At 40.6% G+C, this 57,671-nt stretch carries 42 protein-coding genes (2 of these 42 only partly in view); 20 read left to right on the forward strand and 22 right to left on the reverse strand.

What is annotated here, in order from left to right:
* A protein-coding gene (locus tag IPZ59_RS07665; RefSeq protein ID WP_236139282.1) for a D-alanine--D-alanine ligase crosses the window boundary here: on the forward strand, positions 1-202 show its final stretch. The gene continues 782 nt to the left of window position 1, outside the view; 202 of the gene's 984 nt are visible here — the last part of the coding sequence; the start codon falls outside the window, past its left edge; it ends in the stop codon at positions 200-202.
* Between the two features lie 63 nt (positions 203-265).
* On the opposite strand, the gene metK is transcribed toward IPZ59_RS07665, so the two are convergent.
* Complete coding sequence (gene metK, locus IPZ59_RS07670; protein WP_236139283.1) at positions 266-1,519, reverse strand: methionine adenosyltransferase; 1,254 nt, start codon at positions 1,517-1,519, stop codon at positions 266-268.
* 158 nt (positions 1,520-1,677) lie between these two features.
* Here metK and IPZ59_RS07675 point away from each other — a divergent pair, with 158 nt between their 5' ends.
* Both IPZ59_RS07675 and IPZ59_RS07680 read left to right on the forward strand, forming a co-directional pair.
* Positions 1,678-2,844 (forward strand): AIR synthase related protein, encoded by a 1,167-nt coding sequence (locus IPZ59_RS07675; protein WP_236139284.1) that lies wholly within the window; start codon positions 1,678-1,680, stop codon positions 2,842-2,844.
* 8 nt (positions 2,845-2,852) lie between these two features.
* Positions 2,853-3,614, forward strand: a complete 762-nt coding sequence (locus IPZ59_RS07680) for an alpha/beta fold hydrolase (RefSeq protein WP_236139285.1) — start codon at positions 2,853-2,855, stop codon at positions 3,612-3,614.
* A gap of 141 nt (positions 3,615-3,755) precedes the next feature.
* Here IPZ59_RS07680 and IPZ59_RS07685 read toward each other — a convergent pair whose 3' ends face one another.
* The gene (locus IPZ59_RS07685; RefSeq protein WP_236139286.1) at positions 3,756-4,247 is read right to left on the reverse strand and encodes a hypothetical protein; all 492 of its coding nucleotides are present in this window, start codon (positions 4,245-4,247) and stop codon (positions 3,756-3,758) included.
* A 77-nt stretch (positions 4,248-4,324) separates the two neighbouring features.
* On the opposite strand from IPZ59_RS07685, the gene IPZ59_RS07690 reads away from it, so the two are divergent.
* Positions 4,325-5,038: an SAM-dependent methyltransferase gene (locus IPZ59_RS07690; protein WP_236139287.1), complete on the forward strand. Its 714-nt coding sequence runs from the start codon at positions 4,325-4,327 to the stop codon at positions 5,036-5,038.
* Positions 5,039-5,077: 39 nt separating this feature from the next.
* Here IPZ59_RS07690 and IPZ59_RS07695 read toward each other — a convergent pair whose 3' ends face one another.
* The 6 genes from IPZ59_RS07695 to IPZ59_RS07720 all read right to left on the reverse strand — a co-directional run bounded on the left by IPZ59_RS07695 (position 5,078) and on the right by IPZ59_RS07720 (position 13,698).
* A complete protein-coding gene (locus IPZ59_RS07695; protein ID WP_236139288.1) occupies positions 5,078-6,478 on the reverse strand; it encodes an MltF family protein in 1,401 nt (466 codons plus the stop codon).
* A gap of 182 nt (positions 6,479-6,660) precedes the next feature.
* Entirely contained in the window at positions 6,661-8,004 is a 1,344-nt protein-coding gene (locus tag IPZ59_RS07700; protein ID WP_236139289.1) for a TolC family protein, read from the reverse strand.
* On the reverse strand, positions 8,004-11,066 hold the full coding sequence (locus tag IPZ59_RS07705; RefSeq protein WP_236139290.1) for an efflux RND transporter permease subunit: 3,063 nt from the start codon (positions 11,064-11,066) through the stop codon (positions 8,004-8,006). Before IPZ59_RS07705 ends, IPZ59_RS07700 begins: the two co-directional genes overlap by 1 nt.
* A 2-nt stretch (positions 11,067-11,068) precedes the next feature.
* The gene (locus IPZ59_RS07710; protein ID WP_236139291.1) at positions 11,069-12,160 is read right to left on the reverse strand and encodes an efflux RND transporter periplasmic adaptor subunit; all 1,092 of its coding nucleotides are present in this window, start codon (positions 12,158-12,160) and stop codon (positions 11,069-11,071) included.
* A gap of 6 nt (positions 12,161-12,166) precedes the next feature.
* Positions 12,167-12,976, reverse strand: coding sequence for an alpha/beta fold hydrolase (locus tag IPZ59_RS07715; RefSeq protein WP_236139783.1), 810 nt, complete (start codon positions 12,974-12,976; stop codon positions 12,167-12,169).
* A 299-nt stretch (positions 12,977-13,275) separates the two neighbouring features.
* Positions 13,276-13,698 (reverse strand): VOC family protein, encoded by a 423-nt coding sequence (locus tag IPZ59_RS07720; RefSeq protein ID WP_236139292.1) that lies wholly within the window; start codon positions 13,696-13,698, stop codon positions 13,276-13,278.
* A gap of 60 nt (positions 13,699-13,758) precedes the next feature.
* Here IPZ59_RS07720 and IPZ59_RS07725 point away from each other — a divergent pair, with 60 nt between their 5' ends.
* Both IPZ59_RS07725 and IPZ59_RS07730 read left to right on the forward strand, forming a co-directional pair.
* Complete coding sequence (locus tag IPZ59_RS07725) at positions 13,759-14,652, forward strand: patatin-like phospholipase family protein (RefSeq protein ID WP_236139293.1); 894 nt, start codon at positions 13,759-13,761, stop codon at positions 14,650-14,652.
* Positions 14,642-15,271, forward strand: a complete 630-nt coding sequence (locus IPZ59_RS07730) for a class I SAM-dependent methyltransferase (protein ID WP_236139294.1) — start codon at positions 14,642-14,644, stop codon at positions 15,269-15,271. Before IPZ59_RS07725 ends, IPZ59_RS07730 begins: the two co-directional genes overlap by 11 nt.
* Here the strand turns inward: IPZ59_RS07730 and crtD are convergent.
* From crtD to IPZ59_RS07755, 5 genes are all read right to left on the reverse strand, one after another.
* Positions 15,264-16,730, reverse strand: a complete 1,467-nt coding sequence (gene crtD, locus IPZ59_RS07735) for a 1-hydroxycarotenoid 3,4-desaturase CrtD (RefSeq protein WP_262912282.1) — start codon at positions 16,728-16,730, stop codon at positions 15,264-15,266. The two genes, IPZ59_RS07730 and crtD, sit on opposite strands and share 8 nt — an antisense overlap.
* Before the next feature lie 136 nt (positions 16,731-16,866).
* Positions 16,867-18,333 carry a glycine--tRNA ligase gene (locus tag IPZ59_RS07740; protein ID WP_236139295.1) on the reverse strand — a complete coding sequence of 489 codons (1,467 nt, stop codon included), beginning with the start codon at positions 18,331-18,333 and terminating at the stop codon, positions 16,867-16,869.
* Between the two features lie 132 nt (positions 18,334-18,465).
* A complete protein-coding gene (locus tag IPZ59_RS07745) occupies positions 18,466-18,882 on the reverse strand; it encodes an outer membrane insertion C- signal (RefSeq protein ID WP_236139296.1) in 417 nt (138 codons plus the stop codon).
* A gap of 47 nt (positions 18,883-18,929) precedes the next feature.
* On the reverse strand, positions 18,930-19,961 hold the full coding sequence (locus IPZ59_RS07750) for a Gfo/Idh/MocA family oxidoreductase (RefSeq protein WP_236139297.1): 1,032 nt from the start codon (positions 19,959-19,961) through the stop codon (positions 18,930-18,932).
* A 20-nt stretch (positions 19,962-19,981) separates the two neighbouring features.
* Positions 19,982-20,494, reverse strand: coding sequence for an FKBP-type peptidyl-prolyl cis-trans isomerase (locus IPZ59_RS07755; RefSeq protein ID WP_236139298.1), 513 nt, complete (start codon positions 20,492-20,494; stop codon positions 19,982-19,984).
* A gap of 1,457 nt (positions 20,495-21,951) precedes the next feature.
* Between IPZ59_RS07755 and IPZ59_RS07760 the strand changes: the two genes are divergently transcribed.
* The 4 genes from IPZ59_RS07760 to IPZ59_RS07775 all read left to right on the forward strand — a co-directional run bounded on the left by IPZ59_RS07760 (position 21,952) and on the right by IPZ59_RS07775 (position 27,602).
* On the forward strand, positions 21,952-22,539 hold the full coding sequence (locus IPZ59_RS07760) for a VTT domain-containing protein (protein ID WP_236139299.1): 588 nt from the start codon (positions 21,952-21,954) through the stop codon (positions 22,537-22,539).
* A gap of 51 nt (positions 22,540-22,590) precedes the next feature.
* Positions 22,591-25,416: an excinuclease ABC subunit UvrA gene (gene uvrA, locus IPZ59_RS07765; RefSeq protein ID WP_236139300.1), complete on the forward strand. Its 2,826-nt coding sequence runs from the start codon at positions 22,591-22,593 to the stop codon at positions 25,414-25,416.
* Complete coding sequence (locus tag IPZ59_RS07770; protein WP_236139301.1) at positions 25,416-26,024, forward strand: trimeric intracellular cation channel family protein; 609 nt, start codon at positions 25,416-25,418, stop codon at positions 26,022-26,024. The genes uvrA and IPZ59_RS07770 overlap by 1 nt, the downstream gene beginning before the upstream one ends.
* Positions 26,025-26,636: 612 nt before the next feature.
* Complete coding sequence (locus IPZ59_RS07775; RefSeq protein ID WP_236139302.1) at positions 26,637-27,602, forward strand: 6-bladed beta-propeller; 966 nt, start codon at positions 26,637-26,639, stop codon at positions 27,600-27,602.
* An 850-nt stretch (positions 27,603-28,452) separates the two neighbouring features.
* Here the strand turns inward: IPZ59_RS07775 and IPZ59_RS07780 are convergent.
* The 6 genes from IPZ59_RS07780 to IPZ59_RS07805 form a co-directional block, all read right to left on the reverse strand.
* Positions 28,453-29,604 (reverse strand): DUF4221 family protein, encoded by a 1,152-nt coding sequence (locus tag IPZ59_RS07780; protein ID WP_236139303.1) that lies wholly within the window; start codon positions 29,602-29,604, stop codon positions 28,453-28,455.
* Between the two features lie 478 nt (positions 29,605-30,082).
* Positions 30,083-30,766 carry a tRNA (5-methylaminomethyl-2-thiouridine)(34)-methyltransferase MnmD gene (gene mnmD / locus IPZ59_RS07785; protein WP_236139304.1) on the reverse strand — a complete coding sequence of 228 codons (684 nt, stop codon included), beginning with the start codon at positions 30,764-30,766 and terminating at the stop codon, positions 30,083-30,085.
* A gap of 1 nt (position 30,767) precedes the next feature.
* Positions 30,768-31,247, reverse strand: coding sequence for a 2-C-methyl-D-erythritol 2,4-cyclodiphosphate synthase (ispF, locus tag IPZ59_RS07790; protein WP_236139305.1), 480 nt, complete (start codon positions 31,245-31,247; stop codon positions 30,768-30,770).
* 15 nt (positions 31,248-31,262) lie between these two features.
* Positions 31,263-32,501, reverse strand: a complete 1,239-nt coding sequence (locus IPZ59_RS07795; protein WP_236139306.1) for a M16 family metallopeptidase — start codon at positions 32,499-32,501, stop codon at positions 31,263-31,265.
* 130 nt (positions 32,502-32,631) lie between these two features.
* Entirely contained in the window at positions 32,632-32,832 is a 201-nt protein-coding gene (locus IPZ59_RS07800) for a heavy-metal-associated domain-containing protein (RefSeq protein WP_236139307.1), read from the reverse strand.
* A gap of 357 nt (positions 32,833-33,189) precedes the next feature.
* Positions 33,190-35,409: a heavy metal translocating P-type ATPase gene (locus IPZ59_RS07805; protein ID WP_236139308.1), complete on the reverse strand. Its 2,220-nt coding sequence runs from the start codon at positions 35,407-35,409 to the stop codon at positions 33,190-33,192.
* Positions 35,410-35,560: 151 nt separating this feature from the next.
* Here IPZ59_RS07805 and bshC point away from each other — a divergent pair, with 151 nt between their 5' ends.
* The 9 genes from bshC (at position 35,561) to lpdA (ending at position 51,403) form a co-directional block, all read left to right on the forward strand.
* Complete coding sequence (bshC, locus tag IPZ59_RS07810; protein WP_236139309.1) at positions 35,561-37,138, forward strand: bacillithiol biosynthesis cysteine-adding enzyme BshC; 1,578 nt, start codon at positions 35,561-35,563, stop codon at positions 37,136-37,138.
* The gene (locus tag IPZ59_RS07815) at positions 37,122-37,700 is read left to right on the forward strand and encodes a 5-formyltetrahydrofolate cyclo-ligase (RefSeq protein ID WP_236139310.1); all 579 of its coding nucleotides are present in this window, start codon (positions 37,122-37,124) and stop codon (positions 37,698-37,700) included. The genes bshC and IPZ59_RS07815 overlap by 17 nt, the downstream gene beginning before the upstream one ends.
* A gap of 184 nt (positions 37,701-37,884) precedes the next feature.
* The gene (locus IPZ59_RS07820) at positions 37,885-38,358 is read left to right on the forward strand and encodes a hypothetical protein (RefSeq protein WP_236139311.1); all 474 of its coding nucleotides are present in this window, start codon (positions 37,885-37,887) and stop codon (positions 38,356-38,358) included.
* Between the two features lie 790 nt (positions 38,359-39,148).
* On the forward strand, positions 39,149-42,358 hold the full coding sequence (locus tag IPZ59_RS07825; protein WP_236139312.1) for a SusC/RagA family TonB-linked outer membrane protein: 3,210 nt from the start codon (positions 39,149-39,151) through the stop codon (positions 42,356-42,358).
* A gap of 20 nt (positions 42,359-42,378) precedes the next feature.
* The gene (locus IPZ59_RS07830) at positions 42,379-44,025 is read left to right on the forward strand and encodes a SusD/RagB family nutrient-binding outer membrane lipoprotein (RefSeq protein WP_236139313.1); all 1,647 of its coding nucleotides are present in this window, start codon (positions 42,379-42,381) and stop codon (positions 44,023-44,025) included.
* Positions 44,026-44,045: 20 nt separating this feature from the next.
* Positions 44,046-45,011 carry a hypothetical protein gene (locus IPZ59_RS07835; protein ID WP_236139314.1) on the forward strand — a complete coding sequence of 322 codons (966 nt, stop codon included), beginning with the start codon at positions 44,046-44,048 and terminating at the stop codon, positions 45,009-45,011.
* A 301-nt stretch (positions 45,012-45,312) separates the two neighbouring features.
* Positions 45,313-48,117 carry a 2-oxoglutarate dehydrogenase E1 component gene (locus tag IPZ59_RS07840; RefSeq protein WP_236139315.1) on the forward strand — a complete coding sequence of 935 codons (2,805 nt, stop codon included), beginning with the start codon at positions 45,313-45,315 and terminating at the stop codon, positions 48,115-48,117.
* A gap of 105 nt (positions 48,118-48,222) precedes the next feature.
* A complete protein-coding gene (odhB, locus tag IPZ59_RS07845) occupies positions 48,223-49,761 on the forward strand; it encodes a 2-oxoglutarate dehydrogenase complex dihydrolipoyllysine-residue succinyltransferase (RefSeq protein WP_236139316.1) in 1,539 nt (512 codons plus the stop codon).
* A gap of 244 nt (positions 49,762-50,005) precedes the next feature.
* Positions 50,006-51,403: a dihydrolipoyl dehydrogenase gene (gene lpdA, locus IPZ59_RS07850; RefSeq protein ID WP_236139317.1), complete on the forward strand. Its 1,398-nt coding sequence runs from the start codon at positions 50,006-50,008 to the stop codon at positions 51,401-51,403.
* Positions 51,404-51,506: 103 nt separating this feature from the next.
* On the opposite strand, the gene IPZ59_RS07855 is transcribed toward lpdA, so the two are convergent.
* Genes IPZ59_RS07855 through IPZ59_RS07865 form a run of 3 tightly spaced genes read right to left on the reverse strand, consistent with a single transcriptional unit; the run spans position 51,507 to position 53,839 of the window.
* Positions 51,507-52,568 (reverse strand): hypothetical protein, encoded by a 1,062-nt coding sequence (locus IPZ59_RS07855; RefSeq protein ID WP_236139318.1) that lies wholly within the window; start codon positions 52,566-52,568, stop codon positions 51,507-51,509.
* A complete protein-coding gene (locus IPZ59_RS07860; RefSeq protein ID WP_236139319.1) occupies positions 52,555-53,274 on the reverse strand; it encodes a hypothetical protein in 720 nt (239 codons plus the stop codon). Before IPZ59_RS07860 ends, IPZ59_RS07855 begins: the two co-directional genes overlap by 14 nt.
* On the reverse strand, positions 53,264-53,839 hold the full coding sequence (locus IPZ59_RS07865; protein WP_236139320.1) for an RNA polymerase sigma factor: 576 nt from the start codon (positions 53,837-53,839) through the stop codon (positions 53,264-53,266). The genes IPZ59_RS07860 and IPZ59_RS07865 overlap by 11 nt, the downstream gene beginning before the upstream one ends.
* 538 nt (positions 53,840-54,377) lie before the next feature.
* Between IPZ59_RS07865 and IPZ59_RS07870 the strand changes: the two genes are divergently transcribed.
* A protein-coding gene (locus tag IPZ59_RS07870; RefSeq protein WP_236139321.1) for a hypothetical protein crosses the window boundary here: on the forward strand, positions 54,378-57,671 show its 5' portion. It continues 1,011 nt past the right edge of the window; 3,294 of the gene's 4,305 nt are visible here — the first part of the coding sequence; the start codon lies at positions 54,378-54,380; its stop codon lies beyond the right edge, outside the window.

Consider the following 57,671-nt stretch of genomic DNA (forward strand, 5'->3'; position numbering starts at 1 on the left):
CGAGCAAGTATATCAGAAGCTCAATTGCAAAGGTGCTGTCCGTGTGGATTATTTCTTGGAGTACGAAACAGGGAAGTTCTATTTTGTAGAAATCAACACGGTACCGGGACAGACTGAAACCAGTTTAATTTCCCAGCAAGTAAGAGCGATTGGCATGGAAGTTAGGGATTTTTACAACCTGCTGATTGAAGAAATGTGGTAAGATTTGAACTGATCTATTTTGAAAGGCACAAAAAAAACGACTGATCGCTCAGTCGTTTTTTTCTTAGAGTCCAAAAGACTTTTTAACTTTTTCTACGTAGTCCAGTTTTTCCCAGGTAAAGAGTTCTACATCCAGCGAAAGCTCTTTTCCATCAGGAGTTCTGAAAGTTTTGGTAACCACTTCCGGTTCTCTCCCCATGTGACCATAAGCGGCAGTTTCTTCATAGATTGGGTACCGCAATTTGAGGCGCTTTTCAATACTGTATGGTCTCATATCGAAGAGCTCGCTTACTTTCGCAGCGATTTCTCCATCACTCATGTTTACCTTAGCTGTACCATACGTGTTTACATAAATTCCCATTGGCTTAGCCACACCAATAGCATAAGATACCTGAACCAACATTTCATCTGCAACACCAGCTGCTACCATGTTTTTGGCAATGTGACGGGTAGCATAAGCAGCGGATCGATCTACTTTGGAAGGATCTTTTCCAGAAAATGCACCTCCACCGTGAGCACCTTTTCCGCCGTATGTATCAACGATGATTTTTCTACCAGTCAAACCCGTGTCACCGTGTGGTCCACCGATTACAAACTTACCGGTAGGGTTGATGTGATAGGTGATCTCATCTGTAAATAATGCTTGTATCTCAGGCTTCAATTGTGCTTTAACGCGGGGAATCAACAGGTTCACCATATCTTCCTTAATTTTTGCCAACATGGTAGGTTCATCCGCAAACTCATCATGCTGCGTCGAAATCACAATAGCATCGATTCGTTGTGGCTGATTATTGTCAGCATACTCTATGGTGACTTGTGATTTTGAATCTGGCCTTAAGTAGGTGATTTCGTTGCTTTCTCTCCGCATTGCGGCTAATTCTCTCAAAATTCTATGAGAGAGATCCAAAGCTAAAGGCATGAAGTTTTCTGTTTCCTTGGTGGCATAGCCAAACATCATTCCTTGGTCACCTGCGCCCTGTTCCTCAGGGTTTTTCCTGTCCACTCCTTGGTTGATGTCAGGAGATTGTTCATGAATGGCAGACAATACACCGCAGGAGTTCCCGTCAAACATGTATTCTCCCTTGGTATAACCAATGCGGTTGATGACCTGACGGGCTATTTGCTGCACGTCAAGATATGTCTCAGATTTTACTTCTCCTGCTAATACAACCTGACCAGTGGTCACTAAGGTTTCGCACGCAACTTTGGATCTTGGATCAAAGGCTAAAAAATTATCGATCAGCGCATCTGAAATTTGGTCTGCTACTTTGTCAGGATGTCCTTCAGAAACTGATTCAGAAGTGAATAAATAAGGCATATGGTCAATTATTGAATACTTGTTAAATAAGTTTGTAAAAATACGGCTTCCTTTCGAATTAGAAAATTAAATCGCTTCAATTGTAATCTTTCAATTGCCAGCCTGATATTCCCCTCAATATCCTTAACTTTGTTAATTAAAACCAACTTCCATCCCTCATGAATGAACGGTATATGCAGCGGGGCGTATCTGCCTCTAAAGAAGATGTGCACCAAGCAATTTCCAATCTCGATAAAGGACTTTATCCGCATGCTTTTTGCAAAATAGTGGAGGATACATTGGGCAATGATCCGGAGTTTTGTAATATCATGCATGCAGATGGAGCAGGTACAAAGTCTTCGCTCGCATACATGTATTGGAAAGAAACAGGGGATTTGAGTGTGTGGAAAGGCATTGCACAGGATGCGATCATCATGAATACGGATGATTTGTTATGTGTTGGTGCGGTGAATAATATTTTGGTTTCATCTACTATAGGAAGAAATAAAAATCTCATTCCAGGTGAAGTAGTATCGGCTATCATCAACGGTACGGAAGAAGTATTGCAAGTACTGCGAGACCATGGGGTTCATGTAGTATTGACGGGAGGTGAAACAGCCGACGTGGGAGACTTGGTACGAACTGTGATTGTGGACAGTACTGTTACCTGCCGCATGAGAAGGGATGAAGTCATATCCAATGATAACATTCGTTCTGGTGATGTTGTGGTTGGATTAGCGTCTTTTGGCCAGGCTACGTATGAATCATCATATAATGGTGGTATGGGAAGCAATGGCCTGACATCAGCGCGCCATGATGTATTCAGCAAAGTGCTAAAATCACGATATCCCGAAAGTTTTGATCCTGCAGTTCCTGAGCATTTGGTCTATTCAGGTAAATATGGCTTGACCGATCCCGCTCCTGGGCTGCCCGTGGATATGGGTAAATTGGTTCTTTCGCCCACTCGGACTTATGCACCGATTATGGTAGATGTGTTGAAGTACTTGCGTCCGCATATACATGGCTTGGTACATTGCAGTGGAGGTGCTCAAACAAAAGTGTTGCATTTTGTAAAGGATGTACACGTAATAAAAGACAATCTTTTTGAAACGCCTCCTTTGTTTAAAATTATACAAGAAGAAAGTGGTACGGATTGGAAGGAAATGTATAAGGTTTTTAACATGGGACATCGTTTGGAGGTATACTTGGAAGAGCGCTATGCAGAAGAAATCATTGACATCGCTGAATCCATGGGAGTGGAAGCTAAAATAATTGGAAGAGTCCTGCCTTACGAAGGCAAAAAAGTGACCATCCAAAGTGAGCACGGAACCTTTGAATACGAATAAGAAAAACAATGAAGCTAAATTATAAAAAATCCGGTCAAGGAGATCCATTGATTATCCTACATGGTTTGTTTGGATCTGCAGATAACTGGTTTAGTATTGCACGAGAGTTAGAAAAGCATTTCACACTTTACCTTGTAGACCAGCGCAATCATGGAGACTCCCCTCACAGCAGTGAGTGGAATTATGAGGTCATGGCGGCAGATATCAAAGAGTTGATGGATGATGAGGGAATCTCAAAAGCGTATCTGATGGGCCACTCTATGGGAGGAAAGACGGTGATGAAGTTTGCTACCTTGTTTCCAGATATGATTGATCGATTGATTGTAGCTGATATTGCTCCACGCTATTATCCGGTACATCATGGGAAGATTTTGGAAGGGTTGAATGCGATTCCTTTAGATACTATTCAATCCAGAAAGGAAGCTGACGATGTTTTAGCAACATACATCAAGATACCGGGTATCCGACAGTTCTTATTGAAAAGTCTTGGTAGGGATGATGCTGGGAAGTTTATCTGGAAGATCAACCTGCCGGTGATTACTGAGCAGATTGAAATTGTTGGTGAAGCCATTACTTCAGAAAAACCTATAGAAATCCGAACCCTTTTTATGGGAGGTGCCAATTCCGATTATATCTTAGATTCTGATAAGGAAGAAATTGCAGAGCTATTCCCTAATTCATCCATCATCTTCATCAAAGATGCCGGTCACTGGCTTCATGCCGAGCAGCCCAAGGCGGTGATCGAGACAGTGAAGGCGTTCCTCGGATAGTTTGATCTCGCAGATAAAGGAGATTTGGCGGATTTGGCGCAGATTTTTTTATCAAATAAATATTTCAAAAATACAACTCAAAAATCTGTGTTCAATCTATTTACCTCCTGTATCTGTGAGAACCCTTTCTGCGAGCAACTCTTAAAACCGCAGAGCAACTCCACTTTTTAGGGGAGAAAGCTGTAGCTCTAGAGAAGCAGTACCCTTAACCGATCGGAATATTTGTTGATTATAGGCGTTGACAGCTCGCTGCTGATTGACGAAATAACTTGAAATAAATCCTGAGCCAAGCACTAATGCACCAAAAGAAGGCCAAAAGACTGGGGATATGTTATCGTTTCCCGGTGTGAGAAATGCAGCAGTGCTGATTCCTATCAATCCTGCAAAAGCCAGCGGGATTCCTAGCCTCTTCCTTTTTTTTGCGATTTCCATATACTCTTTACTATCAGGAAACTTTGCCATCACAGGTTCTAACTCCTTAAAATTAAATTCTTGTCCTTTGACTGAGTATGTATTCCAGCCCGAAAACCAGTCTCGGTTTACGTCTATCAACTGAATGTCCTCAGCCACTTGTGCAGCGCTTGAGAAGGTAATAGCTATCAGTAGAGAAATTATTAGCGAAAGTAATTTCATAGAGTCATTGAATTTGATATTCGGAATCTACGAAATTTTTGGCCTATATTTAAACTTGGATTCTGAAAATAGTTCGTATGAGTAAAGGTAAACTCTTTTTAATTCCCTCAGTTTTGGCACCTGATACGGCTGCCGATATTATCAGCCCACAGGTCAAATCAGTCATTCAGCATACCAAACATTTTTTGGTAGAGGATCTGCGCACAGCCCGGAGATATATCAGTAGCTTGAGGTTGGGAGTGGTCATTGATGAGTTGCACTTGGAGATTTTAGACAAGAAAACAAGAACTCCAGCTATGCCAACCTTGATGGCTCCAATATTTGAAGGAAAGGATATGGGGGTGATTTCAGAAGCGGGTTGTCCAGGAATCGCAGACCCAGGATCAGTTGCTGTAGCTTATGCTCACGAAAAAGGAATTCAGGTAGTTCCGCTCAGTGGTCCAAGTTCGATGTTTTTAGCCTTGATGGGTTCTGGCTTCAATGGACAGTCATTTGCCTTTCATGGATATTTACCAATCGAAAAAAAGGCTAGAATAGCTGGAATCAAAGAGTTAGAATCAGATTCGATTAAAAATAGGCGAACACAGATTTTCATGGAGACACCATTTCGCAATAATCATCTGTTCCAGGATCTGATCAGTAACCTCCATCCCCACACTAAATTATGTGTTGCTAAAAATTTAACAGGAACTGATGAGCTGATTCAAACCAAAAGTGTTGCGGATTGGAGAAAAGCTAAGTTGGATCTGCACAAAATCCCCACGGTATTTGTTCTTTATGCAGGTGAATAAAAAAAGCCTTCGAATACTCGAAGGCTCTTTAAGGGGTATTTAGGGACTTATTAGGGTTCTATAAGATTCATAAATCAATAAAATTTCCTCTACATAATTGACTGCCATGTGTCCTTTGGCGTAACCACTTTTGACAACAGGATCCTTGTAGTACATAGGATTTGATTTAAGTTCAAGAAATATACTAACATTTTCCCAAAGTTGTGTGTTTTTTCCATATTTAATTGCGAGGCGCCAAGCATCCTCCACATGACCATGCCCAACATTGTAAGATGCTAATATAAATTGAATGCGTTCATTGGTTTCAGGAACACGCTCTTTCCAAAATTTGTCTAAATATTTTAGGTAATTAACACCACCCATCAAGCTTTCTAATGGATCTTGCGGGTTTTGAACCCCAAACCGTTGCAAGGTCACTGGCATTAGCTGTAATAATCCCTGAGCTCCTGCATATGACTCCGCTTGAGAATTGAAATTTGATTCTTTGTAGACAAGTGATGCCAGTAATCTCCAGTCCCAGCCTAGTTGCTCGGCTCCTTTTTGGATGATTTCATCGTAAGGGGAGATACGGTTACCTGCTACCGAAGAAAATGTTGAGGTAGAACGGTAGTGGGAGTTGTTAGAATTTTTAAAATACTTAGCATACAACGTTTGCACATATCCTGAACCTGTTTTAGAATCAATCCATTGATTTAATTCTTCTTGCAGTCTTGGAGCATTTTTTCTAACAGCCCATGCTACATCAGCTTTAGGGGCTATTTCCCAATCAATATTCAAGTTGGAATGATAGGTTGCATTAACTAAGGCTTCTACCTTATCGGCTATTGTAAACGCTATTTTGCCAGCCTGTACTTGCTTAATAAGTGCATCACTATCCAAGTTGGATTCAATGATAGTAAGATTGATTTCATACTGTTCCTGAATAGCGCACAACTGAGATTTATAGATTGCATCTTTACGGATATGAATAGTCTTGCCATCCAGTTCTTCCCACGATTGGATTTTGGAAGCACCTTCACGTTGTACGAGTACAGTACCCATTTGTCCGAGTGGTTCTGAAAAAGAAGCTAGATGAAAACGACTTTCATGAACTTCAAAGTTCATGGCAATAATGTCTGCTTTTCCTTGATTTAATAATTTGAAAGCTTCCTGAATATCAGATTTGACAATTAAGTGAAGGCGAACCCCCAAATGGGCGGCAAGATTTTTCAGCATTTCAAACTCATATCCCATTCTTCGCCCTTTGTAAATGTAATAACTCGTGGTGGAGTTATCTACAATAGCCCGAATGAAACCTCTTTTTTGAATTTCTTCTAAGTCTAAAGAAGTTGGGTTTTCCCAAAAGTTTTCTTCTACGATCACTTGTTCTTTTGGTGTGCATTGAACTCCAAAAAGAAATAAGACACTAAATAAACTTACTATGTATACGAATTTTCGCATTTCAATGGGGTCCTATATCAGGACATGGTGAAACTAAGTGCCGTATTAACAAATTGTATGCCAAACTGATAGCTGATAGATAAGCTTGTAGTTTAAAAAGTTTTTGGAGAAAACATAAAAAAAAGTTCATGCAATTTTTTGCATGAACTCAACCGATTGCATGTGCTTGAATCGAATCTTATTTAAGGGAGGCCTAACCTGAATCCAGCGCTATCTCCCTGAAAATAAATTCTGCCAGATAAGCGCATCAATTCTATTTCCATCTCTTTGATATTGAAAAGCGCTGTCAAAAGTCTGTTTTCTGCTGTCAGCAAATTGACTTGAGCATCTCTAAACTGTAGGTAATCTGCAATCCCTAGTCTGAATCTTTCCAAAGCAATATCAGCACTTTCCACTGCTGTTTTGTAATTGGAAAACTCAATATCCAACAGTTGAATATTTGTATTGTAAGTATTGTATGCTCGCTGAATATCAGAAACCATTTGGATTTCCATATCCTGCAGAGCCAAACTTGCACTGTTGCGTTCTACCTTGGCATTTTGGATTCTACGATTAATCGTGAGACCTGAAAAGATGGGCAGACTAAGGTTTACACCATAATTGTACCCTTGACGCTGATTAAGCAATAGGAAACCAGCTTCGGAAGTGAATGTATTTTTATTATAAGCGGCATTAAGATTGATTTGTGGCAACCGGGCAGCTTGCGCCTCTTTAATAGAAAGAAATGCAGCATTCTCTTGTCGCTGTGCTACTAGAAATTGCTTGTTGTGAATATAAGCATTCTCTACCAAGTCTTCCAGCAAGAGATTCTTATCGACAACAATTGTATCATTTACTTGGTATTGATAGCTTGGGATTTGGGCCAGTAATTCATTCAGGTTAATTCTTGAATTTTTGATGATCAAGTCCTGATTGACGAGTAATGAAAGGTCAGCATTGTAATCCACTTGTGCTGTTAAAAAGTCTCTTTTTCCTGCACCCCCCAGTTCGTAGCGTGCTTTGGCAATATCTAAACGAGCCTGAGAAAGTTCTAAGGTGGTTTGTAAGACATTGTATCGCTGCTGTTCCAAGACTAATCGATAGTAGGCACTGGAAATAGCAGCTACGGTATTTTCAACCAAGACTTTGGCTTGCAATTCAGAAATCTTTTCTAATTCCCCTAATACTTTGACTGTGAAGATAGCGTCAGGGCGAAAGCCATAAAAACCGACTAAGGAGTAGTTTTCATTTTCTGTGCCGGCCGCAGGTATTTGGTTTTGCTCATTAGAATTAGCAAATTGTTGGGTAACGTCCTCTCTATTGAAGGAATTGAGGAAAGTACCTGTCAGGGTAGGCATAAAGAAGGTGCCCACGCCTATTTTTACATTCCTTTCGGCCACATTGACATCATTTTGGGCAATCTTGAGTCCATAGTTTCTATCCAAGCCCATCAATACGGCCTTCTCTAAATCCATGATCTCATCTTGAGCATGCAGGGATAAATGAGAGAATAGAATTACAATGACAATTAAAAATAGCTTTTTCATCAAACTCTGGCTAAACGTCCTTTTTTAGATGTGAGATAAGTATAGATCGCAGGAATTACAAATAAGGTCAGAAGGGTAGAAAACATCAATCCTCCAATAACTGCCACGCCCATGGGTACTCTACTTTCTGCACCGGCACCAAGTGCTAAGGCTATGGGAAGTATTCCTAGAATGGTCGATAAACTCGTCATCAAGATGGGTCTAAATCTAGCTGCCGCCGCACCAATTATCGCTTCATCAACCGATAGGCCTTGTGCTTTTCGCTGATTGGCAAACTCCACGATCAAGATACCATTTTTGGTTACTAGCCCTATCAGCATAATGATTCCAATTTGACTGAAGATATTCAAGGTGAAATCAAAATACCATAGAGAAAATAAAGCTCCAAAGAGTGCCAACGGTACGGTAAACATAATGGTTAGAGGGTCCTTGAAACTTTCAAACTGCGCAGATAGCACAAGATAGATCAAGACTAAAGCAAATAGGAAAGCAAATATTAAGCTGTTAGAACTATCTCTAAATTCTTTGGATAATCCAGCTAAGTCGGTACTGAATGATTCGTCCAGTACTTCATCTGCAATTCGATCCATTTCATCCAAGCCTACACCAATTGTATACCCTTCGGCCAATTGAGCGGAGATGGTCGCACTGACAAAACGGTTAAATCTGTAGAGTTGTGGAGGTGTACTCTTTTCTTTGATCGATACCAAGTTGTCTAACTGAACAAGTTCTCCATTATCCGCGCGCACGTAGAGCATTCTTAAATTGATCGGTTCATTTCTATCTTGAATCTGCATTTCTCCAATTACCTCGTACTGCTTGCCATTCATAATGAAATATCCAAAACGTTGGCCTGAGTAGGATAGCTGTAAGGTTCGTGCAATCTCTTGTACTGATACACCAATATTTCTTGCTTTTTGGCGATCAATTTCTACTTCAATTTCAGGCTTCGTAAATTTCAAGTTTACATCAGCAAAACTAAAAATCGGGCTTTGATTGGCCTGATTTAAGAATTCAGGGATCACTTCTTTGAGCTTATCAAGCGTTGGTGCTTGGATGACATATTGTACTGGAAGGCCAGCTCTTCTATCGCCTATGGACGGAGGCTGAGTTCCGAAGGCTCTTACAGCAGTATAATCCCTCAGTTTTCCCTGAACTTGATTGAAGATCTCTTGCTGAGACCTGGATCGCTCGCTCGCATCGGTTAGAATCAAGCGAAGAAAACCCGAATTAGTACTCGCTGTTCCAAAGCCAGGAGAAGTCACTGTAATGATTCCAGCTCTTTCTTCCTCCGGAATAAGCTGTATGAAATCTGTTGTCATTTCATTCAGTACATCATCCATATATCCGAAAGTAGCACCTTCTGGTCCAGATAAGTTGACTCGCATTTCCCCCCGATCCTCTATGGGAGATAGCTCAGTCGGGATAATCTGGAAAAATTGATAAATCCCTAAACTCATCAACAATATGATCACAAATGCACTCCATCTGATTTTCATGAAAGCATGTAAGGCAATGCTGTACTTTTCATTCAACCATTCGAATATAGGCTCGGTAAGGTTATAGAAGGCATTTTGCTTTTCTCGCTTTTTCAAAAGCTTTGAGCTCAGCATAGGCGTCATCGTCAAGGCTACAAATGAGGAGATAATGACTGCACCAGCTACAACTATTCCAAATTCCCTAAATAATCGGCCCGTCGTACCAGTCAAGAAAATTACCGGTAAGAATACAGCCGCAAGCGCAACAGTAGTTGCAATTACAGCAAAGAAGATTTCCTCAGCACCTTTTTCCGCGGCCTTATCAGGGTTTTCTCCTTTTTCAATACGAGAATAAATATTTTCCAACACTACAATGGCATCATCTACGACAAGACCAATGGATAATACAATACCCAAAAGTGTTAAAACGTTGATGGAAAAGCCCATCAAATACATGATAAAGAATACTCCGATAAGCGATATAGGGATGGTCAATACCGGGATAAAGGTAGTCCTCCAGTCTCGGAGGAATAAGAAAATGATCGATACCACCAATAAGAAGGCAATGAAAATAGTTTCTTGCACCTCTTTAATTGAGTTTCGGATAAATTTGGTGGAGTCAAAACCTATTCCCAGTTTGATATCTTCGGGTATATCTTTTTCAATGATTGCCAGTCTTTTGTAAAACTCATCTACGATCTCAATATTATTGGAACCGGGCAAAGGTACTAGCACGACCCCTACCATAGGGATCCCATCTCTTTTCAAAACAGTCCGTTCATTCAAGGCGGCTAACTCGGCTTTTCCTATATCTTGGAATCGAACAATGCTGTTCTGATCTTCTTTGATAATAAGATCATTGAATTCTTGCGGGGAGTTTAGACGGCTTTTGGTACGGACGGAAAGTTCAATTGAAGAACCCTCAATTCTTCCTGATGGAAGTTCTACGTTTTCTGTTTGTACTTTACTCAAGACATCAGACGGTGTGATTCCGTAAGAGGCCATCTTTAGAGGGTCTATGCGTAAGCGGATAGCGTAGCGCTTTTCCCCCCAAATCTGTACGGTGCTGACTCCAGGGATGGTTTGCAGCCTTTCTTTGAATACATTATTGGCTAAGTCCGAGAGCTCCATCAGATTCCTCTGATCACTTTGGACATTCAAGAATACAATTGGCTGGGAATCAGAATCGGCCTTAGACACTACGGGCGGTTCCGCATCAGGGGGTAACCTTCTGACGGCACCGGATACTTTATCTCGCACGTCATTCGCAGCAGCTTCTAGATCAGCCCCCACATCAAATTCTACCGTGATATTACTGGTTCCATCATTACTTGTGGACGTCAGAGATTTGATCCCCGCGATACCATTGATTGCCTCTTCCAGAGGTTCAGTGATCTGAGCTTCAATAACATCAGCATTTGCACCTACATAGGTGGTTCGTACATTGATGATCGGTGGATCCACACTTGGAAACTCACGGATTCCGAGAAAAGAGATACCGATAATTCCGAATAAAAGAATTGTCAATGACATCACAATTGCCAAGACAGGTCTTCTAATACTAATCGTTGATAAACTAGCCATGATTAGTTAATTTTTTTGTAATTGACAGGCATTCCACCTCGTACTTGCAAAACTCCCGTGGTCAAAACCAGGTCACCATTTTTTACACCATCCATTATCTGGACATAACTGTCCGTTCTTGTTCCGATCGTTACCTGCCGTTCTTCCACTTTGCTTTCGGCATTTACAATAAATACTTTGTATCCACTGAGTTCAGGGATAATGGCCTCCGAAGGCACCATTAATGCATCTTCATCTATTCCTAATACATACCGGATTCTAACAAACATTCCTGGAAGGAAGCGACGATTTTTGTTTGGACTCGTAGCACGAATCCTCAACGTACGTGTTCCTGTTTCAATGCTTGGCTCATAGGCATATACAGTGCCCTCTACATCTCCACCATCCGAATCGTTGGTAAAAAATATTTTCGATCCAAGTTGAACCCTGTTGGCGTAGCGCTCGGGGATCGAAAACTCAATTTTTACTGGATCAATGTTAACAATATTGGCGATAACATCTGCTGTTCCTATAACACTACCCTCAGAGATTTGTCTCAAACCGACTACTCCGTCAAATGGAGCTCTGATGATTGTCTTATTCAGCTGGGCTTCTACCAGTCGTAAATCTGCCAAGTTGGTATTGAACTGATTCAAAACGATGTCATACTCTTCTTGTGAAATCGCTTCTTTTTCAAGCAATTGCTTTTGTCTATTCTCCTGACTTTCAAAAAGTTTTTTGGTGTAAGACAGACGCTCGTACTGCGCTTTGAGTTCATCGTCGTTTAAGTAAAGCAAAGGCGTGCCTTTTTTAACAAACTCGCCTTCTTTAAAAGAAACCTTGGTTACCAAGCCTGGGATTTCAGGGCGAAGATTTACTGTTTCATTGGGGATAATGGTTCCCGTAATATTTAAATTATTTTCCAATCGCTCCGGTCGTAGTTCCACTACATTGACTGGTAACGGAGCTCCTTGGCCAGGTGCAGCGGCCGCAGGTCCGGCATTGCTAGTTTCCTTATCTTTACCAAAAAAGGTGTCTTTTCTTGGGTAAATAAAAATGACCGCAACCACAGCAGCGATCGCAATAGTTAAAATAATTTTGGTTTGTTTTTTCATTCTTAGCTAGTTCAAAGAACGTTGATGATAGGGTTGATTTAAGTTTTTTAAGAATTGAAGAGATAATTCGTTGAATTTTTCTGGTTGTTCTACATTGACCACATGCCCACAGTTATGGATGATTTTTAAAAATGCCGTACGGTGTTCTTTTACAATTTTTTTAACGGGTTCTAAAAACATGATATCCTCATCCCCCATAATGTATAAAGTAGGGATTTGAATATCTTTTTCCTTAAAATAGCGTAGCAAAGGATTGATATCCTTGGTGAGCTTAAACCATCGGATAAATTCTTTTTGGCACAAGCGCTTCGCCTCTCGTACAAATAGATTTCTGGACTCTGAGTGATTTTTACGGGGCATGATTACAAAAGCAAACAATTGATACAGCCACATGTATGGAAGAATGCTTTTGAAGGTATTTCCTAGAAAAACCAAGAGGCGAGAGGTAGGGTTTAACTGGGTTACAGCTCCAGCCATGACCATGGATTTCACCTTTTCAGGTGCTAATTCAGCTAGTTGCCGCGCAAGTATGGTGCCTAATGAAACCCCTATGACATGGGCAGGGGGGAGCTTTAAATGATCTAAAACTTCAATGATATCTTTTGTAACAGCAGGGAAGGTATACTTTTCCTTAAATAAATTTTTAAAAGAATTGGCAGATTTTCCGTGGCCTCTCAAGTCAATTAAGAGAAGATTGAATTCTTTTCTGAATTCTCGGATTTGTTTGTGCCAAACAGAAGATGAACCACCTGCCCCATGGATAAATACTACCCACTCCACGCTAGAAGCATGCTTGTATGTTTTATAATACAACATTCCTTTATTCATTGCTTTGCGGGTATAACTAGGACCTGATACAGAAAGTTATTAAATGGTAATTTACAGCCTTTTCCTATCCCTTGAAACATGCATGTTTATAGGTGGCAGGAATAAGATTTTAGTGGTTTCAATTTTTTGTTGAACCTGTTTTTTATGAGTAATAATCAAAATTGGACAGTTTGAGTTCATTTTTGGCAGATTTCAAATTGGCTATTTTTGAAATAATATTCTATTTATAGCTATTTTTTGGCAAACCATTAGAATAAATTATCAATAATAATCAAAATAGCGATTGACTATTTTGTGAAAATCTGTGATGGGTCTTGAAATGACTTAAACTCCAACGCATTGCCTGCCGGATCCAAGAAAAACATAGTAGCTTGCTCTCCAACTTCCCCTTGAAATCGAATATAGGGTTCGATGATAAATTGAATACCATGAGATTTAAGTTTATCAGCAAGCTCATGCCATTCCTCCCAAGGTAGGATTGCACCAAAATGCCTGACGGGAACGTATTTTCCATCCACCTCATTGGCTTGTGCTTGTGCAAGCTCTTCAGGTTTTACATGTGCGGAAAGTTGATGCCCGAAAAAGTTGAAGTCTATCCATTTGTCGGTACTTCTCCCGATGTCACATCCTAAAAGATTCCCATAAAAGGCTCTTGTTTCTTCGATATCCCGAATGGGAAATGCTAAATGAAATGGCTTGAATTGATTCATAATTCCTTATTTTTGACAAAAATCCGTTAAATTTTCCACTTATAAAAAGCACTTTTACAAATGAGTAAGAAAACTGTTTCATTGGTATTATCAAGTGGTGGGGCTCGGGGGATGGCTCATATTGGAGCTATCGAGGCGTTGGAAGAAGCAGGCTATGAGATTGTTTCCATCGCAGGCTGCTCTGCAGGAGCTTTGATCGGTGGTATCTATGCAACTGGGAATCTTCCAACATTTAAAGATTGGATTTGTAACTTGGATAGAGTAGATGTTTTTTCATTAATGGACTTCACCTTTTCCAGCCGTGGATTTATTAAGGGAGAGAAGGTTTTTGGGGAGTTAAAAAAACTTATTGAAGATTGTGATATAGAGTCCTTGCAGATACCTTTTTATTGCACAGCTGTAGAGATCCCAAGTGGGGAAGAAAGGGTTTTTCATTCAGGTAGTTTGTATGATGCCATTCGTGCGTCTGTATCTATTCCATCGGTTTTGACGCCAGCTAAAATTGGGAATCAAGAATATATTGATGGTGGTATTTTAAATCCTTTGCCATTTGATATAATTCCTGACAAGGAGTTGGGGGATCTTATGGTAGCTGTTGACCTCAATGGCCCCAAAGATACTTTTATGAAAATTGAAAAAATCAAATCAAAGGAATCGATTCAACTACCACGGTGGATGAAAGATTATAAAAAGAAATTCAGTAATTATTTCAAAGATGAAGCTAAAGAAGAAATACATAAAGGTATGGGCTTCGTCGATTTATTAAACTATTCTTTCGATCTGCTACAGGATAAATTGTCTGAGCTAGTTTTGGAAAAGCATAAAGTGGATATCCTCATAGAAATTTCCCGGGACCAAGCAGGTACCTTGGAATTTGAGAAGGCTGCTGAGCTTATTCAGATTGGGAAGGAAAAAATGAAAAACGCGATAGAAACATTTGAATATGGGAATTGAAGAGCTCAACCACTTGTTGGGAAATATTGATATTTATTTATTGGATCAAATCCTCAAAGGACGCTTTAAAAAAGAGATGAATATCTTGGATGTGGGCTGTGGAGAAGGAAGAAATTGCATTTATTTCTTGCGGGAAGGTTACAAGGTTTTCGGGATTGATCCGAATCCTACAGCTATTCAAATGGCAAGGGTCTACGCTCGAAGTATTCAGCCTGAGTACGATTTATTGCGTTTTCAGGAAGGGGATGCGCGTGAGATTCCTTTTCATCCCGCTGCATTTGATGCGGTTATTAGTTCGGCAGTACTTCATTTTGCAGATTCTGAAGAAGCGTTTATGCAGATGTTTGCGGAGCATTTGCGGGTGTTAAAGCCAGGAGGCTTATTTTTTCTTCGGATGTGTACAGACGCGGGGGGAATACTAGCCAAGGCTCCTCATTTAGGAGATGGAGTGTATGTATTGCCCGATGGATCAGAGCGATTCGTTCTCAAGGAAAATCTTTTGAACACGTTGTTGGAAACATTTCCGCTTTCATATGTGGAAGCTCCTAAATCAGTGTTGGTTCATGGGCAGCGTGCCATGGGAGTATTGGTGTTTGAGAAAGGGTATAGTTTTATTTAACCATCTCTCCCATAATTTTTGCTGATAACAAACACAAGGGAATCCCTCCTCCTGGATGTACACTCCCCCCTACAAAGTAGAGATTGTGGATATCAGAAGAAAAATTGGCATGTCGCATAAACGCTGCGTAACGATTATTGGAGCTGTTCCCATACAATGCGCCATTGGCAGAGGATGTTTTGGATTCAATGGTTCGTGGTTCTAAGACCTGCTCTACTTCAATTAATGGTTCTATGTCAGTTTGGAGAACCCGATTGATTTTTTGCATGATGGTTTTGCGCGCTTCGGCTATCATGTGATCCCAATCCTGTCCTTGGTTATTGGGGACATTGATCATGGTAAACCAATTCATACAGCCCACCGGTGCATCATCTTTTTTATACACAGAAGTGATATTGATGTACACGGTAGGGTCATGATAGATGCTTCCTTTGTTAAAAATGTGGTTAAACTCCTCCTGATAATCTTCACTGAATAAAATATTATGAAGATCCAGCTCTTGAAATTCCTTTTTGATACCCCAATAGAAAATCAAAGCAGAAGAGGATTTGGGTTGGTTGAGTAATTTTTCTGGTTGCTTTTGCTTGCGAAGGATAGTCTTGTAGGCATTGACCATGTCCATATTGTTGATGACAATATGTGCAGGATAGCTATTATCTGCTGTTTTCACCCCCTTGACCTGTTTTTTTTCTACTAAAATTTCTTCCACTTTGGTGTTAAAAACAAACTGCACACCTAAGTCTTGTGCGAGTTTGTATAGGCTATTGGTGATGTCAAACATGCCCTTGCGGGGAAAGTAGGCTCCAATGTTGAATTCCAAGTGGGGAATAATATTCAATGTCGCAGGTGTTTCGTAAGGGTTGGAACCATTATAGGTAGCGTAGCGATTGAAGAGTTGTACAGTTTTAGCTTGCTTGAATTGGGCTTGGTTGGCCTTGTGCATGGTGTTGAAAATACCTAGTTTCCCCAACTTCAGGTAGCATTTCAACGCCTGCGCATTGAGCCATGTTTCCCAGCGATGCAGGGAACGATGCATAAATAATGGTGCCAAATGCTCATAGATAAAAGAAGATGTATCTAAGGCTGTACGGATATTTTCTTTTGGTTCGCCAAGCTGTGTTTCCACTTCTGCTGCAAATTTTTCTAGGTCTGCATAGGCCTGCACCCGCTTGCCGTCTTCCCAAAAGTAGTGACAGGCCACGGGCAATTTGGTGTATTGAAAATAATCAGAAGGATTTTTACCTGCTAATCGGAATAATTCTTCTACTTGCTCCGGCAAGGTAAACAGTGAAGGGCCTGCATCAAACCGATAGCCTTCCAGTTGAAATTCTGATAATTTACCTCCTGGGTAGCTATTCGATTCTAACACTGTCACTTCAAAACCTTTACATGCCATTCTGATAGATGAGGCAATTCCTGCAATTCCAGCTCCGATTACGATTACTTTTTTCACTTCAATGCTTTTACTTGTCAAACACCATTACCCCATTGAAATGTTTATTGCTTTCCAGGCGAATCCACATCCCAGCGCTCAAAAATAAAAACCCTTTCCAATAAAAACTGGAAAGGGTTCATTTTTAAAAGCCTGACTTTAATCAGCACTTCTCAAATATTCTGCGGAAGCTACAAGCCTCACTCAAGCGTTGATGCAGGTCTGTAATGGCTACACGCTCTTGTTCGGTAGTGTCTCTGTGACGGATCGTAACCGTGTTGTCTTCCAGGGTCTGATGATCTACTGCGATACAGAAAGGAGTACCAATCAAGTCCTGACGGGTATAGCGTTTTCCTATGGAAGCAGCATCTTCATATACAATGTTGAAATCGTACTTCAACAAGTTGATGATTTCTTGGCCCTTTTCAGGCAGACCATCTTTTTTGGTCAATGGAAGAATGGCAGCTTTTACAGGTGCAATCGCAGGATGGAATTTTAAGTAAGTGCGCTCCTTTCCATCAACATTTTCATGCACATACGCATTGCACATGGTCATCAAAAACAGGCGGTCTGCACCGATGGAAGTTTCGATGACGTAAGGAATGTAGTTTTGATTGATTTCCGGGTCAAAATACTGCTGTTTCTTTTTGGAGTATTCCTGATGGCTCTTCAAGTCAAAGTCAGTTCTGGAATGTATACCCTCCACTTCTTTGAAACCAAATGGGAATTCAAACTCAATATCCATGGCCGCATTGGCATAGTGCGCCAGCTTCTCATGGTCATGTCTTCTTAATTTTTCTTCTGGTATACCCAAAGCCTTGTGCCACTGCATGCGGGTTGCAGCCCACTGCTTGTACCAATCTAGCTCGGAGCCCGGGCGAACAAAGAATTGCATCTCCATTTGTTCAAATTCACGCATACGGAAAATGAATTGTCTAGCTACAATCTCGTTTCTAAAGGCCTTACCGATTTGTGCGATACCGAAGGGAACTTTCATTCGAGCGGTTTTCTGCACATTCAAGAAATTGACAAAAATACCTTGTGCTGTCTCAGGTCTCAAGTAGATGGTGGAAGCGTCCTCCGCTACAGAACCCACTTGGGTAGAAAACATCAAATTAAACTGACGAACTTCTGTCCAGTTGGTAGTACCGGACAAAGGGCATGTGATTCCCTCATTGATGATGAGTTCGCGAACACCAGTCAAATCCTCTGCTTCGAGTAAGCGAGCCATCGCATTTAATAAATTCTGCGCTCGCTCTTGATCTCCGCTTTTCTCATATTGAGCGGCCTTATCTTCGATCAACACATCGGCTCTGTAGCGTTTTTTGGAATCTTTGTTGTCGATCATGGGATCGTTGAAACTATCCACGTGACCAGAGGCTTTCCAAGTAGTTGGGTGCATAAAAATGGCCGAGTCTAACCCTACGATGTTATCGTTGAGTCGAGTCATCGTCTCCCACCAAAGACGCTTGAGGTTATTTTTTAATTCTACTCCGTACGGTCCAAAGTCATAGACCGCCTGAAGTCCATCGTAAATCTCAGAGGATGGATACACAAAGCCGTATTCTTTGGCATGTGCAATGATATCTTTCAATTGTGCGTTTTCCGCAGTTTGTTCGTTCTTTGCCATAGGGCGCAAAAATAAGTAAAATGACTGAATAGCAAGATAAAGGTCTTGCCTAATCCTCAAAAAATGGCATAAAAAAATCCTTTCATGTAGGAATGATGAAAGGATTTTATGAATTATTGACTGCGTTATTAATTAACGGAATGTATATTTAAGGCCAAGGCCTGCCCGTAAATAATTTCTCCGCTCATTGGGGAAAATTGGACTTGCTTCCATAGAGATGCCAATGTTTTTGGAATTGAATGGCTTTACCAATAGTCCGAGTGGAACCCCTAAGTAAAATCCATCTCTATCTCCCTCAGAACCGATATGGAATCCGGAGTAAAAGTTTACTTCATCCCTTTTGATAAAATTGTAGCCGAAGGTCCCTTCAATCCCTACATTTCTACCTGTAGACAGCCTGGCTTCTCCGAAGATCTGATTGTCAGGATCTGTTCCAATACTTGCAAAGGTAGCAGAACTCAAGCGCTGAATTCCGGCTGCAATCTGTGCCTGCGCCTGAATGGTCAGTCCACTTACGAAAAGGAATGTGAACACAAATAATTTTTTCATAAATTAAATAGTTGGTTTTTTGCTATAGTTGCAAATTCTAGACCAAACTATTCTATACCTATTCGCTGCCCGGTTCGGTTGCTTTCAAAAACAGCTTCAATAATTTTCAAAACCAAGATGGCTTCTTCCATTTTTACAAGTAATGATGCTTTTCCGTGAATAGCATCTGCAACATTTTGATAGAAAATACGGTAGTCGCCTCTTTCAGTAGGGTAAGACATTTGTGCGTGAGCTAAGTGTAATTGTCCCCACGCTTCTGCTGATTCTAATCCCCAGTTCGGACCTTCTGGTAAGCGCTCTTCTTTCAGGGCTTTTTCTTGCACATCCAAACCGTATTTGATGTAGCTGCCTTTTTCACCAAGGACAAGAAATTTCATCATCGGCACATTACTCATACAGGAAGCTGTCAGTCGGCAATGAATACCTGGGTAGTGTAGGGTGATGTCAAAAAAATCATCCGCAACGGCATTTTGGCGTTGCTTCAAAATTGTGGCCTGTACAGCGGTTGGTCTCCCAAACAATAGTACAGCCTGATCAATCAAATGCGTTCCCAGATCGTATGTGATCCCATTACCGGGCACTTCTTTTTCTCTCCAGTTATCGGCCAAATCAGGCCTGAATCGGTCAAAGTGGGATTCAAAATGAACAATCCTGCCCAAAGTGCCTTCTTGCAACAACTTCTGAACCGTGCGGATATCTCCATCCAATCGTCGGTTTTGGAATATGGAAAGTATGAGCCCCTTTTCTCGAGCTAAGCCATGTAATGTTTCTGCTTCGTGGGAATGGACGGTGACTGGTTTGTCTACAACCACATGCTTTCCTGCCTCCAATGCCATTTTCGCTTGGGAGTAATGAAATTCATTGGGGGTGACTATGACTAGTAAGTCAGCAGCATCCGCTTCTAAGAGTTTTTCTAAGCTCTTAAATACCTCAACTTCTGGATATTTTTCCTGAGAACGGGTGCTGTTTCGCTCTACCACCGCGGTTAACTGAAGCATGGGGCAAACACTGATCAACGGTGCATGAAATTTTTCACCCACTGAGCCAAAACCCACTAAACCAACTCTTATAACTGACATATATTGTTTATTGTAGGAAGTTAATGATGATGGCCACCCGGACCGTGTACGTGTCCATGATCAATTTCTTCCGGTTCAGCATCGCGGATAGAAACGATTTCACCTTTGAAATGTAAGTCAAAGCCAGCCAAGGGAGAATTGAAGTCCATATGCACCCCTTTATAGTCAATTTTGATGATTTCTCCCCGCAGCTGATTGCCCTGATCGTCTTGCATGGGGATAACTTTCCCTACCTTCAACAGGTCTTTTTGTTTTTGACCGTTTTCTTTGAAATTAGCTTTAGGGATGATGACTTTTTTATTTTCGTCGTAGTCTCCATATCCGTTTTCAAAATCGATGAATACATCGAATGAGTCGCCAACTTCTTTGCCTTCCAACGCATGCTCCAAAGCAGGCAGCACATGGCCTGTTCCGAATAAAAAGTAGAAGGGTTGGTCTTTGTCAACTTTTTCAAAGGACACCATACCAGTTTCCCCATCGTCTACATGCAGCTCGTAACTTACGGCTACAACTTTATTTTTTTCTATTTTCATGATGATGTGTTGAGAGTACAAGATTACTAAAATCTCGGTAGATAAGGAAATGGGGGATATTGGTTGATATCTTGATAATAAGAAATATCCCCTTGATTGAGATAATATAGAAATAAGAGTTGAAATAATCAGAGGAAGAGATATTATTGATATGGATGGATATTTTTTGATATTCTGCTATTGCTCTTTGAAAAGAAATAAGGTAGAAATGCAGATCAGACCCGGCAGGTTTTTAAAACCTGCCGGGTCTGATCACTGATAAATAGCTGTTTAATGTGTTTCATATTATTTGGAAACTATTGCGGAGATGACTGATTTAACCTAATCTTTGGAGATAATTTCCAACAAAGCCCATCAATAGGGTTGTGGTGTCAATCCTTCCCATTGAGAATTATCTCGAAATTATTTTGTTTGTCCCTAATAGGGGCGTTAGCACTACGGTCTTCGTAGAAAAATAGGGGTAGAATGGAATCAGAGGGGCGTCAGCCCTGATATCTAGGGGCTACTGCGTAAAATTTTAGATGTTGTGATTATTTCGTTTTGCATTGATCTTCATTGGAATAGTGACCAATGGACAAGACATCAGCGCTACGCGCTTCTTGTGCCACCATCAAAAATCCATGCTATGAAGATAACAGGGCTACGCCCCTTGCCCCCTTTTTTTTAATTGCAATATCATATAATCAAATTATTATCAATTATTTGGGTAAAAAAATAGGATTCCGAAAAGAATTGAGCTCTGCTTTAAGGTACAATTTCTACCAGGGGCGTTAGCCCTGCGGTCTTCGTAGAAAAATAGGGGTAGAATGGAATCAGAGGGGCGTCAGCCCTGATATCTAGGGGCTACTGCGTAAAATTTTAGATGTTGTGATTATTTCGTTTTGCATTGATTTTCATTGGAATAGTGACCAATGGACAAGACATCAGCGCTACGCGCCTCTCGTACCACCATCAAAAATCCATGCTATGAAGATAACAGGGCTACGCCCCTTGCCCCCTTTTTTTTAATTGCAATATCATATAATCAAATTATTATCAATTATTTGGGTAAAAAAATAGGATTCCGAAAAGAATTGAGCTCTGCTTTAAGGTACAATTTCTACCAGGGGCGTTAGCCCTGCGGTCTTCGTAGAAAAATAGGGGTAGAATGGAATCAGAGGGGCGTCAGCCCTGATATCTTGGAGCTACTGCGTAAAATTTTAGATGTTGTGATTATTTCGTTTTGCATTGATCTTCATTGGAATAGTGATCAATGGACAAGACATCAGCGCTACGCGCTTCTCGTACCACCATCAAAAATCCATGCTATGAAGACAACAGGGCTATGCCCGTTGCTTGAAACCCTCATGGAATGATGAAAATTGATTTGCGCCTCATCACCTCTGCCAAAAACCTACTTGTCTACACTGCGAATTTAATTCTCTTTTTTCCCTATCAAAAACACACTATATTCATCCATGAAAATTTGGCAACCAACTGCGTCTCAAAAGACCAAATTTATGCTTTATCAAGTTGGGAAGGGGTTTTTCTTTCTTGGGATCTTGGTAGGGATATTTTTTATACTTCGACATCTGATTGGTCCAGAGACGAGAGAAGAATGGTTTGGTGCGATTTACAATAATCCGACTTTGGTGATGCTGGTTTTTGTTACTTCCGAACATCTTTTTGGTATAGTTCCACCCGAGATCTTCATGCTTTGGGCATTGGAGACCAAAAGTTTGGGACCCTATTATTTAGCCATTCTCGTGTTATCCGTCATCTCCTACGGGGCTGGGTGGATCAATTTTAACTTAGGAAGAGCAATTTCCAAGCGCTATGATTTAGAGCATGCAAATAACCGATTTATCCGAAAAAATCTTGCACTCATCAAAGAATATGGAGCTTACATGGTAATTGTGGCCTCGATCAGCCCATTGCCATTTTCAGCAATTGCACTTTTAGCTGGTTCCAGCGGCATTTCTCAAAAAAAATACTTGCTCAACAGTCTTTTCAGGATCCTGCGTTTTTTCGTCTATGCCTATGTGCTTTATAAAATCCAACAGTAATTTCACCAACAAATTACCAATTCATGTGTTGAATGGGTAACTTTGCCCGTTATGAATGCTACCATTGCTACTCCTGTAGATCAGATCGATCAGTTAGATCCCAAAGAATATATCATTATCAAAAATGCCCGCGTCAATAACTTGAAGGGGGTAAGTTTGGCAATTCCCCGAAATAAATTGGTGGTAGTGACTGGACTATCTGGTTCAGGTAAATCATCCCTTGCCTTTGACACCTTATTTGCCGAAGGACAGCGGATGTACGTAGAGTCTTTGAGTTCTTATGCTCGACAATTTTTGGGCAGAATGGAAAAGCCTGACGTGGAGTACATCAAAGGAGTCTCTCCCGCCATCGCTATCCAACAAAAGGTCACGACTAAAAATCCTCGCTCTACTGTCGGTACTACCACAGAAATCTACGATTACCTCAAATTACTTTTCAGTAGAATAGGCAAAACCATCTCCCCAATCAGCGGTGATGAAGTCAAACACCATACTGTGACTGATGTAGTGGACTTTGTCTTAAGTTTTGAAGAAGGTCAAAAGGTGATGATTTCCTGTCCTTTGCAGATCCCTTTTGGGCGTACCTTGGCGCAAGAATTGGAATTGCTCCTTCAGAAAGGTTATACTCGAATTTTGATCGATGGAGAGGCGTATTTTGTAGAGGACTTACTTGAAAATAAGGATATTCCTAAAGGAACTATTGATATCTTGATCGACCGAGCCTCGGTCAAAAAGGAGGATGAAGACAACCAATTCAGAATTGCTGATTCGGTGCAGACAGCTTTTTTTGAGGGGCATGGAGAATGTACGATCACGGTGCCAGGGGAAGTCACCCGCACCTTTTCTGATAAATTTGAATTGGATGGAATGGGATTCGAGTTGCCTTCGGTTAACTTTTTTTCCTTCAATAATCCTTATGGAGCTTGTAAAACCTGCGAAGGCTTTGGCTCAGTATTGGGTATTGATCCCGATTTGGTGATCCCTGATAAAAGCATGTCCGTGTTTGAAGGCGCCATTGCACCGTGGAGAGGAGAAAGCACAGGCAAATGGTTGGAGCCTTTAGTGAAAAAAGGCATCTACTTTGATTTTCCTATCCATCGTGCATATGAAGATCTCAGTCCAGCAGAAAAGGAATTACTTTGGACCGGAAATTCACACTTTAAAGGGCTGAATGCATTCTTCGAAGATTTGGAGTCCAAAACTCATAAAATCCAGTATCGCGTGATGCTTTCCCGGTTTAGAGGAAGAACTACCTGTCCGGATTGTAGAGGAACACGCTTACGAAAGGATGCTTCCTATGTGAAAATCGGAGGTAAATCAATTACCGATTTGGTCCTGTTGCCGATAGAAAAGGTTTATGCTTTCTTCCAGCAATTGGAAATGACTCCTCAGGAAGAAAAAGTAGCCAAAAGATTACTAAAAGAAATTTCCAACAGACTGGAATATATTGACAAAGTTGGTTTAGGCTATCTTACCTTAAACCGCCTCACCTCTTCTTTATCCGGTGGGGAGTATCAACGAATTAAACTAGCCACTTCCTTGGGTTCTGCACTAGTAGGTTCCATGTATATTTTGGATGAACCAAGCATTGGGCTACATCCGAGAGATACCGATCGACTGATCGAAGTACTGAAGACACTGAGAGATTTAGGCAACACGGTTATAGTCGTGGAGCATGAGGAAAAAATCATGCGTGCCGCAGATCAAATCATTGATATCGGTCCTGATGCTGGGGTGTTGGGAGGTGAACTTGTTTTTCAAGGAAATCTGCAGGAGTTGCTTTCCAGTGCTCAAACCCATACCGCTAGGTATTTGAAAGGAGAGGAGAAAATTCTCGACAAACTAAATCCGCGAAAGTGGAAAGATTTTATTTTGGTCAAAGGTGCCCGAGAAAACAACCTGAAAAATTTACAAGTGAAATTCCCTCTGAATACCCTAACCGTGGTGACAGGTGTTTCTGGTTCGGGAAAATCCACGCTTATAAAAAAAGTACTATATCCTGCTTTGGGTAAAACCTTGGGGACCGTATTGGAAGAAACGGGTAAGTTTGATAAGCTGGAGGGCGATCACAAGAAAATCACCCAAGTGGAATTTGTTGACCAAAATCCTATAGGTAAATCCAGTCGTTCCAATCCAGTAACCTATGTCAAGGCTTATGACGCTGTGCGGGCGCTATTTGCAGATCAGCCTTTGGCCAAGCAGCGAGGGTATAAGCCTGCCTTTTTCTCTTTCAATGTGGATGGAGGGAGATGCGAGGCTTGTCAGGGAGAGGGCACTGTGACGGTTGAAATGCAGTTTATGGCCGATATTCACCTGACTTGTGAGAGCTGCAAAGGCAAACGATTTAAGAATGAAATCTTGGATATCAAGTATCAGGATAAAGATATTTCGGATGTATTGGCGATGACCATCGATGAAGCAATGGATTTTTTCAAAGGAAAAACACAAATCATCAACCGCTTACAACCTTTACAGGAAGTAGGATTGGGTTATGTGGGGATGGGGCAGTCTTCCAATACGCTCTCGGGCGGGGAAGCCCAACGGGTAAAATTAGCCTCGTTTCTTGGAAAAGGTGGAACGAAGGCGGGAGACCATATCCTCTTTGTTTTTGATGAGCCTACTACGGGGCTTCATTTTCATGATATCCGCAAACTTTTGCATTCCATCCAAGCCTTAATCGATCAAGGGCACTCGGTAATCATTATCGAGCACAATACGGAAGTCATTCAAGCGGCTGATTGGGTCATTGATTTAGGTCCTGAAGGAGGAGAGCGTGGTGGTAATCTTTGCTTCGAAGGAACACCCGAGGCTATGCTAACCGCCCAAGACAATTACACAGCGCACTACTTGCGAGAGACCATCAATTTTGATCGCTGATGGAATTTAACCTTCAATATGCCTTTGAGCTTTTAGGAACCTTTGTGTTTGCCATCTCTGGAGCATTGGCTGTTCGGGATAAAGAGCATGATGTATTTGGGGCTGGATTTACGGGCTTTATAACGGCCATTGGTGGAGGTAGCTTGAGGGATATGTTATTGGGTGCTTATCCATTGGTGTGGGTAGGGGACATTTGGGTATTATATGCGATTTTGGCGGGAGTCCTGACAGCATTTATCTTCCCAAGTATCATGTTGAAGCTTCGAAAAACCATGTTTTTGTTTGATACCTTGGGAATCGCACTTTTCACAGTACTCGGCGTTGAAAAAGCGCTTTCGTTGGGGGTTAGGCCAGAGATTGCAGCTATTATGGGGATGTTTTCTGCTGTGATGGGAGGGGTTATACGGGATACTTTAGTCAATGAAATCCCCATTTTATTCCGAAAAGAAGTGTATGCCTCCGCATGTTTGGCAGGGGCGATTTTGTATCTGATTTTGAATTATGTGGGAATTGAGCGGGATTGGAATTTGATTATTTCAGGGTCGTTGATTTTTACCATCCGGATCTTAGCAGTGAAGTTTAAGTTAAGCTTGCCGAGACTGGATTAGGGGCTCGCGGAAGGCGCGGAATCCACGGAAAGACGGGAAAATTGAACCTTTGAGGTCTTCTAGACCTCGAAGGTTTTATGTCCACGGATTACACGAATAACACTAATGTTTTTTTGGCTCGCGGAAGAAGCGGAATCCGCAGAAAGAAAGGGAAATTGAACCTTTGAGGTCTTCTAGACCTCGAAGGTTTGCCACGGATGCACGAATGTTCACCAATAGTTCTTGCGGAATTGGCAGTGTACACTGAAAAAGTTTAGAAATCAAACATCTAGGGGCGTAGCCTTATGATCTTCGTAGAAATTGATATAGAAGGAGAACTAGAGGGGCGTAGCGCTGATGTCTTGTCCGGCTAGATGATTTTTAGACACGGATTTAAATGTTGATTTGCAAGGATTTACACAGATGGTTTGCTGTCGCAAATTTGGGCTCGCAGAATGCGCGGAATCCGCAGAAAGAAAGGGAAATTGAACCTTTGAGGTCTTTCGCTCTTCGTAGATTTTGTGCTCAAAGAGACTTTTTTAAGCCTAATGACTTAAATAGTCTACAAAAAAAGATAAAAGATTTTTTGGTGCGATGATATCGAATCTATATTTTTTTAATACTTTACTTAAAATGAAGGGTATAAGGATACAGCTTTTGATTGTTTTTGTGATGCTTTTGGCTTCTTGTAAAAAGGCTGAGGTATCAGGGTTATTGACTATTGACGTTACTAAAAATACTGAAAAAGAGCTTGCATTGAGTGATATTTCAGCATCAGTCATTAAAATATCGCTTGAAAATCATGAAGATGCGTTGATCACAACTATTAAGGAAGTGGTAACGATTGATTCCTATTTTGTTGTCATTACATATGATTCCAGAATATTAATTTTCGACCAAGATGGGCTTTTTGTAAATGCTGTAGGGAAAAAAGGGGAAGGTCCTGGTGAACATAGATTTATTTCGGCTTTTGCCAAGGATGAGGATTCAAGAAAATTTTATGTGGTATCTTCTAAAAAAGTATTGGTGTACAGTTTCGATTTTCAACTGATAGATGAATTTACTTTGGATTACTATATCAGCAATTTATCTATTCAAAATAACAACATTTATGTTGTTTCGAATGCCTATGAAATACCAGTGGAGGAGGGGTATGCGACTGAGACATCCCTCTACGTTTTGGACAAAAATTTTGCTAGTTTGGATACAATTCCACTAAGGAGGGTGGTGAGAAAAGACAGGCAAGCAAGTATTTTGGGCTATAACAAATTTATTAGTACAGATGGATTAAATACGTTTATCTATGCTCCAGTAGCTACAAATGAGGGTTTTTTACGGGATACAATTTTTCAACTTGCAGCTAATACGGTAGTTCCTTACGCTAAATTACGTTTTGCTGAGCCACATGTAGATGAGAAGGGTATCAAAAAATATTGGATTGCCAATATTTTTTCAACAGCCAACTATTTGGGTGCTCACTATTATAAGGAGGCTAACGATATTCATTTTTTTTTTATGACAGAAATACCTCAAAGGGATTTAATTTCAAAGGTGGGCCGTTGGATGATGAAGGGGATGTGGTTGTCCTTAATTTGCTAGATGCCAGTACTGATACATTTTACTATGTGAAGACAGATACTTATGCTGATGTGGCAAATGAAGAACAAAACCCAATTATCGGAATCGTGAAATTGAAGTAATTTATTGACTATTGGGATATTTTTGGCTCGCGGAAGGCGCAGAATCCACGGAAAGGAAGGGGAATTGAACCTTTGAGGTCTTGGAGACCTTGAAGGTTTGCCACTGATGCAGGAAAGTTCACCAATAGTTCTCGCAGAATTTGGACTCGACACTGAAAATAGTTTAATAATCAATCATCTTGGGAAGTAGCCTCATAATTTTAATAGAAATGGATATTGATGGTTGACTAGGGGAGGGGATTGCTGCTATCTTGTCAAGCTAGATGATTGTTTGACACAGATTTAAATGTTGATATTCACAGATTAACACAGATGGGTTTGCTGTCGCAAACTTGGGCTCGCGGAAGGCGCAGAATCCACGGAAAGGAAGGGGAATTGAACCTTTGAGGTCTAGGAGGCCTCGAAGGTTTGCCACTGATGTAGGAATGTTAACCAATAGTTCTCGCAGAATTTGCGCTTGACACTGGAAAAAGTTTAAAATTCAAGCATCTTGGGAAGTAGCCAAATGATTTTAACTGAAATCGATATTGAACTAAGGGAAAGGATTGCTGCTATCTTGTCTAGCTAGATGATTTTTTGACACAGATTTAAATGTTGATATTCACAGATTAACACAGATGGGTTTGCTGTCGCAAACTTGGGCTTGCGGGAGGCGCAGAATCCACAGAAAGGGGATTGAATCTTCGAGGTCTGCAAGACCTCGAAGATTCAGGGACAGCCTGAGGATATATCAATTTTTAAGTGGACGCTTATAAATTCAGTTTGATTCTTCGAAATGCTAATTCATCATCCACATTCAAATAGGACCAAATCATTCCGTCTTTTACAAATGCACTGTGAGGGGTGAAGTCGAGTTTTTCCAAATAGGACTCTCCTATGAGCTCGAGGTTTTCGTTTAAGACAGTCAGGTAAACGCGGTTTTTGAATTTGGGAGAATCCTCAACATCTGGTGAATAAGAGGGGTTTTTATCGGAGGTGTATGAAAAGCGATAGAATACCTTTTTTTCCTCATCCCAAATGGGTGCTAGAAAATTGATTTCTTCATAAATCGTTTCTCGTAGTTCTTCCATTGCCTTTTCGGTTTCCACTTCATCGGGATACCCTCCTTTTTTTCGGGATTTGGTGAGGGTGGGGGTGTAGCTTACTTGCCGTATACTATCGGAGTCCATATCCAATACATACAAGTCAGCATAGGAGGAATTACTGAAAATGGCTCGAGAACCTACTCTTCGGAGGTTTTTATCCGAACCTGTAATAGATACCATCATATCTCCTCGCAGGATAATTTTGTAATCCGGGAGTTCTTCGATGCCTGGAAATGTGAGTTTCTTAATGGTTTTCTTATTAAAATCAGTTTTCACCAAGTCGAAGGTGCCGGCCATCCAATTATTCATTAAGCCCACCATCATAGAACCATTTTCTAAGATAATTGGCTTGGAGTCATAATCTCTTCCTACGTCCAAGCTATCCCCAGTAAATTCTTCAGATTTGATGCGCAAATCTTGGAGTTTCTTTCCATCCTTGGAAAATAATCCACGACTACCAAAACCACCAATCACGAAATTATTATCGACAAGAGCCAACACATTGATAAAAGTATTGCCAACGCCGTCAGGGCCTTCTTTTTCAAATGGGTACTGATTCCGTAATTCCAGGGCATTTAAATCTATTTCATTGACTTTATTTTGGTCAGGATCCCATAGATACAAGAATTGTTTGTCGGGAGTCATATCTGAGACAAAGAGTCCGTATTTTAAATTCAAGATCTCCTCTCCTGGATCAACCATGACCGTATCGACGGAAAAGCTTATAGAAGAATAATCAATTTTTTGTTCTGATTCTTTGCTTCCGCAAGAAAAAAGAACCCAACTGGCTAAAAAGCAAATGAATAGTAATCTCATAGTCCTAAATTTAGTTCGAAAACTAGAGATTTATCAATAATTTTCCAACAATTGGTCTTGTTAAAAAAACTAATTCGGCTGAGGGTTCACGCAACGGTCGCACCGAACAACGTCACGAGTGCAAGAAGATGCAAAATTAGCTTGGGTGAAAGACCATCCTAATGATAGGTTCAAAAATAGAAATAAAAATAAGTAGCTATTTATCAACGAGAAAGACCCGGCAGGTTTTTAAAACCTGCCAGGTCTTTTCCACGCATGAATTAATATCTCTCTCCCATTTATTTCTACCATATTTCAACTTTATTTCCACCTTATTTCAATCCTCTGGGGATAACCAGTATCAAAAAATATCGATCAATATCAACAAATATCTACCAATATCCCACTCTCCCAATTATTTCTACTTTATTTCCACCTTATTTCATTTTGTAAACGAAATATCTCAATTAATATCAACTAATATCCACTAATATCCCTATTACACTTTCCACCCCCTCGTCATCTCTTTCTTACCCGGAGGTCCTGGCAGGGTTTCTACTTGGAGTCCAAGTTCTTTTAGATCACGTTTCAGTTGGCCTTTGGCACAATAGGTTACGAGTATACCTCCTGGATTGAGGGTATCAACGGCTTTGGAAAGCATCTCTTTTGTCCAAAGCTCAGGTTGTTTGTTGGGGGCGAAAGCATCGTAAAAAATCACATCGCTAGGATATAAAACAGCCTCTTCCAAGGTTACTTCATCCTTTTTCATATTGAAATATTCGCTCACAATATCTCCATGATTCCATTTAGTTTCGTGCAATACTTGAAAAAATGGTGCATAATGATAAATGCTATCATCAACCTCTGTATAATTCAGTTGTTTGAAGATTTCCTCCTGCAAAGGAAAAGGCTCTATTGTATGATAGAGTACCGGAACTTTGTATTGTTCTGCCCAAACCAAACTCAACCAAGCATTCAAACCAGTACCAAAACCCACTTCGAAAATTCGAATAGGGAATTTGTTGGGGTTGCGCATGTACCACGCTTCTAGGCCATAGAGCATAAAGACATGTACAGATTCCCTGTAGGCTCCATGAAAGGAGTGGTAGGTTTCATTGATCTCTGGTACAAACAAGGAATGTGAACCGTCTTCTGTGGTGATGATTTTTACCTTCCTGCTCATGTCACTTTTTGTAAATCAGTGCTACACAATAGGCTGACACGCCTTCCTCCCTGCCTACAAAGCCTAATTGCTCCGTAGTAGTGGCTTTGATGGAGATGGCCCCTTCTTCTAGACCCATGACCTCTGCTAGACATGATTTCATAGTTGGGATATGGGGATTTAATTTGGGTACTTGTAAGCAAACGGTTGTATCAATATTTCCGATTTCATAACCTGCATCACGAAGGAGCTTCATCACTTCTCGCAACAGGATTTTACTATCTATTCCTTTGTATTTGGGATCTTTGTCTGAAAAATGAAAGCCAATATCCCGCATGTTGGCTGCGCCTAAAAGTGCGTCACAGATGACATGAATCAATACGTCTGCATCTGAATGGCCTACAGCTCCCTTTTCGTGTTCCAATTTGATACCACCCAACCAAAAGTCATATTCTTCTCTCAGTTGATGTACATCATAGCCAAATCCTATTCTAAAATTCATATGATATTTAATGCTTTATGAAATTGCTTTGTAATAAACTGTGGAGGCGTTATCCTCTCCTAATAGTGTATGTCCCCAGTTCAAAATGTCTTGGGAAGGGATAGCTCTTTTCTTTTCGTATTCTGTTTGGTAAAGATTCACATCTCCCAAGTGTGCATAGTAGGCCAAACTCATAGCCCTATTCAATAACTGAACAGATTCATACGTCTTCATAGCTTCCGCCTGATTTTTTACTTTTTGAAGGATGGTTTCTTCAATGGGTTTTTGCAAAAACTGTTTGACAACTTCATCCAAAGCTTTTTCTCCTTCTTCAGCAGTTTTTCCTTTTTCCAGTTTCCCAGAAAAAACCAACAAGCCAGGATCCACTGTGCCCAAAATATAAGCTCCTATTGAAGCGAATATATCTGAATTTTTGACCAAGGTTTGCTCTAGCAAAGAAGATCGTCCGAAGCCAATGATATCTGTAATCAAATCTGCCTCTAAGTAGCCTTCTTGAAGTTTAGCAGGCATATGATATGCTTTATATAAAGCATCTGTGGGCACATCTGCTTCAATAACTCTTGTTTTTTTACCTCTTTGCGGAAGTTCTCTCGGAATACCAAGACGCTGAATGCTGCCTTTCGGAATGCCACTAAACCATTTTTCAGACAGTTTTTGTACTTGGTCCGTCGTTACATCGCCTGCTACTACCAACACGGCATTATCAGGGCGATAATGGGTCCAGTAAAATTCTTCTACGTCTTCCTTTTGGTAATTGACAATATCTTCGATGGTTCTACCAATGGTTGGCCATTGATACGGATGGGTCTCATAAGCCAAGGCCCGCATGTGATGAAAGGCATCCCCATAGGGCTGATTCAAGTAGCGCTGCTTAAATTCTTCAATTACTACTTTTCGCTGGGTTTCGATGGTTTTTTCCTGTGGATTGAGGTACATCATCCGATCGGATTCGAGCCAAAAAGCGGTCTCCAAATTCACTGCAGGCAGTGTCATGTAATAGTTGGTGATGTCCGTGTTGGTAAAGGCATTGCAGCTGCCACCTACTTTTTCCAAGGCTGTATCAAAGCTTGGGACATGTTGTGAGCCCCCAAACATCAAGTGTTCGAAGTAGTGGGCTAAACCTGTTTTTCCGGATACTTCATTTCTTGAACCGACTTTGTATAGCATGTTGAAGACGGCAATTTTTGTACTCGGATCCCGATGTACCAGTACCTGAAGTCCATTGTCTAAGAAAAACTGTTCGTATGTGATCATTACTTGTTGCCAAAATTGAAGAGATACGATAGGAGCGCTATCGTAAAAATGCCAAGACGGCCCACGATAAGCTACGCTCACCATGGGCCTGCCAAAGCTAAGAAATAAATAGAATTTTTATGGGATTTGTTTAGGAAATGGGTTCTCCCTGATAGCCTGCCTTCTTCAAGGCTTCCACTACTTCCAAAGCAGAAGCATCACCTTCCACCGTAAGGATTCGATCGGGGTTCTTAAGGTCTACAGACCATTCGATGTTGCTTAGTTTTTCCATTTCCGGTGTGATGGCAGCTACACAAGCCCCACATTTCACATTTGTTTTTAATTGAATCATAGTTTTTGTTTTTTAGGTCCACTAATTTCACGAATGACATGAAGTTTTATTTTATATTGATTATTTTTAATAACCTGATTTACTTCTTTTTGCATTTTCCAGAATCATTTATTTGCATGGCTCATGGATGTTCACGATATTTTTTAAGTCCACAGATTTCTCAGATTAGCACAGAACTTATCTCGTCCTGGAATTACTTGAGACTTTCTTAAGAATAATTTTCTTATTTACATGCCACCAATATATCGCCGAACCTGTCTATTACAGGTAGAGGCATATTTCAATTTTATCTCGTGTTAGCATATTTCACTAGTATCTCGCTTCTCGCTTCTCGCTTCATCCTTCATCTTTTCACCTTCACCCAATACCTCTAATCCTAAGGCTATTTGTCACCACTGATACCGAACTCAAGGCCATGGCTGCCCCTGCAAGCATGGGATTGAGGAGAAAGCCAAAGAATGGATATAACAAGCCTGCGGCAACAGGAATTCCAATGATATTGTAGATAAATGCCCAAAAGAGATTTTGACGGATGATGCGAACCGTCTTTTTGGTCAACTGCAAGGCTGTCGGGATGCTGCTTAAATCTCCATGTATCAAAGTGATAGCGGCAACTTCTTTGGCTAAATCAGAGCCTTTTCCCATGGCTATAGAAACATCCGCCAAACTCAAGGCTTCTGAGTCGTTGATCCCATCCCCAACCATGGCCACTTTTTTGCCTTTGCTTTTCAATTGTTTGATGTATTCGCCTTTTTCATGAGGAAGTACTCCCGATTGAATGTAAAGGATACCTACTTCTTCCCCGACTGCTTGGGCTGTATTGGCTTGGTCTCCTGTGAGCATGTGGACTTCCAATCCGGAGGCTTGCATGGCTTCAATAGCAACTTTACTGGTTGATTTGATACGATCCTGAATTGCAAAACAAGCGATTACTTGCTCATCTTTGCTGGCATAAATCAAGCTTGCGGTAGGGTAAGTTTGTTCTAAATTCTGAATTGCGCCTGTGATACTTTTAGATTCACCACCCCCCCACGCTTGATTACCTATTTTATATGTATGATCGTTTGTTTTTCCAATCAAGCCTTTACCCGTGATACTATCAAACGAATTAAGTGGAATGCTCTCCATTTCTTGCAAATGCTCTACCAATGCTATGGCAAGCGGATGTTCGCTGTAGGTTTCTAGTGTATAAATGGCTTGTTTGTCCTGTTTGCTTGCTTCTTTAGCCCACCAGCTTCCAGCCACATGAGGTTTCCCTTCGGTAATCGTACCGGTTTTATCCAAAACCAGTGTGTCAATCTGAGTTCCTTTTTCCAAGGTCTCAGCATCTTTGATTAAAATCCCTAGTTGGGCAGCTTTACCCATGGCGGCTGTAATAGCAGTAGGGGTTGCCAAACCCAAAGCACAAGGACATGCAATGACCAAGACGGTGATAAATGCCAACATGCCTCTCAGCCATGAATCGTCTACCCCGGAAAATCCCCAGATCAAAAAGCTGAGGAGGGCAATCCCCATTACCGTAGGAACAAAAATACTAGCTACTTTGTCTACCAATTTTTGCACAGGAGCCTTGGATGCTTGGGCATTTTTTACGCTTTCAATGATGGTAGCCAATAAGGTTGATTTTCCTACAGCCGTGGATTCAAAAATAAAGCTTCCTTGTTGATTGATAGTCCCTGCAAAAACCTGGTCGTTGATATTCCGGAGGACTGGGACAGGTTCACCTGTTAACATGCTTTGGTCCACATACGAGCTTCCGTTGGTTACCACTCCGTCTACAGGGATGGTTTGCCCAGGCTTGATGCGGATGAAATCTCCTTTTTGGACTTCTTCAATGGAGCATTCCATCTCTTTTCCATCTTTTACTAAGGTGACCATCTTAGGTTGTAAATCCATCAATTGACGGATAGCTTGCCCAGTTCCTGCTTTGGCTGATGCTTCCATGGTTTTACCCAACAGAATAAAGAAGATGATGACTGCTGCTGCTTCAAAATATACATGTGCATCTAAACCACGGCTATTTAAAAATGTGGGGTAGAAAGTATTAAAGGTGCTATACACATAGGCTATTCCCGTACTCAGTGCTACCAAGGTGTCCATATTCACTTGGCGCACGCGGGCTAACTTATATGCATGGGTGAAAAACTGTCTGCCAAAGACCAATAAAATAGGGGTAGTCAGTAACCACATTATCCAATTTGCGAAAGGCCAGTGCATACCAAACATGCCAATGACAAATACAGGAAAGGCCAATACTCCAGCCATTATGGTATTTTTTTTTAGCTGTTCAAAAGCATTCTGATGCATTTTTTCCAGATCTTCCCGAAGTATGTCATCAATTAATAACTCGTAGCCCGCCTCATCCACCGAATCACGTAAGCTTTCTAAGCTAACCTTGTCCTCTTCCCATTCCACCCAAGCAGCATGATTGGCATAATTCACTTGAACACTTTTTACTCCTGCCTGCTTCTGCAGTGTTTTTTCTACACTGAGGGCGCAGGCGGCACAACTCATACCCATAACCGGTATTTCTTGTTTCTTCATCAATCGATCATTCATCTTACAAAAATAAGACATGTAAAGCTCAAGAGATTTATATAATTTTGGATATTATTAAACACTAGGCATGCCACTCTTGTAAAATCTCGGATTGCCCGAACTTTGTGAGGGAGTAAAAAGTTTTATCCATTAGTATTTAAAAACCAGACATCATCCAATCACTAATTCCATGAAGAAAGCCACGGTTGAGCCTTCCTGTACAGGTCAGTTCTCACAACTTTTTTTGGATTACCTTGCTCAAAAACCTGAATTAAAGCCATTTTACAGTTTTTTTCCTAGCCTAGAAAACTTTTCATCGCTTATCCAGCAAAAAAACTTTTCCCAAGACAAGCGAGATGTCTTGGCAGATGTGCTTCATCGGCAGTATCAAGGAATAGCTACGAGTGAACTTACCCTCAGTCAAATAGAATCCTTGCGTTCCAAGAAAACTTTTACCGTAATCACTGGGCATCAATTGAATTTATTTACCGGGCCCCTTTACTTCATTTACAAAATTGTCACGACAATCAATCTAGCAGAGCAGCTCAAAAAAGCCTATCCAGAGTATCATTTTGTGCCTGTTTATTGGCTGGCATCGGAGGATCATGACTTTGATGAAATCAATTACTTTAAGTTGGATGGCAAAAAATACCAGTGGAATTCTGATCAAACTGGTTCTGTGGGAGATTTTCAATTGGATGAGACTTTTAAAAATTTCTTTAAAACCGTTTCTCACTTCGCTCCAGAATTTTTTAAAGATGCTTATTTAGGTTCCCAAACCCTTGCAGAGGCTGGAAGAAAATATGTCCATCATTTATTTGGGGAAAAAGGGCTTTTGATTGTAGATGGGAAAGAGGCTTCATTGCGCAGTTTTTTTCATAAGGTTATAGTGGATGATTTGACCAACCATACCGCCTACCAAAAATCGACTGAGCAAACCGCAAAACTGGAAACGTTAGGGTATAAATCGCAGATTTTCCCACGAGAGATCAATTTCTTCTACACTGACAAGGGACTCCGGGAAAGAATTGAGCAGGTAGAAGATTTCTACCATGTATTGAATACCGATCTTAAGTTTACGCAAGAAGAAATCCTTCGAGTAGTAGCAGAGTCCCCTGAAAAGTTTAGCCCCAATGTAGTCTTACGCCCGCTGTATCAAGAAATGATATTACCCAATCTAGCTTACATCGGAGGGCCCGCTGAAATGGTGTATTGGTTGCAGTTGAAGACAGTTTTTGATCATTTTGAAGAAGCTTTCCCTGCAGTGATGCCGAGAAATTTTGCAGCTGTGTTGGATGCGAAAATTATAAAGAAAAAAGAAAAATTGGGTTTATCTGAAGCTGATCTATTTCAGTCAGTGATTGATTGGAAAAAGCAATACATCCTAAATCATGCGCAGACAGATATTTTTTTAGAGAAAGAGCGAGCTGAGTTAAAAACAATTTTTGAGCAGGCGCGTGATACTGCGGTTACCTTGGATCAGACCTTGCATGCTTCTTTTGAAGCTGCGCGTGTGCGTGCTTTGAAAATCATGGATCAGATGTCTACCAAGCTGCGGAAGGCTGAAGAGCGGAAGCATGCACAGGAAATCCGAATGCGAGAAGACATAGCCGCTCATATGTATCCCGGAGGAACACCTCAAGAGCGGTTGGAGAATTTCCTGAAATTTTACTTAGGAGATGATACATTTATAGAACAATTGTTTGATACATTCGACCCTTTGGACTTTAAATTCATAGTGTTAAGCCAAGATGGAGACGAAGGCTGATATTAGAAATCATTTTAGGAAGAAACGCAGCGTTTTGACACCTGAAGAACTTGCGGATAGTTCTCAGAAAGTGTTTGCTTTATTTAAGCAGTTCCTAGAAAATCATCAAGAGCGAGTGCATGTGCATGTTTTTATTCCAATGAAAAGAAATCAGGAAATAGACAGTTATCTATTGATCGAATATCTCTGGTCGTTGGATTATAAGGTGTACACTTCTCAAATGAATTATGAGAAAGATCAAATGGACACAGTTCGTTTTTTGCCTGGATCTGAAGTTTTGTTGGACAAGAAAGGAATTCCCTTTCCGGCAGATCAGCAACCTATTCTCGCCCACAATCTTCAACTCGTGTTGGTGCCTTTATTGGCAATTGACAAGGCAGGCAACCGTTTGGGGTACGGGAAGGGGTACTACGATCAATTTTTTTCGCAAGTATCTTCCTCTGATGTATATAAATTGGGGATTTCCTTATTTCCCCCCATTGAGTCTATTCCTGTAGAGGAGCATGATATTCCGTTAGATGCCTGCATTTACCCTCAAGGCGTTAGTTATTTTACCAGTTAATCCATTTTGGCACGTTATTTATACGTATTTTTGTAGTTAAATCAGTTATTGTTAATAATCGTCGAGTTGGTATGTAGGGATGGCTCCTGTATAGTAAGCCTATCTTACTAAATCCCGATAGATATTTCTGGAATTTCCACTGCATTGCTACATCGTATTTATCTCAAATAATCAACATTAATCTATGAAAAAACTATTGATTTTATTCACGTTCGTCCTGTTTGTTGGATTGTCTCAAGAGACCTATGCACAGTATACTACAGGAATTGGATTAAGGGCTGGTGTATCCAACGGCTTAACGGTAAAGCATTTTATTTCGGAAGATGCGGCCTTGGAAGGTATTCTTCACACCCGATGGGGAGGTTTTGTAATCACAGGTTTATATGAGGTCCACAAAGATATATCAGATGTCAAAGGATTGATGTGGTTTTTTGGTGGGGGAGCTCACATTGGTACTTGGAATGCGGGAAGTAATAGGCCATGGGGCGATAATCGTGAAAGTGCTACAGTTGTAGGACTTTCTGGAATCATTGGTTTGGACTATAATTTCAGCGATGTGCCTATTGGATTATCTTTGGACTGGAAGCCTACGATCAATTTTAGTGGTCAGCGAAGCTGGGGTGATGAGGTGGCTCTCTCAATTAGATACGTGTTTTAATTCAAAGCATCTTTAGACACCTCTTTGGCAAGTTTGATCATTTAACTTGTACAGAGTAGGTATACAGATGTATATACATTTTCAGAAAGAGCTGTTTTTCAGCTCTTTTTGTTTTGCAATAGAATGTTCTGTTTTTAAAATTCCCCTATCAAGATCTGGATATTTTTTTAAATATGATAGATTGGGGCTTAATTTCATCATTTTGATGGTTTGATATACCTGAATTTTGTTTATTGGATTACTTTTTGGCATTTCTACTAATAAAATTTTGCTTTTTCGAAAAAATAGGTTTCGATTATAGATTTTTAGCAAACCACTCGATATAAAAAATGATAATTGTAAAAAATAATTCAAAATTTTTAAAAAAATGTAATTTTAGAATTGATTTGGTTGAAAAAACGCAATTTTTAAAACTTTGATTGTCGTTTAAGTAATTAAGTCCTTTGCACGACAAAAATTTTTAATTTTTTTTAAATCTCTTTAAACAGAATTTTATTTGTTTTTAATCAATAATCTAAAATGAAAAGAGCTATATCAACGGATCATCGTGGGCTTTCCAAATTTTCATTCACTAAAACCGTTTAAACAAAATTTTCACCAAATTTCACTTAAAAAGTGTTAAAATAAAACTATTTATAGATTCAATTTACTTTTATTAACACCTACGTTCTTTAAATTTAATTATAGGTTTTATAGCTTGGTTTAATCCTTTTAATGCTACAAAATTTGGCTGTTTTGATATTTGCTAGAAATAAATTTTATTTGAAGAATCAACTAAACTAAATACCTTATGAGAAAAGCTTTACTCTTTGTTGTTGCGCTTTTCACCATGACACTCAGTTTCGAGGTGTCTGCGCAACAGCGGGTAATTACCGGAAAGGTAATTTCCGATGAAGATGGAGAGGGCCTTCCGGGCGCTACCGTCCTCGTGAAAGGTACTACAGTAGGAACTACCACCGATTTGGATGGTAATTATTCTATCAACGTACCTGCCGGATCAAATGTTCTGATATTTTCTTTCGTAGGCCTTAAGGCTGTGGAAGAAGCAATTGGCAACAGATCTGTAGTAAATATCACCCTTACTTCTGATGCATCCCAACTATCCGAAGTGGTAGTAACAGCGATTGGTATCGAGAAGGAAAAACGTGCTTTGGGTTATGCAGTATCTTCTGTTGGAGAAGAGTTAATCCAAAACCGACCTGAGGCGGACGTTTCCCGTGTATTGCAAGGAAAAGTTGCAGGGGTAAACATCACGGCTACGAATGGTAACTCAGGAGCTGGTACCAACATTGTAATCAGAGGTTATTCTTCTGCTACAGGTTCTAATCAGCCTTTGTTCGTTGTAGATGGTGTTCCTTTTAACACCAATACGAATGCGCAAACAGGCTTTACTTCAGGTGGTGCCACTACGTCATCCCGTTTCTTGGATATTGATCCTAACAACATTGAAAATGTTTCAGTATTAAAAGGTCTATCTGCAACGGTATTGTATGGTGATCAGGGTAGAAATGGTGTAATTTTGATTACTACGAAGTCTGGTGCTAGTAAAAGAAAGGCAGCAGAAGTAACGGTTAATCAATCCTTGTTTTCCAATACTGCCGCATCACTTCCAGATTATGGTCAGATTTATGGTAATGGTTTTCAACAGCAACCAGGTTTATTCTTCTCTAACTTCGGTCCTAGAATGGATTTGGGCTTGCAGATCAATCACCCGATTGGAGGTTCCAACTTAGCATTTATTAGAAATGGATTCCCTGAATTTTTCAATGCAGATGGTACGCCAATTCGATATGATTATAGAGCTTACGAAGATCCAAGCACTGCTTTCTTTAGAACAGGTTTAGTTTCTAATACGTCGGTTCAGATTCAAGGAGCCTCTGAAAAAACAGGTTATTCTGCTTCTTTTGGTTATACAAATGACGAGGGTTTTCTTCCTGGTAACAAGTTGGAAAAATATAACTTTGGTTTAGGTATCAAATCTTCTGTAACTGATAAGTTAACAATTAACTCTTCTTTTACATTTGCTCGTACAGGGGTTGATTCTCCTCCAGTGAATGCAGCTTTTGGTTCTGGACCATCAGGTGGAGTACCTTCTGCGTATGCGCACGTATTGTATACACCACGTTCCATAGATTTGGCTGGGCTTCCATTTGAGCATCCAGTAGATAGATCATCTGTTTACTTCAGAGCTGATAATGGTATCCCTAATCCTAAGTGGGTTACTCAAAATTATGTTAATTCTTCAGTTGTAGATCGTTTCTTTAACTCTACTTCATTGAATTATGATTTTAACGATAATTTCTCTGTAACCTATCGTGTTGGTTTGGATACCTACACAGAACTTCAAGAGGCACGTTATAATAAAGGTGGAGGACCTGGTACTACTTTGATTGCAAGACAAGGGTACTACAGAACCATTAACATCACCAACACGCTTTGGAACCAAGATTTAGTATTAAATTGGAGAAAAACAATATCTGACAAAGTCAGCATGAGTGCTCTATTGGGAGCCAACTCTCGTTATGACAGGTATCAGCAGTATGGTATTTCTTCTACTGGTCAGTTAGCGTTTGGTTTGTTTAGACATACTAACTTCTTGGAAAGTGCTAACATTGATCCATTAGGTGCTGGTGCCATGGATTTCTTGGTTGAAGAAAGAAGAATGGGGGTATATGCGAACGTAACGTTTGATTATGACAACTATTTATTCTTAAACGTATCGGCAAGAAATGATTGGACTTCCACAGTAGAACCTGAAAATAGAAGAATTTTATATCCTGGTGCTTCTCTTTCCTTTATTCCTACAGATGCATTCAATTGGAACTCTTCTACGTTGAACAATTTGAAATTACGATTGGGTTACGGAACCTCAGCGGGTTTCCCAAGACCATATAGAACAAGAAATATCTTGAATCAAGGGTCTCGTTCATTTGAAAGAGATGGAACTATCTTCCAAACACAATCAGTAAACTCTTTCTTAGGTAATCCAAATTTGAAACCTGAATTGCACCAAGAATGGGAATTTGGTATTGAGGCTTCTATGTTTAATAACAAAGTGACTTTTGATATCTCTTTGTATGAGAAAAACACAAGAAACTTGATCACCGAATCACCAATTGATCCAGCTACTGGTTTTACAAGAACCGCGATCAACATTGGTAGAATTAGAAACAGAGGTATTGAATTCCAAGGTACTGCAACGCCAGTAAGCACTGCTTCCGGATTTAGCTGGGAGACCATTGTCAACTGGACGCTTTACAGAACAGTTACCATGGAATTAGGTGATGGATTGGATGAGGTTGTAGTTGCTGGGTTTACAGATTTAGGAAACTTTGCAATTCCAGGTCAGCCATTTAACATCATCAAAGGAACTGTATTTGCAAGAGATGAGCAGACTAATCAGCCAATTGTTGATGATGTCGGTACTTATTTGACTGCTCCTGAAATTGGAATCTTGGGTGATCCTAATCCAGCTTGGACAGGTTCTTGGATCAACACCTTCCGCTACAAAGGTTTCTTTGTCAACGCAATGTTGGAATACAGAAGAGGTGGTATCATCTTCTCTAATACAGTTACTGCAACATTGGCTCGTGGTGTAACCAAGGATCCGGTCGTAGATAGAGAGTTCTCTTTAATCCTTCCGGGTGTGAAGAGAGACGGTACGCCTAATGATATTCAGATCACTGCTTCCAACTACTTCTTTGATGGCTATCACGTTGGTGCGGATGAAGCAAACGTGTTTGACGGTTCTTCTGTACGTTTGAGAGAATTGTCTTTCGGATATGATCTTCCACGTTCGGTAGTTGCTAAGACTCCTTTCAAGAGGGCATCTTTGGCTATCAGTGGTACAAACCTATGGTTTAGAGCACTTAACTTCCCTCCAAACATGAATTATGATGTGGATGTATTGGGACTAGGTGTTGGTAATGGTCTTGGTTTCGATTTCGTAACTGGTCCTAGCTCCAGAAGATTCGGTGGTACATTAACGCTTGCATTCTAAACCACTAAAGACTTACGACAATGAAAAGAAAATTATATAGTTTGATAGTAGCATTCAGTTTAATTTTTGCTACGTCATGTGATTTGGATTTATTGGACAGCCCCAACGTAGTTACTGCGAGCACGGCTAATCCTACATTTATCCTGAATAATGTTCAGTTGAGTTATGCGGGTATGTTCAATACGCTCAGTACCTTTGGTATGCGTGTTACACGAATTACTTCTCAACCGAATGTCAATTATGCGAATGCATACTTTGCGCAAACATTCAACGGAACTTGGAATACGGCTTATGCATCTATCTTAAATGATATCAAGTTTATTGAGGAACTGAACGAATCCAATCCAACACCAAGACACGTTGCGATCGCGAAAGTAATCAAAGCAATGGTTTTGATGAACTTGGTCGATAATCTAGGTGATGTTCCACTATCTGAGGCTTTGGATGCTGCCAATTTCAATCCAAAAGTTGACGATGCAGCGTCCGTTTATCAAGCTGCTTTAGCAGAATTGCAGGCTGCTAGAACTCTATTTGCTGTTCCAACGGCTAACCTTCCTACTGACTTCTTCTACAATAATAATGTTGCAAGATGGCAGAAAGCTATTAATAGCTTGGAGTTACGCTATCATTTGAATAGGAAATTGGTGGATGCTGCTGGTGCAAGAACTGCTATTAATGCATTAATTGCTGAAGGTAATTTATTGGCACCTGGAGATGATTTTGTTTTCAGATATGGCACAAACTTGACTAACCCAGACTCACGATCTCCGAGGTACTCTCAGTATGGTCAAGGTGGTGGTGATTATCAGGGTACTTGGTACATGTTCCACTTGACTGAAGCAAAAGGTTTTGATGATCCTCGCGTGCGTTATTATTTGTATCGTCAAGTTATAGTGAATCCCACAGATCCAGATGCCTTAAGATGTTTGGGAGAAATTGCTCCTGGCCATTATTTGGCAGGTGGCTTCCCATTCTGTTTGCCAAATATGGTAGATGGTAGAGGCTATTGGGGAAGAGATCACCTAAATAATGAGGGTATTCCGCCAGATGGTTTTGCTAAAACAATGTTTGGATTATTCCCTGCAGGTGGTAGATTTGATAACGACTCTGCACTCCCTGTGAATTCTCCAACGATGGGCGCTGGTGGTGCTGGTGTTCAGCCAATTATGTTGGCTTCTTATGTAGACTTTATGTTGGCAGAGGCGGCAGAAACATTAGGTACTGAGGGTGATCCCAAAGCACTCATGTTAAGTGGTGTGAGAAAGCACATGAATTATGTAAGAGCATATGCTTTATCTACAGCTGAGGCTGGAGTTGTATCTGGTTGGTATCCGAATGCTCAATGGAATACATTAGTTGACAATTATGTAGCCTATGTATCCAACGAGTGGGATGATGCACCAGCTGGTAGAAGAATGAATTTGATTGCTAGGGAGTATTGGTTGTCTCTATTTGGTAACGGTGTGGAGTCCTATAACTTATACAGAAGAACAGGTCAGCCAGATGGTATGCAGCCTGCGCTTGCAGTTGATCCAGGATTATTCCCTCGTTCTTTCTTGTATCCAAATGACTTTGTGGTTACCAATAGATTTGCACAACAGAAGCCTGATTTAGGTCAGCGTGTGTTCTGGGATACAAATCCTGCAGGTAATGGATGGGTTAACTAATCACTCTTAAAGTTGATATTATGAAATTTATAAAAAATAGTTTTGGGTTATTAGTTGTCTTGCTGACAATGTTTACAGCATGTACTGACTTCGTAGAACCTAGGATTCCATATTCGGAATTTGATACAGGCCTTTATTTAAGGACCACCGCTCGGACAAGTACAAGTTTTAACTTCTTCGATTTAGCAAATTCTCGGTTTACCATCACGATAGAAGCTGTAGATGCTGAATTAGGGGCAACACTTGAAAATGTTGAAGTGACGGTTCGTAAGAGAAGACTGATTCCTGGCGTAGGTTTGGAATTTGTTCCAGCAGCAGGGGCTGGTGGTGCCGTTGTTGACGTACTAGTGACTACTTTAAGTCGTTCCGATTTTGCTGCGGTACCGGATAGTAGATTTCCTAGAGCTACGATCAATATTACGGCAAATGAAGCCATGTCGCGCTTAGGAATTACTGCGGCTCAAGTCGATGGAGGAGATATTTTCGAATTCAGATTGAGTGTTCGTGACAACAAAGGCAGAACCTTTAATGATGTAAACGCTTCTGCTGACGTGAAGGGTGGATTGTTCTATGCTTCTCCTTTCTTGTACAATGTGGGCGTAGTTTGTCCTTCTGATTTGGGGGGTACATATAGAGCCCGTTCAGTTGGTGCTACTGGTCCGCTTGGTTCATGCTCTGGTCCTGTAGAATTAGACATTACATTGACTCCTGTAGCCAATACCACTTCCTACACGGTATCTGATGGTACTTTTGGATATTGGTCTTGTATCGGGGATACGTGGGGTAATGGTAATGTGAGAATCACAGATGCTTGTGGACTGCTTTCCATGTCTGGATCCGATAAGTATGGTGATGGTTACTCTATGGAATTCGTTAGTTCAACAGCTACTGAATTGACCTTTATCTGGAGAAATACCTATGGTGAGTCTGGTACGGTTACATTGTTTGCCAATGAAGGTAGACCTTGGCCTGCAGGCTTGAGATAAGAGTAAACTAGTAAACTTTCTTCATAAGAAAAGCAGCGTCCTTTGGGCGCTGTTTTTTTGTTTTTGCTAAAAAAATATAGTTTAGACAGGAAATGATGGCTTTCGTAAAATATGCCTAGTTGAGTCAGCCTTTTTTTCTTTGGTTTTTCATTTATTGACGAATTTCACGGAAGCATTAGCTTTTATTTTAAAATTAAAATTGGCTTTGACTTGGTTTTAAAAGTATATTTGGGTAAACGAATGAGCAGTTTTTTATAATCTTTTTATTCTTATACCTTTGTAAGGCAAGTAAATACATATCATGGACAAATTCTCCTACATTTCCAATGCGCATGTGGCTTACATAGATGAGTTATATGCAGATTACAAGAATAATCCTGAAGCGATAGACCCAAGCTGGAAAACATTTTTTGATGGTTTTGATTTTGCCATCAGCAAGTTTGGAGAAGACGAAGAGGGAGGAGCAATCAAAATTTCTTCTAGTACCACATCCGCAGCACCTGCTGCCAATGGCGCCTTAGCAACTAAAGGCACCATCATGGATATGGAGCAATTACCTAAAGAAATTAAGGTTAGAGCATTGATACATGCCTACAGATCCAGAGCTCACTTACGTTCAAAAACTAACCCAGTTCGGGAAAGAAGAGACCGCAAGGCGCTTTTGGATTTAGAAGATTTTGGCTTGGGAAGTCAGGATTTGAATACGGAATTTCAAGCTGGAAAAGAAATTGGTATCGGTACAGCTAAGCTTTCAAAAATAGTAGAAGCGCTGAAAACCATCTATGAAGGCTCTGTTGGTTTTGAATACCTATATATCCGTGATCCCGAAATGTTGGATTGGCTGAAAACAAAAATTGAAAAAGAAGCCCTTTCCTTTAATCCTTCCGTAGATGAGAAGAAACGGATTCTATTTAAACTCAACCAGGCTGTAGTATTTGAAAACTTTTTACATACCAAATATCTGGGTCAAAAGCGTTTTTCATTGGAAGGTGGTGAAAGCACGATTCCATTCTTAGATGCAGTTATCAATACTGCTGCTGACCATGGGGTAGAAGAGGTAATGATTGGAATGGCTCACAGAGGCCGTCTGAACGTACTCGCTAATATCATGGGCAAGACCTATGAACAAATTTTCTCCGAGTTTGAAGGGACAGCCAAGCCGGATTTGACAATGGGAGATGGAGATGTGAAATATCACATGGGATATTCTTCTGATATTGTCACGTATGCCAATAAAAATGTTCACTTAAAATTGGCTCCAAACCCTTCTCACCTAGAAGCGGTCAATCCCGTAGTTGAAGGTTTTATCCGTGCTAAAATTGATTCACAGCACAAGGGAGATGCTCGTAAAGCATTGCCAATTTTGATTCACGGGGATGCTGCTGTTGCGGGTCAGGGTATCGTGTATGAAGTAACTCAAATGGCCGGCTTGAAAGGCTACAATACAGGAGGTACGATTCACTTTGTTATCAACAATCAGGTTGGTTTCACTACAGACTTTGACGATGCTCGTACATCTATTTATTGTACCGATGTAGCGAAAATGATTGATGCTCCAGTTATCCACGTTAATGGTGACAATGCGGAAGCGGTCGTTTTTGCAGCTCGTTTAGCTGGTGAATTCCGTCAGAAATTTGGTCGGGATATTTTTATAGATATGGTATGTTACAGACGTCATGGCCACAATGAATCGGATGAACCCAAGTTTACACAGCCTGAATTGTATAACATCATTTCCAAGCACCCCAATCCTCGAGAAATCTATATCAAGCGATTGACTGAGCGTGGTGACATCGATGCGAAAATTGCCTCAGATATGGATGCTGAATTCAGACAGTTGTTGCAAGATCGCCTAAATATGGTCAAAGAGAAGCCACTTCCTTATCAGCAGACCAAATTTGAATTGGAGTGGAAAACATTGAGAAGATCTAAACCTGAGGATTTTGAAAAATCTCCTGAGACAGCGATTTCCGAAGAGGCAATTGTACAGGTAGCAGAAGCGCTTACCTCCATACCCAAAGGATTTAAGCCTATCAAACAAATCGATGCACAATTAAAGCAGCGGAAGGATATGTTCTTCAATGCCAAGTCTTTGAACTGGGCAGCGGCTGAGTTGTTGGCATATGGATCTCTTTTATTGGAAGGTAAAACAGTGCGAATCACTGGTCAGGATGTTCAGAGAGGTACTTTCTCCCACCGACATGCGGTAGTCCATGACTCCAATACCAATAAGCCATACAACTTCTTAAAAGAATTGAAGGACAGCAAAGGGCAGTTTTACATCTATAACTCTTTGCTTTCTGAGTATGCAGTTCTTGGTTTTGAGTATGGCTATGCCATGGCAAACCCAAATTCACTGTCTATCTGGGAAGCACAATTCGGTGATTTTGCAAATGGCGCACAGACCATGATCGATCAATTCATTTCTTCTGGCGAATCCAAATGGCAAAAAATGAATGGTATCGTGATGTTATTGCCTCATGGATACGAAGGACAGGGTCCTGAACACTCCAATGCAAGACCGGAACGCTTCCTTCAATTGGCAGCGGAATACAACATGGTAGTAGCAAATATTACAGAACCTTCCAACTTCTTCCATATGTTAAGAAGACAGTTGACTTGGGAATTTAGAAAACCATGTGTGGTGATGTCACCAAAGTCTTTGTTGAGACATCCAAAGGTGATGTCTCCAATTGAGGAGTTTACTTCCGGAGGATTCAGAGAATTGCTTCCAGATTCCAAAGTGTCTGCAAAAGATGTAAAACGCGTTGTTCTTTGTTCTGGTAAAATTTACTATGATTTGGAAGAAGCGCGTGAAAAAGAGAAAATAAAAGATGTTGCCATTCTCCGATTGGAGCAGTTGCATCCACTACCAAAAACACAATTGATGGAGGCCTTGAAGGCTTACAAAGGCGCTGAATTGGTGTGGGTTCAAGAGGAGCCAGAAAATATGGGTTATTGGAATTATATCTTGCGTATGATGTACAAAGAACTGCCAATGGATGTGATTGCCAGAAAACCTTCTGCTTCTCCAGCTACTGGTTATAATAAAGTTCACGTACAAGAGCAGACAGCGATTATCAATAAAGCATTAAAAATTTCATAATCTTCCCCGCATCCCGTCCTTGGCTGGATGCAGGTTTAATTTAAGTTATATTTGTTAAATTAACCTTGGGCTTGACAAAAGCTTAGGGGTCAAAAAGAAAAAATAATGAGCCTAGAAATGAAAGTCCCTGCGGTTGGGGAATCCATTACAGAAGTAACCATTGGACAATGGTTTAAGCAAGATGGCGACCAAGTTGCCATGGATGAGGTCATCTGCGAACTGGAATCTGATAAAGCAACGTTTGAACTGACAGCAGAATCGGCTGGTGTTTTGAGGATCAAAGCACAAGAAGGGGATACCTTGGAAATCGGAGCCACTATCTGTGTGATTGAAGCAAGTGCTGCTGCATCCACAGCTGTTCCTGCTCCAGCTGCAAGTGCTCCTAGCCAATCCACGGGTGGAGGTGCTACTGGAGAAGTTAAAGAAATGATTGTACCTACGGTTGGTGAATCTATCACGGAAGTGACGCTAGCCTCTTGGTTGAAAGCGGATGGAGACTATGTGACATTAGATGAAATCATCGCAGAGGTAGATTCTGATAAAGCAACATTTGAATTGCCTGCCGAAGCTACAGGTATTTTGCGCCACGTAGCACAAGAAGGTGATACCTTAGAAATTGGTGGCTTAATCTGCAAGATTGAAGTAGTAGAAGGTGGTGCTCCTGCGGTGGATGCGCCTGTTTCATCTGCTGCTCCTGCAGCATCTGCTCCAGCTGGTCAAGAAACCTATGCGACAGGTCACGCTTCTCCTGCGGCAGCTAAAATCATTGCTGAGAAAGGATTGAATCCAGCTGATATCACTGGTACAGGTAAAGATGGTCGAATTACCAAAGAGGATGCGATGGCTGCCGAAGTGAAACCGAAAGCTGCACCTGCATCTGCTCCAAGTCCTGCACCTGCCAAAGCAGCAGCTTCAGCTCCGCCTGCTCCAGCTGCAAGTGGGGATAGAAACTCTCGTAGGGAGAAAATGACGTCCTTGAGAAAAACTGTTTCCAGAAGATTGGTTGCTGTGAAAAACGAAACAGCCATGTTGACAACTTTCAACGAAGTCAATATGGCCCCAATCATGGAAATTCGTAAGAAATACAAAGATCAGTTTAAGGAGAAGCATGGTGTAAACCTTGGTTTTATGTCCTTCTTTACTAAAGCAGTTTGTGTGGCGCTACAAGAGTGGCCGGCAGTAAACGCTATGATCGATGGAAATGAGATTATTTACAATGACTTTTGTGATGTTTCTATAGCAGTATCTGCGCCCAAGGGCTTGGTGGTACCTGTGATTAGAAATGCTGAGCAAATGAGCTTTGAGCAAATCGAGAAAGAAGTGGTACGTCTAGCTACCAAAGCAAGAGATAATAAGTTGTCCATTGAAGAGATGACAGGAGGTACCTTTACCATCACCAATGGGGGTGTTTTCGGTTCCATGATGTCTACTCCGATTATCAACGCTCCTCAATCTGCAATTCTTGGAATGCATAATATCGTGGAAAGACCCGTGGTAGAAAATGGACAGATCGTCATTAGACCGATGATGTATGTGGCCCTTTCCTACGATCACCGCATCATCGACGGTAGAGAATCCGTAAGTTTCTTGGTACGCGTTAAGCAACTCCTTGAAGATCCGACGAGATTGTTGTTTGGAGTCTGATTAGAGACGAGAGACGAGAAGCGAGAAGCGAGAGACGAGAAGCGAGAGTTTAGAAACAAGAATCAAGAAACAAGACTAGTTTCTGGTTTGAGAAAATATTCCTCGTTTTGAAAGTAATTAGGTGGATGAGAGGAGAGACGTTTATTTTTCAGTATCTCTTCTCATCTTATCATTAGAACAGATCACTTATAATTAACCACACACGAGTCTAGGCTCTTGTGTCTTACGTCTAACATCTAAAAAAATGTACGATTTAATAGTCATTGGCTCGGGGCCAGGAGGATATGTGGCTGCCATCAGAGGTGCGCAGTTGGGTATGAAAACGGCCATTATTGAAAAATATAATACCTTAGGTGGCACATGCTTGAATGTAGGCTGTATCCCGTCTAAAGCTTTGTTGGATTCATCCGAGCACTACCACAATGCTGCTCATACTTTCAAAACACACGGCATCAACTTGAGCAATCTGGAAGTTGACTTAGGTCAAATGATTGCCCGCAAAGATGATGTGGTGAAGCAAAATGTGGATGGAATCCAGTTTTTGATGAAGAAAAACAAAATCGATGTGCACCATGGCTTGGGTTCTTTTGTGGACAAAAACACTGTTAAAGTGACCAAAGAGGATGGAAGTGCTACAGAGATTCAAGGAAAAAATATCATCATCGCTACCGGTTCTAAACCTTCTTCCCTACCATTTATCAACCTAGATAAAAAGCGAATCATCACTTCAACTGAAGCCTTGAAAATGAAGGAAATCCCTAAGCACCTGATTGTCATTGGTGGTGGGGTGATTGGGATGGAGTTGGGTTCTGTGTATGGTAGAATGGGGGCAAAGGTTTCTGTTGTGGAGTACATGGATGCGCTAATTCCTTCTATGGATAGAACCATGGGTAAGGAATTACAGAAGTCTTTGAAGAAAATTGGTTTTGATTTCTATTTGAAGCACAAAGTTACTGGTGTAGAAAATACGGGGGAAGAGGTAGTGGTGAAGGCTGAGAATTCCAAAGGTGAGATTGTTGAAATCAAAGGAGATTATGTATTGGTATCCATTGGTAGAAGACCTTATACGGATGGGTTGAACGCTGAAGCAGCGGGTGTGAAGTTGACTGATAGAGGACAGGTGGAAGTGGATGATCACTTGAGAACAAATGTTCCTACTATTTACGCTATTGGTGATGTGGTGAAAGGCGCTATGCTCGCACATAAAGCCGAGGAAGAAGGTGTTTTTGTTGCAGAGCAGATTGCGGGACAGAAGCCACATATCAACTATTTATTGATTCCTGGTGTGGTGTACACCTGGCCTGAGGTTGCTTCTGTTGGTTATACAGAGGAGCAATTGAAAGAGAAAGGCATCAAGTACAAAGCTGGTAAATTCCCGTTCATGGCTTCCGGAAGAGCAAGAGCTTCTATGGATACAGATGGCTTGGTGAAGGTTTTGGCAGATGCGACTACGGACGAAATCTTAGGCGTGCACATGATTGGTCCACGTACGGCAGATATGATTGCCGAGGCAGTTGTTGCTATGGAGTTTAGGGCATCAGCTGAGGATATTGCCAGAATGTCCCATGCGCATCCGACCTATACAGAGGCGTTTAAGGAAGCATGTCTGGCTGCGACGGATAATCGGGCCTTGCATATATAATGTTTTTACATAGTTGCACTAAACTAAAACCTGCCAATTGTTACTTTGGCAGGTTTTTTTGTTTCGAGTAAAAATTTTGTTCTTTTCATTTAAGTTGATTGAATTAGAAAGCGTAGTTTATCCCGACTGATGGAATCCATGGTTCCCTGAAATTTTTAAAGAAAAAGTCTATTGTAAAAATAAAGCTTGAATTGAGATGATAATCAAATGAAAGTCGGTTGTTGTATGATGCCAAAATAGAGTCTTCTCTTGAATTATTGATTTTACGTCCATATTTAATGGTTGTTCTCCAATCATAGTTAAAATTCATTGAATATCCCGCATTGATAAACGATTCTCTTAGATAATCAAAGCCGCCTTCAGAGTCAGGTTGAAAAAAGTTATAAGTTTTAAAAGATAATTCCCATGTTGACTTAAAACCTGTCCATTTTCGCCGTTTTCCATTTTCAAATACTAACATCCAATCAGATGTTATTGGGAGTTGATTACCTAGAATACTTGCTCCAACACTGAAGTCTAGATTTATAAAACGTGATTTGCTATCCAAGTTGCTATAAGTGATAAGCTCTTTTCTTCCATCAGAAAGTAAATGTAATTCCTTGTTTAACCTTCTTTGGTTGTATTGACTCATCCAATCCTTATCTTCCCAGATTTCTTTAACCATATCAGAAATCCCAGCCTCCTTCAAAACAAGTAGCTCATCTATTTCGCCGAGATAGATAACTACATCCATCATACCCTCCGCATATGAAAATCGAACTTTTTGGGTTTTTGTGGGGAAAATTTCTTCTCCCATTTTTCTAAATCTAATCTCTTCCAATGGGCTGAAGCTAATTTGGTTGGAATTCGGACTGTACCGAATACTGTAAGACTCTGTAGCAGTAGGTAATTTTAAACTAGCTAACAATTGAAGAAATTTTTCTATGTCATTTTCAAAGCTTGGAAATCCTCTTTTAGAGCTGATGTCTGCCCAGAAAAAACTGATTTTCTTTTCCTCTTGAATGTAAACATGTAAAGTGTCATTAACCTTCCGTAAAATAAAGTTTTCCTTGTCATAGGATGTATTGAACAACTTGTATTCATCTTTTTCTACCAGGTTTTGGCTTTGGGCTTCTGAGGAGAAAATGAATAAGGCGAGAATAATAAATAGGCTAATTTTTCTCATGGGTTTTTGTGGTTAATGTTGTGAAAAAAGATTCATTTCTAGTACGTTGATTTGTGGTTACGTAGGGTTTGGTAGTCCAGATGTCCTGTATTCGAAATGGTTCACTGATTTCAATTTCTTTGACTGGCAGGTCTTTTTGCTGTGCTTGAAGATTGGCTTGTAAGCGTCTTGCTGCGGGGCTTAATGATTCTAATGCTACCTCTTCGATTGATAGATTGCTTGTTTTGGCGCTTGCTGTTTCTGCGACCAACTGATGCTCTTGTAATTCTTGACTCACAGTATCTTTTTTTGCAGCTGTAGTTAGGGATGGATTTTCAATAGACTTTTGTTTTTCTTCTGGCGAATCATCCTTAGTCAACACTTTTGGGGCTGTATTTTGAATGATGATTGGTGATTTCACTATTTCGGTAAGCTGATTTTCTTGCTTAGGTTCCTCGAAGCTTAGTTTTTCCGATTGCGTAGAATTTATTATCGCCTCAGGTAGGTTTTTTGCTGCTATGACAGTATCCAGTGAACTCGGGGAATTATCTTGTGTCAACCACCAACCTACGAGTAATACTGTTACACTCGCAGCAGCTACCCAAATCCAGGCCTTTGGCTTTTTCTTTTGAGGAAGTTGAACTGAGTTCCAAATGGCTTCCCCATTGAAAACAACACCCTTAGGCAGCTGAGCTTCATGATCAATTTTTTTTCTATTAGGATGCATTGTACCAGCCGTTTTTGATGATTAAATTTTTTAAATAGGCTTTTGCCTTACTCAATTGTGATTTGGAAGTCCCAACACTAATGTTAAGTTTTTCCGAAATTTCAGAATGGTTGTACCCTTCGATTTCGTAAAGGTTAAATACTGTTCTATACCCTTCAGGCAATTGTAAGATTAATTGGTATAGTTCCTGATTGGTCAGTTGGTTAATGGCGTTATCTTCTAGGGCCGTAATAGTTGAATCAGGCTCGACCATCATGGGTGCTTTCTGCTTTTTGCGTAGAAACATCAGGCATTCATTGACCACAACCTGACGCATCCAAGCCTCTAAACTTCCTTCACCTTGGTACTTGAAACTTGCTAGCTTTTCAAATATTTTGCTAAATGCAGCACTTAGGACGTCCTCAGCGTCTGCCTGATGAGGAATATACCTTAGGCAGAGCATAAATAAAGCTTTGCTTTGAGCATGAAAGATGTCTTTCATGGCTCGCTGATCTCCTTTTTGGGCCTTAGCTATGGTTTGTTGGTGAATCAATTTTTGGTGGCTTATATAATCGGTAAAATGCATACAGCATCCCAATGGTTGCTTTCAAGTGTAAAAAATGTCAAAATTTTTTCTGCCTGCGTTAAGAAATCCATAATGACATATCGGAAATCTGATATTTGATTTTGTGAACGGACTTTATTTGGGGTAAAAAATAAAAATAATGTAAAAAAAATGAAAAAAACTTGCAAAAATTTTAATGAATGAATCGTTTTATTAATTTTGTCACAGTCCGAGAGAGAAAGACGTTTTCCTCATCAACAGGCGTAAATTATTGTAGGGTGATGAAACTGGCAGACATGCCCTCCTGTCTCGGGGGTGGAGCTACCAACAGAAGTTGGGAATGGATAAAGCGCACAGAGCTCAGTGTGGCCTAACTACTCCGTGGAGGTTCGAGTCCTTCTCCTACAGCGATTAGATTAGATTTGGGTTTTTCAATTAAAAAGGCGGTTGACTTTTCAGGAAGGAACCGCCTTTTTGCTTTAAAAAATTTTAACTCCATCCCATCACGGTATTCACTGCTTTTATAGTACTTTTACTTGCAATTCAAAGCCCATGCAAGGTGTCTCTATCATTGAAAGAGTTTTATGCACGTAATTCCCGCATCCTCCGTCCATTAGCTTGGGTGGTAGGAATTGTGTTGTTTTTGCATGGAGCGTTGTTTCTTAGTGCAGACTTCCTGCTTCGTAGTTACTTGAAAGAAAAAGTATTTGAAGCTTCAGAGGGAAAGTATGCCATCGAGTTTGAAAAATTCAGGATTTCACTTTTGCAGCGGGGCTTTTCTTTCCGGCAGCTAACCTTGATGCCATTGACAGATTCCTTAGAGTTTTTGTCTGAGATCCCTTTCTATCAAGCTGAATTGCCCTACTTCAGTATCAAAGGAATCAATTACCACTTTAGAAGTAAAGAGCTGATTCTTGGAAATATTCAGTTGAAAGAGCCAGATTTGAGGGTTCGCTTTTTGACCCAGGAAGGAGAAAAAAATGAGGCTTCTCCACTGATACTATTGCAAGAGGAAATTCAGAAATCTTTCTTATCATCCACATTAAAAGATATCCGGATCAAAAATCTTGAGGTGCTTGAGGCTGATTTTTTAATCAATAATTTTATTTCTCAGCGGGCGATTCGTGGAGAAAACTCGAGAATTTACCTTAAGGATGTGCAGCTTCTTCAAAATAGAGTTCCTGAAACCCCCTTCAATGCGGAGGGCTTTGAGTTTTCTATGGAACAATTTGAAATTTTGCTAGCGGATAGTGTTCACCGAATATCATCCAGCTTGATTGACATATCCTCTCTCCAAGCGTTTATCAAAGCAAGCAAAATTCAAATCGAGCCTAATTTTTCCAAACCGTTGGATAGTTATTTTCAGTTGGAGTTGGATCAACTATCTCTAGCTGGTGCGGATATCAATAAATTATTTTATACGGGCGTGGTGGATATTAATTTTTTAAACGTGCAAAGGCCTTATTTTCAGCTTTATTCCACACCGAAACGGCAAGAAATAGACTTGGGGGAATTCGATCTTTATCAATTGATCGAAGGAATTTTAGAAGAAATCAACATTCAGGATTTGCAAATTGAGGAGGGAAAGTTTACCAAACGCAATACCTACAATAGGCACCTGTACTCGCTCCATAGTGAACGGGTAAATTTCAAAATGAACCAGGTATATGTCGGTCCTGATAACAGCCGTAAGCAGGATCAGTTTTTTTATGCAACAGACGCTTCCTTGGATCTTTTTGATGTGGATGTGTATTTGGGGGATTCCCTGCATCGGGTTACGGGGGATGTAGTGCGCTTAAGTTCTTATGAAGATGAGGTTCAAATCAACGGTTTTCAACTGGGGCCCTTGGAGGGCAAGCTAACCAGTGGAGGAAATACCTTGTTGGAAATTGCTATTCCCGAATTCAGAATAGCAAAAGCAAATCTGAAGAAAATTTATCAAGAGGGAATCATTCAGGTGGAGGAATTGATGATTGATCAACCTACCATTGTTTTGAGGGATGTGCAAAACAAGGAAGATGGGGCTGCATTTGACATTGCTTCCTTGTATGAGGATTTTTTGGAAGGGATTTATATTCAACATTTGGAGTTGCGTGAGGGATCTTTGGTTGTGGATAACAATCTCCGCTCTAGGCAGGATAGCTTGTCTTTTGGCACTATCAATCTTTCATTGGATAATTTTGCATTGGATGCAGCTACGGTTACATCCGAGTCTAGAGGGATTTTTTGGGCAGATGATATGCGATTGGAGTTTAAGGATTATGCTTTGAAGCTGTCTGATGATTTACACATGTTTTCAGCTGATCGGGTGTTGATTGACACCAAGTTGGATCGTGTATCTATCCGCGGCTTTCGAATCCAACCCTTTGATCAGGAACGTATATCCACTATTCTGGACCGGTATGACAAAAGTACTACTTTGGATATTTTTGTCCCTGAATTTACCGCAATTGGTCTAGATATCTTCCAAGCCTATGATCAGGGGATTCTCAAGGTGAGAAGGATTGACGTGCCTTCTCCAACGATTAAAATCCATCGTCATCGCTCCCAGCAAGATTCAGAAGAAGAAAAAGTTCAACGGGATGTACTCGAATTGCTCACTTCTTATTTTGAGTCTATTTCCATTGGTGCACTAAATGTTCAGAGAGGCAGTTTAAGTTATGAAAATTCCGTGCGGGAGCGTATGCGTACCTTTTCAGAGGAAAATATCTCCATCACTGTTAAAAACTTTTATGTAGACCGAGCTACTGAAATGGAAGGGATTGCTTCGTTGTTTTCAGAGGAAGTTGATTTGAGTTTGAATAATTATGTCTTCTCCGTGGCCAATGGAAAGTATAACATCGTGGCCGATCGTATCAATTTCAATACCTCTACGGAAGAAATTATAACTCGGAATGTGCGTCTTACCCCGAGTAGCACCACACAGGATAAAACCAAAATCTCTGCTACCATTCCTTCCCTATCCTTCAGAGGGGTAGACTTAGAGGCATTTTTGTTTGATAATGTACTTCAATTGCAAAAAGTCCGATTATTAGATTCCGAAGTGTTGATATTGATCAATAAGGATATTGAAACGGAGGGTACGGAGTTGGCAAGAAGGGCTAGAAGAAGAGATCGTGGTCTCCCTAAAACCATTGAGCGGATCTCCATCGATACCGTCCTGACGGAGCAGTCGAGGTTTAGTCTTTCTTTCAAGGAAGGCGGCAATACGAGTAATTTGATCAATACGGGAATCAATCTTGGGATTTATGATTTCGAATTGGATTCTACTCGAGCGAAACAGGCTGATATTGCCAGTTTATTTGGAGCTTTATCCCTAGAAATGGATGAGTTTTGGTTGAATCTACCGGATAGCATGCATCAGATTACCTTTGAAAAAGTAGAATTGGATACCCGAAGAGATGGGGTGCTCGTTTCTAATTTTAGAATAATCCCTAATGCGCTTTCGGGTAATCCCGGGAAGCCTATTTTTTCAGGACAGATTCCTGTGACACTTATTAAGATTAATTCCTTGAGTGAACTTCAGCAGTCCAAAGACTTATGGATTCGTGAACTCACGCTTTTTAGGCCTGATTTGGAAATATTCACAGATACCATTCGCAATCTCAAGAGAGTGAAAGATCCTCGAGATGCTGTCAAAGAAATCATATTAGAATCATTGCAAGTCGATGATTTTAAAATTGAACAAGGAAATATTGCCTTGATGGATAAAAATGGCGTTAAGCCTTCACAGACGCTCAAGGGATTGGATTTATTTTATGCGGGTTTTGTTTCTCCCCTCGAGGATTTAGAGCACCTGACTGTAGAGGATCTTGTCAAAGATGAGTTTTCGATTTTCCTTCCTTCCTATGAG

The sequence above is a fragment of the Mongoliitalea daihaiensis genome (genome assembly GCF_021596945.1).
In the GTDB taxonomy this organism is placed as follows: Bacteria; Bacteroidota; Bacteroidia; order Cytophagales; family Cyclobacteriaceae; genus Mongoliitalea; species Mongoliitalea daihaiensis.

Coding starts and splice junctions, on each gene's coding strand:
- IPZ59_RS07815 (WP_236139310.1), top strand. CDS start 37,122: ATGGAGACGAAGGCTGATATTAGAAATCATTTTAGGAAGAAACGCAGC.
- IPZ59_RS07855 (WP_236139318.1), bottom strand. CDS start 52,568: ATGAGAAAAATTAGCCTATTTATTATTCTCGCCTTATTCATTTTCTCC.
- IPZ59_RS07685 (WP_236139286.1), bottom strand. CDS start 4,247: ATGAAATTACTTTCGCTAATAATTTCTCTACTGATAGCTATTACCTTC.
- IPZ59_RS07730 (WP_236139294.1), top strand. CDS start 14,642: ATGGGAATTGAAGAGCTCAACCACTTGTTGGGAAATATTGATATTTAT.
- IPZ59_RS07720 (WP_236139292.1), bottom strand. CDS start 13,698: ATGAATCAATTCAAGCCATTTCATTTAGCATTTCCCATTCGGGATATC.
- IPZ59_RS07710 (WP_236139291.1), bottom strand. CDS start 12,160: ATGAAAAAACAAACCAAAATTATTTTAACTATTGCGATCGCTGCTGTG.
- lpdA (WP_236139317.1), top strand. CDS start 50,006: ATGTACGATTTAATAGTCATTGGCTCGGGGCCAGGAGGATATGTGGCT.
- metK (WP_236139283.1), bottom strand. CDS start 1,519: ATGCCTTATTTATTCACTTCTGAATCAGTTTCTGAAGGACATCCTGAC.
- IPZ59_RS07835 (WP_236139314.1), top strand. CDS start 44,046: ATGAAATTTATAAAAAATAGTTTTGGGTTATTAGTTGTCTTGCTGACA.
- IPZ59_RS07690 (WP_236139287.1), top strand. CDS start 4,325: ATGAGTAAAGGTAAACTCTTTTTAATTCCCTCAGTTTTGGCACCTGAT.
- IPZ59_RS07825 (WP_236139312.1), top strand. CDS start 39,149: ATGAGAAAAGCTTTACTCTTTGTTGTTGCGCTTTTCACCATGACACTC.
- bshC (WP_236139309.1), top strand. CDS start 35,561: ATGAAGAAAGCCACGGTTGAGCCTTCCTGTACAGGTCAGTTCTCACAA.
- IPZ59_RS07715 (WP_236139783.1), bottom strand. CDS start 12,976: ATGTTGTATTATAAAACATACAAGCATGCTTCTAGCGTGGAGTGGGTA.
- uvrA (WP_236139300.1), top strand. CDS start 22,591: ATGAATGCTACCATTGCTACTCCTGTAGATCAGATCGATCAGTTAGAT.
- IPZ59_RS07700 (WP_236139289.1), bottom strand. CDS start 8,004: ATGAAAAAGCTATTTTTAATTGTCATTGTAATTCTATTCTCTCATTTA.
- odhB (WP_236139316.1), top strand. CDS start 48,223: ATGAGCCTAGAAATGAAAGTCCCTGCGGTTGGGGAATCCATTACAGAA.
- IPZ59_RS07830 (WP_236139313.1), top strand. CDS start 42,379: ATGAAAAGAAAATTATATAGTTTGATAGTAGCATTCAGTTTAATTTTT.
- IPZ59_RS07780 (WP_236139303.1), bottom strand. CDS start 29,604: ATGAGATTACTATTCATTTGCTTTTTAGCCAGTTGGGTTCTTTTTTCT.
- IPZ59_RS07865 (WP_236139320.1), bottom strand. CDS start 53,839: ATGCATTTTACCGATTATATAAGCCACCAAAAATTGATTCACCAACAA.
- IPZ59_RS07675 (WP_236139284.1), top strand. CDS start 1,678: ATGAATGAACGGTATATGCAGCGGGGCGTATCTGCCTCTAAAGAAGAT.
- IPZ59_RS07840 (WP_236139315.1), top strand. CDS start 45,313: ATGGACAAATTCTCCTACATTTCCAATGCGCATGTGGCTTACATAGAT.
- IPZ59_RS07740 (WP_236139295.1), bottom strand. CDS start 18,333: ATGGCAAAGAACGAACAAACTGCGGAAAACGCACAATTGAAAGATATC.
- IPZ59_RS07860 (WP_236139319.1), bottom strand. CDS start 53,274: ATGCATCCTAATAGAAAAAAAATTGATCATGAAGCTCAGCTGCCTAAG.
- IPZ59_RS07800 (WP_236139307.1), bottom strand. CDS start 32,832: ATGATTCAATTAAAAACAAATGTGAAATGTGGGGCTTGTGTAGCTGCC.
- IPZ59_RS07805 (WP_236139308.1), bottom strand. CDS start 35,409: ATGTCTTATTTTTGTAAGATGAATGATCGATTGATGAAGAAACAAGAA.
- IPZ59_RS07705 (WP_236139290.1), bottom strand. CDS start 11,066: ATGGCTAGTTTATCAACGATTAGTATTAGAAGACCTGTCTTGGCAATT.
- IPZ59_RS07750 (WP_236139297.1), bottom strand. CDS start 19,961: ATGTCAGTTATAAGAGTTGGTTTAGTGGGTTTTGGCTCAGTGGGTGAA.
- IPZ59_RS07795 (WP_236139306.1), bottom strand. CDS start 32,501: ATGATCACATACGAACAGTTTTTCTTAGACAATGGACTTCAGGTACTG.
- IPZ59_RS07725 (WP_236139293.1), top strand. CDS start 13,759: ATGAGTAAGAAAACTGTTTCATTGGTATTATCAAGTGGTGGGGCTCGG.
- IPZ59_RS07680 (WP_236139285.1), top strand. CDS start 2,853: ATGAAGCTAAATTATAAAAAATCCGGTCAAGGAGATCCATTGATTATC.
- IPZ59_RS07775 (WP_236139302.1), top strand. CDS start 26,637: ATGAAGGGTATAAGGATACAGCTTTTGATTGTTTTTGTGATGCTTTTG.
- IPZ59_RS07745 (WP_236139296.1), bottom strand. CDS start 18,882: ATGAAAAAATTATTTGTGTTCACATTCCTTTTCGTAAGTGGACTGACC.
- ispF (WP_236139305.1), bottom strand. CDS start 31,247: ATGAATTTTAGAATAGGATTTGGCTATGATGTACATCAACTGAGAGAA.
- IPZ59_RS07820 (WP_236139311.1), top strand. CDS start 37,885: ATGAAAAAACTATTGATTTTATTCACGTTCGTCCTGTTTGTTGGATTG.
- IPZ59_RS07770 (WP_236139301.1), top strand. CDS start 25,416: ATGGAATTTAACCTTCAATATGCCTTTGAGCTTTTAGGAACCTTTGTG.
- IPZ59_RS07695 (WP_236139288.1), bottom strand. CDS start 6,478: ATGCGAAAATTCGTATACATAGTAAGTTTATTTAGTGTCTTATTTCTT.
- mnmD (WP_236139304.1), bottom strand. CDS start 30,766: ATGAGCAGGAAGGTAAAAATCATCACCACAGAAGACGGTTCACATTCC.
- IPZ59_RS07760 (WP_236139299.1), top strand. CDS start 21,952: ATGAAAATTTGGCAACCAACTGCGTCTCAAAAGACCAAATTTATGCTT.
- IPZ59_RS07755 (WP_236139298.1), bottom strand. CDS start 20,494: ATGAAAATAGAAAAAAATAAAGTTGTAGCCGTAAGTTACGAGCTGCAT.